The sequence below is a fragment of the Xanthomonas sp. LMC-A-07 genome (assembly GCF_030208825.1).
GTDB lineage: Bacteria > Pseudomonadota > Gammaproteobacteria > Xanthomonadales > Xanthomonadaceae > Xanthomonas > Xanthomonas campestris.
This window is the reverse complement of sequence record NZ_JARVTF010000003.1, coordinates 1-55,713: the sequence shown is the minus strand read 5'-3', so window position 1 is coordinate 55,713 and position 55,713 is coordinate 1. Positions and strand designations below refer to the sequence as shown.

Below are 55,713 nucleotides of genomic sequence, written 5' to 3'. Positions count from 1 at the left end.
GGGATTGCCTTCGCGCACCGCCACTTCCAGGTCTTCCAGATCCTGGTAGATCAGCCAGTCGCAGCCCAGGAATTCCTGGATTTCCTGCTCGCTGCGGCCATGCGCAATCAGTTCTTCGGCGGCCGGCATGTCGATGCCGTAGATGTTCGGGTAACGCACCGGCGGCGCGGCCGAGGCCAGATACACCTTGCGCGCACCGGCGTCGCGCGCCATCTGCACGATCTGCCGGCTGGTGGTGCCGCGCACGATCGAATCGTCGACCAGCAGCACCACGCGGTTGCGGAATTCCAGATGGATCGGGTTGAGCTTGCGGCGTACCGATTTCTGCCGTTCGCCCTGCCCCGGCATGATGAAGGTGCGGCCCACATAACGGTTTTTGACGAAGCCTTCGCGGTACTTCACACCGAGCACGTTGGACATCTCCAGCGCCACGTCGCGCGAGGTATCCGGGATCGGAATGATGGTGTCGATGTCATGGTCCGGGCGCAGGCGCAGGATCTTCTCGCCCAGTTTCAGGCCCATGCGCATGCGCGCCTTGTGCACCGAGATGTTGTCGATCATCGAATCGGGACGCGCGAAATACACGTACTCGAAGATGCACGGCGCATGGTCGGTGGGCGCGGCGCAGATTTCGGAGAACAGCTCGCCACGCGCAGTGATCACCAGCGCCTCGCCCGGGCGCACGTCGCGCACGCGCTGGTAGCCGAGGATGTCCAAGGCCGCCGATTCGGACGACACGATGTACTCGGTGCCTTCGGCGTGTTCGCGCTTGCCCAGGACCAGCGGGCGGATGCCGTGCGGATCGCGGAATGCCACCAGGCCCAGGCCCAGCACCACGCTGACCACCGCGTAGCCACCCTTGCAGCGGCGGTGCACGCCGGCCACCGCGCGGATCGCCGCTTCGGGGGTAAGCATGCGTTGCGCGTCCAGCTCGTAGGCGAACACGTTCAACAGCACTTCGCTGTCCGAATCGGTGTTGATGTTGCGGCGGTCGGCCTCGAACACCTGCTGGCGCAAGGCCTCGGTGTTGATCAGATTGCCGTTGTGCGCCAGCGCGATGCCATACGGCGAATTGACGTAGAACGGTTGCGCTTCGTCCATGCCTTCCGAACCGGCGGTCGGGTAGCGGCAATGCGCGATGCCGACGCGGCCTTCCAGCACCGCCATCTTCTTTTCGTCGAAGACGTCGCGGACCAGGCCGTTGGCTTTTTGCACGCGCAACCGCGTGCCATCGGCCGTGGCGATGCCTGCGGCATCCTGCCCTCGATGCTGCAGGACGGTCAGGCCGTCATAGAGCTGCCCGGCGACGTTCTGGTTGCCGACAATACCGACGATGCCACACATGGTGCGCGTTCTCCGCTTCGGCTTGCGCCGTTACTGTGAAGGTGGCCGTGCCTGGCCTTGGGACTCGACCCGAGCCGGGTCGCTTTCTCCGCCGCGAACCTGCGCCGGATCGATATTGGCCGGCATCGCCTGCGTCGGATCGCGTCCGTCGCTGGCAGCTTTGCCGGGTTTGCCGAGCGCCTTGTTGATCGTGTCGCTCAGGCCAGACCCGGAGAGCGCCTTGCCCAGGTCCGTATTATCGCCTGCCGAAGGCAACTTCCCCAACTCCGCTGATACGTTGCCGAGTTCCATCGATGGAAGGTCCATCGAGGGCATCCGCCAGGCCGGCAGTTGCGCGCGCATCCAGCCAGCGCCCGGCGACAGCACCGGCAGCAGGACCGATTGCCGCCAGGCCGGTTCGCGCGGCAGCGGCGTGAAGCCCATCAGCAGCACCAGCACGCAAGCCAGGAAGGCCCCGCGCACCACGCCCAGACCGAACCCGAGCATGCGGTCGGTCCCACCGAGCTTGACCGCGTCCACGCCGGCGCGGATCACCATGCCGATTACCGCCACGCTGATCAGCACGCCAACGAACACCATGGCGTAGCCACCGAACGACTCGGTGGCCGAGGGATATTTGCCATCGGCCAGCCAACGCGCGGCCGGGCCGCCGAACAGGAACGTGGCCCAGCCGGCCAGCAGCCAGGACAGCGTGCCGACCACGATCGCCACAAATCCACGCAGCAGGCCCAACAGCGCCGACACCAGGATGATGACGCCCAACACCATGTCGATCATGGCCAACCTCGTGACGCGGGGTGCGCGCCGCTTGCCTGGCAGGATGCAGTCATCATCGCCCTCCCCTCCATGGGTGTGAGGCTATCGAGAATCAAGGATGTGGACGCACCATGCCGGAGATGCCGACCTTGGCCGCCACCTGGGCACGCAATTGCTCGGCATCGCCACGGTTGGCCACCGGCCCGACGCGCACGCGGTTGAGCGCGCCCTTGTCGGTGCGCACCTGTTCCACGAACGCGCTGAATCCGGCGGCGCGCACGCGGTCGCGCAGCGCATTGGCGTCTTCGGCACGGCCAAAGGCGCCCAGCTGGACCGCAAACCCAACCCCACTGGCGGCCGGCGCGGCGGGCGCGGTCGGCGCTGCCGCGACCGGCTTGGCCGGCTCGGGCTTGCTGGGTTCGGGCTTGGGCGCTTCCGGCTTGGCCGGCGCAGGCTTGGGTGCCTCGGCCGGCTTGGGCACTGCGGCCACTGGCTTGGCCGGCTCCGGCGGCAGGCTCTCGGTCTTGGTCGGTGCCGTGGTGGCCGCCGCGGTGGTGCTGCCGGCCGGCTTGGGCGCGGCGGTGCTCGGGGTGGGAGCGGTCACCGGTGCAGGCGCATTGGCACCGGCATCCAGCGTCACCACCTGCGCGTTGACGTCGCTGCGCACCTTGACCGCCTGCAGACGGGCCGCTTCGGCCTGCGCCTGCTCGGCATACGGGCCCACCCGCACGCGCCAGGCAGGGCGACCATTGATCTGGGTCTTTTCGCTGAAGCCGGGCAACTGCGCCTGCTTGAGCCGCGCGATCACCGCATCGGCGTCGGCACTGCTGGCGTAGGCGCCGAAGTTGACCGCGTAATTGCCGGCAGCCACCTCGGGTGCGGACGGCGTGCTCGACGGGGCGGCCAGGTCGGCCGCATCGGGGTTGTCCTGCACTGCGACCGGTGCGGTGGCAGCGCCGCGCATGCCGAGCGCGCCGCCGGCCGGCGTGGCACCGGGCGTGACCAGCGGCAATTCGCGGGTTTCAAACTCGCCATTGCCGGGTGCGGCAGGCGCGTCGAGCGGAACATCGGCCACGCCACTGGAGGGCGCAGGGCCCTTGACCAGCATCGGCAGGAAGATCACGGCGAGCGCCACCAGAACGATGGCGCCAATCAGTCGCTGTTTCAGAACAGTATCCACGGAAGAGACAAGAGGCGGCGTGGCGGGGTGCCGCGGCGATTATAAGGCCGGCGCCCGGCAACCGACCTCAATGGCCTGAATGAAGTGCCTGCAACGCATCGGCCACGGTGTGGAAGGAGCCGAACACCAGCACGCGGTCGCCTGGCTGCGCCCCCGCCAGCACCGCATGCAGCGCACCGGCCACATCGCCATGACAGGCCGCCTGTGCGGCGGCGGTGCCCTGCAGGCGGGCGCGCAAGGCCTCGGCCGACTGTCCACGCGCGCCCTCCAGCCCGGCCAGCGCCCATTGGTCTACACATCTGGCCAGCGCCTCGACTACACCATGCACATCCTTGTCCGCCAGCGCCGCATACAGCGCCACGGTGGTGCCGGCTGGCGTGGCGGTGCCCAGCGCCTGGGCCAGGGCACGCGCGGCCTGCGGGTTGTGGCCGACATCCAGCATCAGCTCCACCCCATCGCGCGCGACCCGCTGCAGGCGGCCAGGCAGCTGCGCGGCGGCCACACCCTGCGCCCAGGCGATTGCAGGCACCTCGACCGGCAACGCCTGCAATGCGGCGATCGCCGCCGCTGCATTGGCCAGCTGCACCGGCGCCTGCAAGGCTGGCATCGGCAGCTCCAGGGTCTGCGCAACATCACGCCAACGCCAGTGCTGCGCATCGATAGGCTCATGGAAATAATCGCTGCCGGCGCGGATGGCGTTGGCGCCCAATTGGTAGGCGCGCCGCAACACACTGGATGGCGGGTCGATCTCACCCAGCACCACCGGCTTCCAGCCGCGGATGATGCCGGCCTTCTCCGCACCGATCGCCTCGCGGTCCTCGCCCAGCCAATCGGTATGGTCGATGTCCACGGTGGTGATCACCGCCACATCGGCGTCGATGATGTTGACCGCATCCAGACGCCCGCCCAGGCCGATTTCCAGCACCGCTAACTCCAACTCGGACCGCTGCAACAGCCACAGCGCGGCCAGCGTGCCGAATTCGAAATAGGTCAACGCGGTGTCGCCGCGCGCCGCCTCCACCGCAACGAACGCGGCCACCAATTGCGCATCGCTCGCCTCGACACCGTCGATACGCACGCGCTCGTTGTAGCGCAGCAGATGCGGCGAAGTGTAGGCGCCCACCTTCCAGCCGGCTGCACGCCCGATCGCTTCGATGAAGGCCACCGTGGAACCCTTGCCATTGGTCCCGCCGACCACGATCACGTGCGTAGCCGGCGCTTCGATCTGCAACCGCGCAGCAACTTCGCGCACGCGCTCCAGGCCCATGGCGATGTTCTGCGGATGCTGCTGCTCGATGTAGGCGAGCCAGTCGGAGAGTGTATTGGGGGTGGTCACTGTGCTACCTGAGGTCTTGCGGGCAGCGCGCATTATCGCGGTTGCCCGAGCCCTGGACTACCAGCAGCAGCTTTTCATCTTTGACCCGCGGACGCTTGCTGTCTGCCATACGTGAGCAGGTGGCAACGCGCTGAACCTGGGACGACACCTATCCGGCCAACATGACGTCCACACAGTGGCGCGTCATTGCGGACCGTAGATTTCCACAATGTGTGTCCCTAATCGAGAGCGCTGCCCTTTCAATATCACTGCGACCTGCTGCTGTGGATAGCGGTGATACAAGTCTTCCTGGATGCAGAGGTAATCTGGAAACCCGTGTTCCATTGGCCCACCCCGCAGCCGATATTCACAGGTGCTTCGAGTCGATTGATGGTCCGTCTGCATCACGTACGCTTCTTCGAATGACCCGCCAATGGCCCAGGTCAGCAACCAGGGTGCCGTTTTTGCCAGCAACAACCACGATACAAAGCCCAGCATCACCGGTGTTGCGAAGAACATGAAGACACTGAAAATACGCCCGTGTCCGTCCAGGTCCGTTGGGCGACCAAGACGCCGGTTGTGCCTGCGCAGCCACACCGTCAGCACGATGCCAACCGCTAAACATGGCCATTTCAAAGTGCGTCCTTGCAAAAATTGTGCAGGAACGAAATCGGCAAACAGGCCCAAGACAAGCAGACCCATCACGGCGAAGAACGTTCCGATCTTCATCCATGCAAACAGTTTCGATGTCACTTGATCATCCTGACGAGATACGTTGGCGCGTGCGCCGAGTTACGGCAGGGCCGATGCGATGCGCATGCCCAGCACCGACCGCTGGCCACGCACCCGCATCGCAACCTGCTGGTCCGGATGACGCCGATACAGCTGCTCACTGATGCACAGATGGCTCGGGAAACGCTCTTCGAGGGGGCCGCCGCTCAACCGGTATTTACAAGTCCGCGCAGTGCGCACGTACTCGGTTTGCATGAGGTGCATCTCTTCAAAATCCACGCCCGCGATACGCGTATAGATCCACGGCGCGCCTCTGGCCAGCACAATCCAGCACAGCAACCCCAACAACGGCGGCGCCAGGCAGATGGCAAGCACGGTGTTGATCAGCTGCTTGCCGACGACCACCTTCCATCCCCCGAAGCGATAGCCCTGCACGAGGATAAACGCCGTCATTGCCGCGCCCAGCAGCCACATCGGCGCAATCCAGTTCCGCCCGGACATGAAGGGTGCGGGGATGAAATCGGAGAAGCTCCCCAGCACCAACAGGCCGGCTACTCCCGCGAGCGCCGTCGTACGGAACACTTTTAGCCACCGGGGCGGTGTTACGGTCGAACGCGCCATGGCCTCTTCCAGCGTCCTTGCTGCACGTGGCCTTACAACGCCCGATGCTTGGCTTCACCAAAGAACGGCGTGTGGTGCGCGCAATCGTTGAGGCGGACCACTTCCAGGTGATCGACGTCGTCGCCTTCGAGCAGGTTGAGCGTGGTGGGGGCCTGGCGGAAGGTCCACAGCTTGGACAGCGGCAGGCCGAGGATCTTGCACAGGATCACGCGGTTGACCGCATCGTGCGCGACCACCAGCAAGGTGTCGTCTGCACCCAGGCCGTCGGCGGCGCGCGCCAGACCGCGCCAGCTGCGATCGAGCACCTGACGCAGCGATTCGCCGCCGGGCATCAGCACGGTGTCGGGTTCTTCGCGCCATGCGCGCAGGCGCGCCGGGTCCTTGTCATTGATTTCGCTTGCAAGCAACCCTTCCCATTCGCCATGGGCGATTTCCTGCAGGTCCGCATCGGTCTGCAGCAAGCCTGCGCGTGCAGTGCCAAGTGCCAACGTTGCGGTGGCCTGTGCACGCGAGAGTGGCGATGCCACCGCGCGGGTGATCTGCAAGGCCTGCAGACGCGCGCCCAACGCGGCGGCCTGCCCTTCGCCGACCGGTGACAGCGGGATATCGATCTGGCCCTGGTAACGGCCTTCGGCGTTCCACGGCGTCTCGCCGTGACGGGCAAGCAGGATGCGCATGCGCGAGAGATTCCTTGGGGAGGGGCCGGCTCGCCTTGCGGCCAGACGGGAGCGGCATGATACCGCCCTCGCCGCCTCCCCGGGCCGCGAATCAGCCAGACGGTGAACTGGTCGGCGCACCGTCCTGCGCGTTGCATGTCACCCGCAGGCCAGCCAGCACCCGCGGCTGGCTCAGGCGCGACCGAGCGCCGGGTCGCTGCGACTGGGCTTGCCGGTTTCCAGGTGCCCGGCGAGCCGGCGGCGGAACGCGCTGCCCCGCTGCTCCACCACAATGTCATACCAGTGATCGCTCGCCGCCAATGCCAGGCGCAGGGTGTGGCGCTGCCCTGCGGCCAACTGCAGCGGCTGTGTGGTCGGCTCGGCGTACTCCAGCGCGCGCACCTGCAACGTGCACGGCTGGCGCCCGGCATTGCCGATCTCCAACACCAGCAGCTCGCCATCCTGACGCGCCTGCACCCACGGCGCTGACAACGCCGGCTGCTCGGCACCTAAATTCCCTGCGAACTCACGCAGGAATCCATTCGGGCCGTGCACGTGCAATGCATACGCGCCGTCGTGCACCGCGCCCATCGGCACGTCGTCCAGCTGAGTGCCGGGCAAGACGGTGTAATACCAGGGGCCGCCTGTCGCGGCGGACGTGTACACGTTGAAGGCAGCTGCGGCGGCACCGGTGTTGACGAACTGCAACTGCACGCCGTTGTCATCGTGGACACGCGCATGCACCTGCAACGCATACGGCAGCGCGCGCGCGGGCCGCTGCCCCGGTTCCTGCCGCGGCATCTGCGCAGTGGTTGGCGGCACCGGCAGCGGTTTGTCGCGCACCGCGGCCGTGCGTGCGCGGTAGTCGCCGATCGCTGGCAGCGCGCTCAGCGCGGAATGGTCCGGCTGGCGGAAGTCGAACACGCTGGTGAGATCGCCACTCACCGCGCGTCGCCACGGGCTGATGTTGGGCTCGGCCACACCGAAACGGCGCTCGAGCAAACGCAGCACGGAGGTGTGATCGAACACCTGCGAGTTGACCCAGCCGCCGCGCGTCCAGGGCGAGATCACCAGCATCGGCACGCGAATGCCCAGCCCCACCGGAACGCCCTCGTGCACTTCGCCGCGCGCGTCCACGTTACTGCGGCCCATGCGCGCATCCAGTGCCGGCAGCGGCGCAGGCACGTGGTCGAAGAAGCCGTCGTTCTCGTCGTAATTGATGATCAGCGCGGTCTTGGACCACACCTCGGGATTGGCGGTGAGCGCATCGATCAGCCGCGCCACCAGCGATTCGCCATATGCCGGCGGTGCCTCGGGATGTTCGCAATAGGCGGTTGGCGGGATCACCCACGACACCTGCGGCAGTCGGTTGGCTTGTACATCGGCGGCGATGGCTGCGACCAGATGATCGGCCTGCGTGGTGGCGGCATTGTCGGCAGTGGACCCCGGGACGCACGCACGTGCGCGTCGATAGCGCTCATCGTTGCGATCCAGATCGCGATAGTGCGCAAAGTACGCCAGCGAATTGCAGCCGAAGTTGTCGTACTCCTGATACACCCGCCAATCGACACCGGCCGCCTGCAGACGCTGCGCGTAGGTGGTCCATTGCATCGCGGCGTAACCGGGTTTGTCGCGCGCCATGTCGGCGGTCCAGTTGCCATCGTCGGCATTGGTGACGGTCTGCGCACCGGTGTTGCCCACGCTCAAACCGCTGGTACCGGTGAACAGGTACATGCGATTGGGATTGGTGGGCCCGTGCAGCGAGCAGAAATAACCATCGCAAATGGTGAACGCGTCGGCAAGCGCGTGGTAGTACGGGATATCGCTGCGCTGGAAATAACCCATCGTTAGCTCGCCCTTGTACGGCACCCAGGCGTCGTATTCCTGCCAGCGCAACGGGTCTTGCCCATGGCCGGCTTTCCAGGAGTGATCCAGGCTCTTGATCAGCGGCGCGCAGGTGTTGCGCGCATCGAAGGCGAACGGCAACACACGTCGCCCGTCGCTGGCGGCCTGGCTCCACACCGGGTTGCCGTCGCGCAACTGCAGCGCACGCGGGTCGCCGAAGCCGCGCACCCCGCGCATGGTGCCGAAGTAATGATCGAAGGAGCGGTTTTCCTGCATCAGGATCACCACGTGTTCGATGTCGCGCAAGGTACCGGTGCGTGCGTTTGCCGGCAGTGCGAGCGCGCGTCCGATCGAGGCGGGTAGCGCACCGGCAGCCGTCAGTGCTGCCACACGTTTGAGAAAGTCGCGACGCGAGGGGGAAGCCGTCATGGAAGAAAAACCTTTGGAAAACACTGAAAAAGACGGCGTGCCGCAGCGGCGCGCGACGCCAGTGCACACGTATAGCCCCCGCACGCGACAGTTTTGCGACAGCCACCGTCATCAATGTTTCATGAGCCGTTGACACCCTGCGTCGCGAAACGCCGGTCTTGCACCGTGCGTCCGCCCTCAGCCGTGCTCGAACAGGATTCCCCCATGACTTCCGCCCGTCGTTTCCATGTCACGCCACTGGCGCTCGCCCTCGCCGCGCTGCTTCCCGTCATCGCACACGCCGCCGACCCCATCCCCGCCAGCGCGGCGGACGCGCCGGTAACGCCCGCCGATGCGGCTGGCAACGCGACCCAGCTGGATGCGATCAACGTGGTCTCGCAAGGCAGCACGCGGCAGGTGCAACGCATCAGCCGGCAGGACATCGAGCAGCTGACACCGGGTAGCAGCGCCTTCAAGGCGGTGGAAAAGCTGCCCGGCGTGCAGTTCCAGTCCGCCGATCCCTTCGGCACCTATGAGTGGTCCACGCAGGTCACCTTGCATGGCTTCGACCAGAGCCGCCTGGGCTACACGCTCGACGGCATTCCGCTGGGCAACATGAGCTACGGCGTCACCAACGGCCTGCACATCACCCGTGCCATCATTTCCGAAAACCTCGGTTCGGTAGAGATCGCACAAGGCGCCGGCGCACTCGGCACTGCGTCCAACACCAATCTGGGCGGCACCATGCAGTTCTATTCCGCCGACCCACAGACCACGCCCGGCGCGCGGCTGGTGCAGACGGTGGGCAGCGATGCAACGCGACGCACCTTTGTTCGCGCCGATACCGGCGATCGCAATGGCCTGTCGGCGTATCTGTCCTACGCCAATGCCAGCACCGACAAGTGGAAGGGCTTCGGCGATCAGCAGTCCGAGCAGGCCAACCTCAAGACTGTCTACCAGTGGGGCGATGGCAATCGCCTGAGCCTGTTTCTGGATACCTCGCGGCGCAAGGAATACGACTACATGGACCTGTCGTTGACCAGCCAGCGCGCGCTGGGTTGGGACTACGACTACCTGCAACCGGATTGGGCCACCGCGGTGCAGATGGCGCGCGCCTACCAGACCACCGGTGCCACCAGCGGCGTGGCCAACGGCTATCCGCAATCGCTGGCCGGATTGCCGGACGACTACAGCTGGCTCGATGCCAGCTACTACGCCGGTGGCGGCCTGCGCCGCGACAATCTTGCCGGCCTGTCGGGCACGTTCGTGTTCGGCGTTGCAACCCTGGATGCCGCCGGCTACTACCACGCCAATCGTGGCGAGGGGCAGTGGGTGACGCCGTATGTCGTCACCTCGGCGCAGATCCCGGTCTCGATGCGCACCACCGACTATGGCCTGGACCGTTTCGGCGGCACCAGCGCATTGAAGTGGTCGTGGGGCAATCACGATCTGGAAGCCGGCGTGTGGGCCGAGAATGCACGCACCACGCAAGGGCGCAATTACTTCGCGCTGGGCAACGAGGGCTACACCTCGCTCTACAACGTGTACGAAGCGCAGACTCCATTCCGCCGCGATTTCCAGCAGCGCTACACCACCCAAACCCGCATGCTGTACCTGCAGGACACCGTGCGCCTGCTCGATGACCGCCTGACGGTGAACTACGGCGCAAAGGCGCTCAGCACCACCACGCGCGCGCAATCGCTGGTGCCGACCACCGCGCTGGCGCAAGGCCGCATCCGTGCCGAAGACAACTTCCTGCCGCAAGTCGGCGTGAACTACAAACTCGACGAACGCCAGGACATCTACGCCTCCTACAGCAAGAACATCGCCGCGTTCGGCTTTACGCCGTTCGCCACCTCGCAGGCCGCGTTCGACCGCAGCCGCTCCACGCTGGAGCCGGAAGAGTCGCAGACGGTGCAGGTGGGCTACCGCGTGCAGGACGCGCAATTCCAGCTCTCGGCCGACGCCTACTTCACCAAGTTCTCCAACCGCCTGCTGACCACCTCGCCGTGTACGGCGGTGCAGACCTGCGCATCGATCCTGAGCAACGTCGGCGCGGTGCACAGCGCCGGCGCCGACCTGGCGTTGATGTGGCGCCCGATCGAGGGCCTGAGCTGGTTGAACTCGCTGTCGTGGAATCGCTCGCGCTACCAGGACGATTACCTCAACAACGGCGTGGTCGCCACCGCGGGCAAGGACGTGGTCGGCATTCCGGCGTTGATGTTCTCTTCCAGCGCGAGCTACCAGATTGGCAACCTGCGCCTGGATCTGGACGGCAAGTATGTCGACAAGCGCTACATCACCTTCCTCAACGATTCGCAGGTGCCCTCGTACTGGCTGTTCAATGCCGGCGCGCGCTATGACTTCGGCCGCCTCGGCGGCGTAGCCGATGTCGCGCTGGCCTTGAACATCACCAACCTCACCGACAAGCGCTACTTCGCCAGCACCGGCACCAATGGCTATGTCGCCTCCGATCCGAATGGCTACAACCAGACCATGGTGGTGGGCGCGCCGCGGCAGACCTTCCTGAGCCTGGATGTGAAGTTCTGACGCTGGCGAATGAACAGTGCGGTGTTGGATGCGCGTTGCCTCCGCGAGTGAAATGCGGTGCAACGCCAGCGCATTGAGGAGTCCACCGTAGTGGCGCCTTCTCGGGCGCCAGCAGATTCTCGACCCAAGCCCCTCGCCGTCGGGAGAGGGGCCGGCCAGAGCGGACACCGGCAGCGGCGCTGGATGGCACGACCATCAAGCGCCGCACGTTGCGTCATCCGTTCCTGCCAGACACTTTTCTTCGGGGGCAAGCTCGTGGCGGGCTAATCCACCGCTCCGCCAGTCGATCGCAAGCATCAGTCCGCTACGGCGGATCCGCGAGGCTGACATGCGTCTACCTCGCACGCCCGCCTATCTCTCCATCAGGCACGGGCATGGCCCATTCCGCCACATGATCGACCGCAACGCGCTCAACGCCATTCGCTTGGCGCGCCTCCCGCTCCACCCCGTCACCTGCCAAGCCAAGCCGAGTTCCACCGCAATCGTGCACCGCCGCATGGCGCCGACGCCCAGCCGCATATAATTGCCGGCTTATCTTTCACTGAGCAGGTCCCGCCAGATGGCGCAGACGATGAAGGCGCTGGTCAAGCGCGAAGCGAGCAAGGGCATCTGGCTGGAACAGGTCCCCGTGCCCACCCCGGGCCCGAATGAGGTCCTGATCAAGCTGGAAAAGACCGCCATCTGCGGCACCGATCTGCATATCTACCTATGGGATGAATGGAGCCAACGCACCATTACGCCGGGCCTGACCATCGGCCACGAGTTCGTCGGCCGCGTGGCCGAGCTCGGTTCGGCGGTGACCGGCTACCAGGTCGGCCAGCGCGTGTCGGCCGAAGGCCACATCGTGTGCGGGCATTGCCGCAACTGCCGTGGCGGCCGCCCGCATCTGTGCCCCAACACGGTGGGCATCGGCGTCAACGTCAACGGCGCCTTCGCCGAATACATGGTGATGCCGGCCAGCAACCTGTGGCCGATCCCCGACCAGATCCCCTCCGAGCTGGCCGCCTTCTTCGACCCCTACGGCAACGCCGCGCATTGCGCGCTGGAATTCGATGTCATCGGCGAAGACGTCCTGATCACCGGCGCCGGCCCGATCGGCATCATTGCCGCCGGCATCTGCAAGCACATCGGTGCGCGCAATGTGGTGGTCACCGACGTCAACGACTTCCGCCTCAAGCTGGCCGCCGACATGGGCGCCACGCGCGTGGTCAACGTGTCCAAGACCTCGCTCAAGGACGTCATGGCCGACCTGCACATGGAAGGCTTTGACGTGGGCCTTGAAATGAGCGGCAACCCACGCGCGTTCAACGACATGCTCGATTGCATGTACCACGGCGGCAAGATCGCGATGCTCGGCATCATGCCGCGCGGCGCTGGTTGCGATTGGGACAAGATCATCTTCAAGGGCCTCACCGTGCAGGGCATCTACGGCCGCAAGATGTACGAGACCTGGTACAAGATGACCCAGTTGGTGCTATCGGGTTTTCCGCTGCAGAAAGTGCTGACCCACCAGTTGTCGATCGACGAGTTCCAGAAGGGGTTCGACCTGATGGAAGAAGGCAAGGCCGGCAAGGTCGTGTTGAGCTGGAACTGAGTAACCGCTCCACCGCTGTGCAACGCAAAAGGCGCCGGAAGGCGCCTTTTGCATGTCAGCCCCAGTGATTATCTCGACACGCATCACCGGCGCTGTCGCTTCGCTGCCTGCTGCACCAATAACTGATTGCCCTATCCCGCCCTCATACCCGCAGCGCGCTCCAATGTTCCGGCAAATGCCCTGTGCGCAGCGCCTCGCTTACGGCCAGGTCACCGTCGCCGTGGCGACCAGATGGTTCTGCGAATTCTGCCGGCCAAATCCGAACTCCGCCGCTTCGCTGGTGTCGTAATACCCCACGCTCAAGCCAAGCGGGCCGAACGCCTTGCCCACGTTCACCCCGAAATCATTGTAGTCGTGGTCCACCTGGCTGAGCGAAGAGGTATAGATGCTGTGGCCTGCGTGCGCGCCGAACGTGAAGTCGTACGGCAGCGTCCAGTTGGCGTCCAGCGCGTAGTAGTAGCCATCGGTCTTGGTGCCGTACAGATCGTTGGTATAGGCAACCGTGACGCTATAGGTTTTCAGGAACGTGGTCTTGGTGATCAGTTCGGCGTAATTCGACGCGCCCGCTCCCAGATACTGGTAACGGTTGACCATGACATCGACATTCCAGTTGGCCCCAAGGTCCTTGTTGTAGCCGACAAAACCATCCACTTCCCAATCCGGATCGCCCGCGCCGTAATCGACGTTGGAAGTCCAGGTGCCGATGTACAGGCCGAACGGTGTCTTGTAGGTCAGCCCGGCCTGAAACGCAGCCTCTTCGTTGGTCTGCGAAATGCCGCGGAACAGGTAATCGCTGGTCACCGCGAAGGTGCCGGTGAACGGTGAGGCGGGTGCGTCTTCGTCCTGTGCCTGTGCCAACGGCGCGGCACCCAGGAGCAACAGCGACAGGCAACAAGCAAGCGAGGATGGCTTCATCGGGCATCTCCTGGAGCGGTGGGCGGTCGGATTGCATGAAGCGAGACTGCACAGACTTATTAGTCCAACTGCCATTGCAGCGCAACATAAATGTCGCGCTCGCTTGACCTGGCGCACATCCTTCGGCGGCAGGCCGTGCGACTCAGCCTCCCTTTCATCGACCGCCGACGCACAATCTTGATGCGCGCACTGCAGGATGACGACGCGTCACAACCCACGCGAACAACGTGAACTGACAACCGCGCTCACCGCTAATCACTCACGCATTCGAACTCAACAGCTCAGCGCCAACCGGCGGTGCATTAGGCCGGAAACACCCCGTAATGCCGCGCAGCCAGCCGCAGTTGCTGGCCTGCCGTGATGGTGCCGGCCGACGCCGGCAGTTCCACTTCCACTTCATTGCCCGCCGCGTCCAGGATGGCGCGCACCCGCAGGCGGGCGCCGCTGCGTTGTGCCCAGGCCACGGTGGCCGGCCAGCCATCGGCGTCCGGCACCAGATCCTCGGGGCGCACGTAGACCTCCACCGGGCCCGCAGCCAGTGCGGGGTTGGCCGACGGCAGCGCATGACCGGCCACCTGGATCTGGCCGTGCGCAAGCACGCCCGGAATCCGGTTCACCGCACCGACGAACGAGTACACGAACGGCGACGCCGGCGTGTCGTAGACGCGCGCCGGCGTATCGAGTTGTTCGATCCTGCCACGGTTGAGGATGGCCACGCGGTCGGCCAGCTCCAGCGCTTCTTCCTGATCGTGGGTCACGAACACCGTGGTCAGGCCGGTTTGCTCGTGCAACTCGCGCAGCCAGCGGCGCAGGTCGCGGCGTACCTGCGCATCCAGGGCACCAAAGGGCTCGTCCAGCAGCAGCACGCGCGGCTCGATCGCCAGCGCGCGCGCCAGCGCCACGCGCTGACGCTGCCCACCAGACAGCTGGGTCGGGTAACGCTGCTCCAGGCCCTGCAACTGCACCAGCGCCAGTAGCTCTTCCACGCGTGCGCGGATGCGCGCTTCGGCCCAGCGCTCCTTGCCGCGCCGCACGCGCAGCCCGAACGCGATGTTCTCGAACACATCCATGTGCTTGAACAGGGCGTAATGCTGAAACACGAAACCCACCCGCCGCGACTGCACGCTCATGCGGGTGGCGTCTTCGTCGCCGAACAGCACCTGCCCACCGTCGGCATGCTCCAGCCCGGCCATGATGCGTAACAACGTGGTCTTGCCCGAGCCGGACGGCCCCAGCAGCGCCAGCAACTCGCCTTGGCGCACGTCCAGGGTGATGTCGTCCAGTGCGGTGAAGCTCGCGAACTGCTTGCGCAGATGGCTGATACGGATGCCCATGGTCACCTCAGTGGCGGTGGTTGGCGGCGAGCGCATCGCCATGCCGCCATTCCAGATATGTCTTCACCGCCAGGGTCAGCAGCGCGGTCAATGCCAGCAGCGAGGCGCATGCAAACGCAGCGCTGTAGGCGTATTCGTTGTAGAGAATTTCCACGTGCAGCGGCAGCGTATTGGTGCGCCCACGGATATGCCCGGACACCACCGACACCGCGCCGAATTCGCCCATCGCCCGCGCCGCGCACAGCAGCACGCCGTACAACAGGCCCCAGCGGATATTGGGCACGGTCACGCGCCAGAACATTTGCCAGCCGTTGGCGCCTAGGCTCAGTGCCGCCAGTTCCTCATCGCTGCCCTGCTGCTCCATCAGCGGCATCAGCTCGCGCGCGATGAACGGAAAGGTCACGAAGGTTGTCGCCAGCACGATGCCCGGCAGCGCAAACACAATGCGCGGCAGCTGGATCAGCACCACGCCCAGTGCCGGCAATTCCACCCGCCAGCCTTCATCGATCAATGGCCAGGCCCAACCGTTGCGGCCGAAGATCAACACGAAGATCAAGCCCGCCACCACCGGCGATACCGAGAACGGCAGGTCGATCAGGCTGATCAGCAGGCGTTTGCCCGGGAACTGGTGCTTGCTCACCGCCCATGCGGCGGCCACGCCGAACACCAGGTTCAGCGGCAATACCACCGCGGTGACCAGCAAGGTCAGCTTGATCGCCGACAGCGCATCCGGATCGACCAGCGCGTGCAGAAATGTCGCCCACCCACCACGCAGCGCCTCGGCGAACACCAGCACCAGCGGCAACAACAAAAAGGCCAGCAGGAAGCCCAGGGCACCCAGAATCATCAGCCACTGCACCCAGCGCGGCTCGCTGGTGGCCGACTCGGTGATGCGGCGTGCCTGTCGGGCAGTGGCAGTGCTCTGCAGCATGGTGGGCAGCGGCGAAACGGCGTCGGTCATGCGCTGCTCCGTTGATAGCGCAGCAGGCGTGCCTGCAGTGTATTGACCACCAGCAGGATCACGAACGACAGCAGCAGCATCGCCGCGGCAATCGCAGTGGCGCCGGCGTAGTCGAACTCCTCCAGGCGAATGGTGATCAGCAGCGGCGCGATCTCGGTCGCGTTGGGCAGGTTGCCGGCGATGAAGATCACCGAGCCGTATTCGCCCACACCGCGCGCAAACGCCAGCGCAAAGCCGGTCAGCACCGCCGGCCACAGTGCCGGCAACACCACCCGCCAGACCGACTGCCAGCGCGAGGCGCCCAGCGTGGCCGCGGCTTCCTCGATTTCGCGCTCGCTCTCGGCCAGCACCGGCTGCACTACCCGCACCACGAACGGCAGGCCCACGAACACCAGCGCAATCACGATGCCGAGCTGCGTATAGGCCACCTTGATGCCAATCGCTTCCAGCCAGCGGCCCACCCAGCCATTACCCCCATACAGCGCCGTCAGCGCGATACCGGCCACCGCCGTTGGCAAAGCGAACGGCAGGTCGATCACCGCATCGAACAGGCGCTTGCCGGGAAAGCGGTAGCGCACGAACACCCAGGCCACCCAGGTGCCCATCACCGCGTTGAACGCACCGGCCGCGAACGCCGTGCCGAAGCTCACCCGCAGCGCCGACAGCACGCGCGGCTCGCTCCAGACCCGCCACAGGCCATCCCAGCCCAGCCCGCTGGTCTTGATGAAGACACCCAGCAACGGAATCAACACGATCAGCCCCAGCCAGGTCAGGGTGATGCCCAGGCTCAGTCCAAGACCAGGCATCACGCGTCTGCGCGATGCCCGCGCCGGAGGGGGTGCAACCGACATCTGCATCGCCTACTTGCTGGCCTGGATCTGGTCGAACAACCCACCGTCGGCGAAATGTTCCTGCTGCGCCTTGTCCCAGGAGCCGAATGCCTCCTGGATGGTCACCAGCTTGATGTCCGGGAACCGCGCCAGGTCGTTGCGGTCGGCAAACTCCGGATGGCGCGGGCGGTAGAAGTGCTTGGCGGCCAGCTTCTGGCCTTCCGGTGCATACAGAAACCGCAGATAGGCTTCGGCCACATCGCGGGTGCCATGCTTGTCGACGTTCTTGTCCACCAGCGCCACCGAAGGCTCGGCCAGGATCGACAGCCTCGGCACCACGATCTCGAACTTGTCCTTGCCCAGTTCCTGGCTGGCCAGCAGGGCCTCGTTCTCCCAGGCCAGCAGCACATCGCCAATGCCGCGCTGGGCAAAGGTGGTGGTGGCGCCGCGTGCGCCTGTATCCAATACCGGCACGTTGCGGAACAGCGCGCGCATATAGCGCAGGGTGCGCTCGCGGTCGCCCTTGAAGATGTGGTCCGCGTAGGCCCAGGCCGCCAGATAGTTCCAGCGTGCACCGCCGGAGGTCTTGGGGTTGGGCGTCACCACCGACACGCCGGAGCGCAGCAGGTCCGGCCAGTCCTTGATGTTCTTCGGGTTGCCCTTGCGTACCAGAAACACGATGGTCGAGGTGTACGGCGCACTGTTGTCGGGCAGGCGCTTTTCCCACGCGGTGTCGATCAGCTTGGCCTTCTGCGCGATCGCATCAACGTCGTAGGCCAGCGCCAGCGTGACCACGTCGGCCTCGATGCCGTCGATCACCGCGCGCGCCTGCTTGCCGCTGCCACCGTGCGAGGTCTCCACACTGACGGTGTCTTGCGGATGCTGCTGCTTCCATTGCGCAGCAAAGGCCGTGTTGTACTCGCGATAGAACTCGCGGGTGGGGTCGTAACTGACGTTGAGCAGATTGATCTCACGGGCGGCAGCCGGGCCGGCCAGGGCCAGCAGCGTGCCGAACACCGCAGCAATAAGGCGGAAGCGGGAATGGGTCACAACGATCTCCTGGCCGATGGGGCGCAGCCTGAACAGCAAGCATGCCATGCTGCGCAGCGGCACGCGGCCGGTGAAATGACATCCACGCCGGCGCTTATGCCAATTTTGCATGACGTAGTGGTATGCCACCGTGATCGTTAAAATTGCGCCTCTTCCTGCCACTGCGATCGCCATGACCAACGCTCCCGCCGCGCTGACCGCCCATTACGCCGCCGAACTGGAATCAATCCAGTCCCAGGGGCTGTTCAAGTCCGAGCGCATCATCACCGGCCCGCAGTCGGCACAGATCACGCTGGCCGACGGCCGCCGCGTGCTGAACTTCTGCGCCAACAACTATCTTGGCCTGGCCGACCATCCGGACATCATCCAGGCGGCCAAGGACGCGCTGGACACCCACGGCTTCGGCATGGCCTCGGTGCGCTTCATCTGCGGCACCCAGGATTTGCATAAGCAACTCGAGCGCACCATCGCCGACTTCTTCGGCACCGAAGACACCATTCTCTACGCCGCCTGCTTCGATGCCAACGGCGGCCTGTTCGAACCGTTGCTCGGCGAGCACGACGCCATCATCTCCGACGCGCTCAACCACGCCTCGATCATCGACGGCGTACGCCTGTGCAAGGCCAAGCGCTTCCGCTACGCCAACTGCGACATGGCCGACCTGGAAGCGCAGCTGCAGGCCGCCGATGCCGCCGGTTGCAAGACCAAGCTGATCACCAGCGACGGCGTATTCTCGATGGACGGCTTCATCGCCCCGCTGGACGAGATCACCGCCCTCGCCCGCAGGTACAACGCGCTGGTGCACATCGACGAATGCCACGCCACCGGCTTTCTGGGCGCGACCGGGCGCGGTTCGGCCGAGGTCAAGGGCGTGATGGACCAGATCGATATCTTCACCGGCACGCTGGGCAAGGCAATGGGCGGCGCGTTGGGCGGCTTCACCACCGCCAAGCGCGAAGTCATCGAACTGCTGCGCCAGCGCTCGCGGCCGTACCTGTTCTCCAACTCGCTGCCGCCGCACGTGGTGGCTGCCGGCATCAAGGCCTTCGAGATGCTGGACGCGGCCGGCGAGCTGCGCACGCAGCTGGCGGAAAACACCCGCTACTTCCGCGAGCGCATGACCGCTGCCGGCTTCGACGTGAAGCCCGGCGTGCATCCGATCAGCCCGGTCATGCTGTACGACGCACCGCTGGCGCAGCGCTTTGCCGAGCGCCTGCTCGAAGAAGGCATCTACGCGATCGGCTTCTTCTTTCCGGTGGTGCCCAAGGGGCAGGCGCGCATCCGCACCCAGATCAGCGCCGCGCACACCCGCGAGCAACTGGATCAGACGATCGACGCCTTCACCCGAATCGGTCACGAGCTCAAGGTCATCGGCGGCTGAGCATGCGCACGGTGCTGCGCCAGCGCCTGCTGCTGGCTGCGCAGACCGATGCGCAGGCTCAGTTGCACGCAGGCAGTTGGGAAACCCGCTGCCTGCACTGCCGGCGGCGCCTGTCGGTGCGCGCCGATGGCGAACCGCTCGGGCACACCACGCTGGAACACGTGGTGCCGCAGGCCTGGTTTGGCCGCCGCGCGGCAGCGCCGCTGTGTGCCCAGGTGGGAGACGACCCCAACGACGCACGCAACCTGGCCCTGGCCTGCGCCAGCTGCAATCACGCCAAGGGCCGCCGGCACGATGCCAACGGCGCAGGCGACGCACGGGCCGTTGAGGTGGTGACGGCCTTGCTCAACGCGCGGCTGGTGCGCTGGCGGCCTGTGCCGCTGGCACCAACGCCCTGACTTCGGCGGCACTGAGCAGACGCCAGTTGCCCTTGCCCAGCTCGCCCATCGCCAGCGGGCCGATCGCCACGCGCACCAGGCGCAAGACACCGATATCCAGTGCTGCGAGCAAACGACGGATCTGCCGGTTGCGGCCTTCATCCAGCACGATTTCCAGCCAGGCGTTGCGCTCACCTTCGCGCAGCACACGCACCTGCTTGGCGCGCAGCAGGCTGCCATCGCTCTCGGGGTCGGTATCGGCCACGCCGTCGTGCATGCGCGCCAGCTGCAGCGCATCCGGGCGGCAATCCACCTGGACGTGATAGGTCTTGTCCGGGCCGGTCGCCGGGTCGGTCACGGCGGCGGCCCATTGCGGGTCGTTGCTGAAAAGCAGCAGCCCCTCGCTGGCCTTGTCCAACCGCCCCACCGGTGCCAGCCATGGCAGGCCGGCGCCGTCGAAGCAGCGGTAGACGGTGTCCCTGCCCTGCTCGTCGCGCACCGTGGTGACCACGCCACGCGGCTTGTTGAGCATTAGGTACAGCCGCGCCGGTCCGGCCAGGGGCTGGCCATCGATGGCAATGCCGTCGTGTTGATCGGCGCGCAGCGGGAACTCCGGATCGCGCACCGCTCGGCCCGCCACGCTGACCCGCCCATCGGCGACCCAGCGCGCAGCCTCGGTCCGCGAACACACGCCCAGCTTGGACAGCACCCGCGCCAGACCATGCCGAGGCGTGGGCGTAGCGGTGCCTGCACCAGCGCGCGCGCCAGCTGGCGCCTTGCCAGCACGGCGTTGCCGGGATGCTGCCGACGCAGGTCGCCGGGGCATCGCGTCCGCTCCGGGGCTTACTTGTTCTCGACCGGCTTGGCGTCGGCCGCCGGGGCCGGCGTCGCTGCCGCAGGCGCTGCGCCGGCAACCGGACGCGCCTTGACCACGCGCACGCCGCGCGCCTTCATCCAGGCGTCGAACTCTTCGGCCGTCATGCGCTTGCCGTTCTGGCTCATGTCGAAGCGCCACGGGGTGTTATCGAACGCGGTGGTGGCCTTGTAGGCCGCCGGATCGTTTGGATTGACGGTGCCGCCCGCCGGCATGGCCTTGGCCAGGTCCTGGCAGCCTTCCACGCGCAGACGCAGCAACACGCGGTCCACCGACTGCTCGCTGGTGTAGGGCTGTGCCAGCACGCCGGTGGGCATGCCCAGCTGCACGCTGCGGGTGTAGAACTCGGCGGCCGCCGGAGCGATCACGGTGGCAGGCAGCGGCAGTGGCTGGGACACCGTGCTGCCAGTGCAGTTCGGAGCGGCGTAGGCGGCGGGAATCAAAGCGAGACAGAACAGTCCTGCCGTAGCGGTACGCAGCATCGTGAATTCTTCCAATGGGTGGTATGTCGACGCGGCGAGTGTAGGCAGCGATGAACGCCGTTTCAACCGGAACCGTGCCTGGATCGCAACACAGACAGGATTTGCGCCGCAGGGCGGCGCGATTGCCAGCCCCACAAAGACAAAACCCGGCACAAGGCCGGGTTTTGTATGAAGCAGCTAGCGGTCCAATTAGTTCTGGACGTTCAGCTCGGTACGACGGTTCTTCGCACGGCCTTCCGGATTGTCGGAACCATCCGGGTTGGCGTTCGGAGCAATCGGACGGCTCTCGCCGTAGCCGATCGGGCCAACCAGGCGCGACGCATCAACGCCGTTCTTGGTCAGGTAGTCATACACGGTCGTCGCACGACGCTCGGACAGCTTCTGGTTGTACTCGTCGGTGCCCTTCGAGTCGGTGTGACCGGCAACCTCGACCTTCAGGTCGGGGTAACGCTTCAGGATCTCGGTCGCTTCGCTCAGGATCGACACAGCATCCGGACGCAGGGTCGACTTGTTGAAGTCGAAGTTGACGCCCTTCAGGTCGATCGACACAGGCACCGGGCAGCCGTCCGGACCGATGGTCTGGCCAGGCTGGGAGGTCGGGCACTTGTCGTCGCAGTTGTTGACGCCGTCACCGTCGTCATCCAGATCGGCGCAGCTCGGAGCAACCGGAGCCGGAGCCGGCGGCGGAGCCGTCGACGGAGCAGGTCCCAGCGGGATCACGACGCCGACCGAAGCCAGCACGTCGCCGAACCAGTCTTCCTGCGGAGCAGCAACGCTCTGGTCATTGAAGTCGGCGCGGTAGGCCAGTTCGGCACGCACGGCAACGCGCTTGTCGAAGGTGGTCTGCAGACCCACACCAGCCTTGGCGGCAAAGTTGCCGTCCTTCTGCTGGCCCGGCGAAACCGGGTTCGGGGTGGCGTCGAACTCTTCTTCCGAACGCTGATAGCCCAGACCGAACAGCAGGTAGGGGTTCCAGCCGCGGCCTTCTTGGATGAAGTGGCGACGCAGGTCGAACGAGATGCCGTACTGGCTCCAGTTCTGGTCCTGGTTGGCATCGAAGTTCGGGTTCTGATAGTTCAGCTCGCCGTCGATCGACCAGTTCGGGCTAACAAACTTGCCCAGACCCAGGGTGACGAACGGAGCATCATTGGTCAGACGATCGCTGTCCTGGAAGTTGAAGCCAGCGCTACCGGTCAGGTACCAACGGTCATCGAACTCCTGCGCGGAAGCAGCCTGGGCAACCGCCAGACCGCCGAGCAACGCGGCAGTGAGAATTTTCTTGTTCATGTATACAGCTCCTTCTTTGGGAGATAAACCGATAGAGGCGTTGTTCTTGGTAAAAGATGCTCGTCACATCCAGAGCCATCGGGGCGCAGATTAAGCCGGGCTTAGTGAAGATCGCGTTAACGGTCATATAACATGTGAAAGCAAATGCCGCCCGCCGCAAACGCTGCTAATCCTACGTATACAGCTTTATGAGGAGTGCGACCGGGCACCCAGTTCGGACATGCAGTGCAGATGAACGCCACCCCAATTTATCCAGTTGAATACGTCGGTTGAACGCCTTGAGCAGGTGCGTGAAGACCGTGTCCAAGTACACCTTGGTGAACGGAAAGGCCCGCCCGACCTGAATTGTGGGGTTGGTGGTTGCGGGGAACTTCCCTCACAACGCACCCTGAACTCCCCACCAGGAGCGCTCCGATGAAAGCCGTCGCCCTCACCCATTACCTCCCGATCGACGACCCCGCGTCCCTGCTTGACATGGACCTGCCAGAGCCACCCGCGCCGGCCGGGTATGACTTATTGGTACGTGTCGAAGCGGTGTCGGTGAATCCGGTCGATACCAAGCTGCGCGCGCCCAAGGCGCAAACCCTTGCCGCACCGAAGGTACTTGGCTTCGACGCCGCTGGCGTGGTTAAAGCCGCGGGCCCGGACGTCACCGCGTTTGCTGTCGGCGACGAGGTCTATTACGCAGGAGATAGCGGGCGCCAGGGCAGCAACGCCGAATATCATTTGGTGGATGCGCGCATCGCCGGCTGCAAGCCGACGTCGCTGAGCTTTGCGCAGGCCGCCGCGCTGCCGCTGACCACGCTCACTGCGTGGGAACTGCTGTTCCAGCGCATGCCGTTCGCGTTCGACGGCGCGCGCAACCGTGGCAAACACCTGTTGATCATCGGTGGCGCGGGTGGCGTGGGATCCATCGCCATCCAGTTGGCGCGGCATGCGGGCTTCACCGTCATCGCCACCGCGTCGCGGCCGGAAACCGTTGAATGGGTCCGGCAGATGGGCGCGCAGCATGTGATCGACCACCACCAGCCACTGCACCCGCAGTTGCAGGCGATCGGCCTGGAACAAGTGGATGCGGCGCTCAACCTGGCCGATACGGACCGCTACTGGGCGCAACTCGGCGAGATCCTGGCGCCGCAGGGGCATGTGGGGCTGATCGTGGAGCCACGCGGCCCGTTGCCGATCGGCGACCCGTACAAGTCCAAGTGCATCGGCATCCACTGGGAGCTGATGTTCACCCGTGCGCGCTATGCCACGGATGACATGGTCGAGCAGCATCGCATTCTCAATCGCGCGGCCAGCCTGATCGATGCCGGTGAGCTGCGCACCACCCACACCGAGACACTTTCGCCGATCAATGCGCAGACGCTGCGCGAGGCGCATCGCCGCCTGGAAAGTGGCAGCACCATTGGCAAGCTGGTGGTGGCTGGTTGGTGATGGCAGTTGCGCTTGGTGGGTGGAGCTGCGGCGGCGATGTGAGCCTCAGCTACGCGCTTATGGTTACGGGTTACGGGTTACGGGTTACGGGTTACGGGTTACGGGTTGCGGGTTGCGGGTTGCGGGTTGCGGGTTGCGGGTTGCGGGTTGCGGGTTGCGGCATGAGCGTGCCCTCCCGCCCGCCAAAAGACCGGTATCGCGACATAATTTTTGCCGGTCATGCGCTGGCGTGTCTCGATCTGTCGCAGCCCCGAGTACAGGCGTTCGCGCCCAGGTGCGCTCCTACGTGGTCCAGATAGCCTGACGACAGCGAGCGGTGGCCAGGCCTCGACGGAGGACGCGGCGGATGCTCGATCTGTAGCGATCTACGTGTTGCGTGCCTGCCTGGAACAACCAGACGCGCTCCACGTCGTAGGAGCGCACCCGGGCGCGACCGGCAGGAATGGCCAGGTTTGGCTGGATGGATGCACAGCACCCTTCCGCCACCCAACATCTTCACGAGCAACACCAGCAGCGCCGCTCAGACGCGACTTCCGACAACCTGCGCAAGGCATGCAGCCGCACGCTGCCGCGGAAGATCGGGGCAAGCCCGCCTAAACACTGTCCACGCGCATCTCCGGCACGACCGACAGCCCCACACCCGCACCCAGGGCTTGCCGACGCGGCCGTTTGCCTGCATCGTGCGCACTCCGTACGCCAGCGTATCCATGTTATGTCGCCCGCCACCGGCCTGTCCGACTCCCCGTTCCCGCACCTGTTCGCCCCGCTCGATCTGGGCTTCACGCAACTGCGCAACCGCGTCCTCATGGGCTCGATGCATACCGGCCTGGAAGACCGTGCGCGCGATTTCCCGAAGCTGGCCGCGTATTTCGCCGAACGTGCGGCTGGCGGCGTCGGGCTGATCGTCACCGGTGGGTTCTCGCCAAATGTCGTCGGGTGGCTCAAGCCGTTCGGCGGCAAGCTGTCCTGGCCGTGGGAAGTACGCCCGCATCGGCAGGTGACCGCGGCAGTGCATGCGCACGGTGCCAAGATCTGCCTGCAGCTGCTGCACGCCGGGCGCTACGCATACCACCCCTTGTCGGTGGCACCTTCAAAGCTCAAGGCACCGATCAATCCCTTCACGCCGCGGGCGTTGTCGGCTGGTGCGGTGGATCGCCAGATCGGCGCCTATGCACGCGCCGCGCGGCTGGCCCGCGAGGCCGGCTACGACGGCGTGGAAGTGATGGGATCGGAAGGCTATCTGATCAATGAATTCACCGCCGCGCGCACCAATCAGCGCAGCGACGCCTGGGGTGGCGATGCCGCCAAGCGCATGCGGTTTGCGGTGGAAATCGTGCGCCGTATCCGCGAGGCCTGCGGGCCGGACTTCATCATCATCTACCGGTTGTCGCTGGTGGATCTGGTGGACGGCGGCAACCAGTGGCAGGACATCGTGGCGCAGGCGCAGGCGATCGAGGCCGCCGGTGCAACCATCATCAACTCGGGCATCGGCTGGCACGAAGCACGCGTGCCCACCATTGCCACATCGGTACCGCGCGCGGCCTTTGCCGGCGTCACCGCCAAGCTCAAGCCGCACGTCGGCATCCCGGTGGTGGCGACCAACCGCATCAACATGCCCGAAGTGGCCGAGCGCATCCTGGCCGATGGCGCGGCCGATATGGTGTCACTGGCACGCCCGCTGCTGGCCGACCCGCAATGGGCCAACAAGGCCCGCGCCGGACAGCCGCATACCATCAATACATGCATCGCCTGCAACCAGGCCTGCCTGGATCACGTGTTCGAAAACAAATTGGCCAGCTGCCTGGTCAACCCGCGTGCCGTGCACGAAACCGAACTGTTCTACACACCGACCACCGCACCCAAGCGCGTGGCCGTGGTCGGTGCGGGCCCTGCGGGCCTTGCCTGCGCGACCGTGGCTGCCGAGCGCGGCCACCAGGTGACCCTGTTCGATGCGGCCGATGAAATCGGCGGGCAGTTCAATGTGGCCAAGCGCATCCCGGGCAAGGAGGAGTTCCAGGAAACCCTGCGCTATTTCGACCATCGCCTGCAGGCCACCGGCGTACAGCTGCGACTGCGCACGCAGGTGCAGGCAGGCGACCTGCAGGCATTCGACGAGATCGTGCTGGCGACCGGCATCGAGCCGCGCCGGGTGGATTTCCCTGGTGCGGATCATCCGATGGTGGTCAGTTACCTGGACGTGGTGCTGGGCCGGCATGTGGCGGCCGACAAGGTCGCCATCATCGGCGCAGGCGGCATTGGCTTCGATGTGGGCGAATTTCTGGTGCACAGCGGTGTGTCGCCGTCGCTGGACGTGGCGCGCTGGATGGCCGAATGGGGTGTGGACCCCAGCTTTGAAACGCGTGGCGCACTGGCCAAGCCGCAGCCGGAACCGCCGGCACGCCAGGTCTGGCTGTTGCAACGTAGCCCGGGGCGCCCCGGCGCGCGCCTGGGCAAGACCACCGGCTGGATTCACCGCGCCGCCCTCAAAGGCAAGGGCGTCAAGATGCTCGGCGGGGTCGAGTATCTGGGCGTGGACGACACCGGCTTGCGCATCCGCGTGGATGGCAGCGAGCAAGTGCTCGACGTAGGCACGGTGGTGGTGTGTGCGGGACAGGAGCCGCGTCGCGAGCTGCTCGCAGCCCTGCAAGCGTTCGGCAAGCAACCGCATCTGATCGGCGGTGCCGACGTGGCGGCGGAGCTGGATGCCAAGCGCGCAATCAACCAGGCCAGCCGCCTCGCGGCGCAGCTGTAGCGCTGCACGCCCAACACTTCGCCTCGCCCCGTCGTGCCTCGACGCGGGCGGGCGAGCGGGCATTCATCGGCTGCCGCCAGGACACTGGCGCGGCAAGTCGCGCATTTCTTCTTCCTGACGCGTCGCTGCGCTATAACGCCGGCATGCACGCGCCCCGCCCCCTGCCCCTGCTGCCAGCTCTGCCGGCGGCAACGCTACTGGCCTATGCCGGTGCGCACTTCGGCAAGAGCCTGCTCTGGTACACCGGCGAGCTCCTGCTGATCTTCGCGCTCACTGAGCATGCCGGCCTGGATGCAATCGCGGCCGGCTGTGCGGTGGCAGCGGGCTTGCTCCTGAGTGCGGCAATGGGCCTGCTCGCCGCACGGCGTTGGGGCGCGGGCACCAGCCTGGCCTGGGCGGGCCGATCGCAATGGCGCGGCATCGCGCTGGCGGCACTGAGCTTGTTGTTGCTGTTCCTGGTCCCCCTGCTGCCGGCCAGCACGCGCCTGGGCTGCGTGCTGCTGCTCAGCCTGCCCTTCCGTGCTGCCTACGCGGTGGGCGACGTCGCACAGAATGCCTTGCTGGGGCTTGGGGGTTGGCCCTGGCGCGGCGCGCGCGGCGTCAGCGCGCTGCGGCTGATCGGCAGCGGCCTGGCGGCAGTGTCGATCAGTGCGGCGATCGGATTAGTGCTGCAGAGCCGCCAGTCGTCAGCGCCCTGGACCGCGTTGGTGGTGGTTGCGGTGGTCAGCAGCATCGCGCTGTTGTCGGCTGCATGGCTGCGTCAGGCATTGCGCCCTTACACCCAGGCGCTTGCCCCAGCGCCACGCACAGTGTCGGCGACAGGTCGGCAGGCCGATCAGCTGTCGACGTTTGCAGTGATGGCGCTGCTGTGCTGTGCCCTGCCCACCTTCACCAAGTTGGCGCCCTATCTCGCGCAATCGCGCATTGGCGCGCCAGGCTGGTGCAGCGCCATTCTGATGGGCTACGCACTGGGAACAGTTGCTGTGCAGCCACTGGCCGCACGCTGGCGCACTAACGCACTGCCGCGCCTTGCAGGCAGCGGCGCGGTGCTGGCGGCCTTGGGGATGAGCTTTGCGGCCGGTGCAGGTCATGCGCTGTGGCTGGACACCGCCATGGCCTTCGGCATGGGGATGGCAGGCGGCAGCGCCGGGCAATGGGTCTGGGCGCGCCATGCCGAACTGTCGTGCCAGCAGCCGGCACAGCATGCCGCCGGCGTCGCGCGACTCACCGCCTGCGCGCAGGTGGCCTTGGCACTGGGCAGCATCTTGATCGGGCTGATGCTCAATCTCGGAGACGGCCAAGGGCGTGGTCACGTCGACCTGGCCTGGGCCATGGCAGCGGGCCCGATGCTGTGCGGAACTGGCTGCGTGCTGCTGGCGTATGCCAACGGGCTACGTAACCGACTCAACCGAAGACCGCTTGCAAAATCGGGGCTCGCGCCGCGCGCTTGATCGCATTGCCCTGTGGCATGCAGTGCATGCGAACTTGTAGCGAGCCACTGAGTTGACTGCCATGCACCTGGTTGGTCAGGCAGCTCGCTTGGCCTTAGCAAGCGGCATCCATTGCAGCAGCGATCAACGAAACATGCACGCTGGACCTGCGGAGTGATTGCATGGCACGCAACACATACTCTTTTATCGCTACGCAGTGCAGCGTAGGTGACATGACGAGCTCCCATCGCCAAAGCTGCGCAATGACGAGAAAAACTGTTTACTTCGATTTTTCTCGCTAACCGCAACTAGTGCAGCGACTGCACCTTTCACCCATCGCAGCGCACTTACATCTACTTGAACCTGACTTCCCTTGCGCCGAGCAACACAGTGCTGATGCAAATTACTGACTCTGGGGCTGCTGCATTTTGAGCGGACTACAAAGCAGACAGTTCGCAGGAGCAATGCGAGCAGCCTGCCGAACCAGATCGCGATGGACATGCTGACAGCTTGGACAGACGAATCACCGCAGCGCGATGATCCGCGTGCGACTTCTCACTTTGTCATGGCATCTCATTGATTGGTTGCCAGTGAGAAAAAAACCGTTGTCGACATTCAACGCACTACCGTCGCATGAATTCAGAGCCGGCAACCTGGTTCGATGCGGCGAGAGATCGGCTGGTTGGCTGATCGGCGGCCGATGCTTGTCACCGAGGACGAAAAAACGGTGTCGACTTGCAAGCACCAGCATTTAGAAAAAGACGTCGTTTGCTGCCGCACACTGATCAAGCCTCGATTGAACACGCTGCAAAGAGCTGCACGCACCAGGCACTCCAGAGCATAAATCTTTGCTGAACACAGCCACAGGCCTACCGCGGGAAGCCGCCAGGCAATGCTTCGCCACAACCAAACAACACTGACGAAATCTGCGGTTGCGCGAGGGAAACATTCGGCTGCGCGCGCAGCGCGCATGTACGACGTGCATCACCTTCGAAAGAAAGAGCAAGGCTGAAGCAACCACATGCAGCTTCAACATCGCCACGCCAGACCGTCGATATGGCTCAATCAATTGCTCGCTACCAAACAACCCGCACCGCGCTGCATAACGAGAACACGATCGGAGCACAAGCAACACACATGCTCGACTAGCCAAGAGATGACGTCCTGCTGCAGTCGTCACCGCATAACGTACTGACCACTGAAAAGTTGGCGAATCGCTGCGCGCGTTTGCAGTCATCTCAATGCACAACGTCCTACACAGAACAGGCAGGCTACAGACGACATCAACATGCATCTACTGGCAGCTCGCGCAACAGGGAACACGCAGCGCCATTTGCCGTTACCGCGCACCTCAGCAAATCACGTCATTACATAGCTCGTGCGCTTCACAGCAAACCACATGTGCAGCCAGCGTGAATTCCCGCACGTCATCGGCACGATTTCACGAAAACGTCTACGCAACGCGCGCAACTTATTTGCATCAGTACCGCGTCGCTACAGCAATGCGACGCGCACTGCGTGCTGCAGTGCAGAGACGGTCATCGCCACATCGCTGATCCAACAAGCAATTACCGCCGTCAACCCCGCCCATTCAGCCAAGATTGTGTGATCGGCGCCTACCTTGCGCCAACTTTTTGACCCGCCTGATTCGGCGGGCACCTTCGGCAGATTCTTCCTTTCGCCGAAGACCGGGCGGCCCGTGACAGGTCGCCTCCCCATGACGCCAAGCCTCCCGCACTGGTGTGTTCGCATTGGACACCCTGTGGATGGGCCCATACGGAGCAAGGAGTTCTATGAAACTGGCCTGGATACTTTGGCTGTCGCAATTATTGCCGCAGCCTGCAGCAGATTCGTTGTGTTTGAGTACCACCGTGTACCTGGAAGCGCGTGACCAGACCTTGCGTGGTCAGCAGGCGGTTGCGGAAGTTGCACTGCGTCGCCTGGACAGTGGTCTGTGGGGCGATTCGATGTGTCAGGTGGTGACCGCGCGCAAGCAGTTCGCGCCGACCATCGTGTCACCCGGCACCCAGCTGAAGAACGACGATGCCTGGAACAAGGCATTGGACGTGGCGCTGGCTGCGGAACGCAATTGGGCGCTACCGGTAGGCCAGCGCAAAGAAATCGTGCCAGGCGCAAGTCACTTCGCTGCCAGCGCCATTGCCAGCCCGAGTTGGCGCAATGCGTATCAGGTGGCCACCATCGGTGACCATACGTTCTACCGCGTGCAGAAACTGCGGCCACGCACCGCGTCCTGAGCGCGCCACGCAGCACGCGATGCCGCTAAGCTTGCGTCTTCGCTCCTGCGTGGACTCTCCATGAAGCTGTATACAAAGCCGGGCGCCTGCTCGCTCGCAGATCACATCGTATTGCGCTGGTCCGGCCTGCCGTTCGAGCTCACCGTGGTCGACGCGGCCACGATGAAGTCGCCTGATTATCTACGCCTGAATCCGGCCGGCGCGGTGCCGCTGCTGGTGGTCGACCAATGGGCACTGACCCAGAACGCGGCGATCCTCAACTATATCGCCGACACCGCACCGCTGACCGGCCTGGGTGGCGACGGCACCGCGCGTAGCCGCGCCGAGATCAATCGCTGGATCGCCTTCGTCAACGCCGATCTGCATCCAACCTTCAAGCCGCTCTTCGGCAGCACGGCGTATCTGCAGGAAGACGCGCTGATCCAGCGCAGCCACGAGGATGCGCGCATCAAACTGCGCACGCTCTACACGCGTGTGGATGCGCATCTGCAAGGCCGCAATTGGTTAGCCGGCGACACGCATACCGGCGCCGATGCCTATCTGTTCGTCACCTTGCGCTGGGCGCTCAAGGCCGGCGTAGACCTGTCCGGCCTGAGCGCGCTCGATGCGTTCTTCCAGCGCATGCTGGCAGATGCAGACGTACAAGCCGCACTGCAAGCCGAAGGCTTGAACTGATCGCCCAGTGCGGCGGGCGGGCGGCAAACGCACGTGATCATGCACCCAAGGCAGCACTCAGAACGCCGTGCACTAGATGAGTGACCACAAAAAAACGCCGGGCAATGCCCGGCGTTTTTTCTATCTCATTGCAGTAATCACTCAGCCCAGCAGATGCGACACGCCGCTGCGCTCTTCTTCCAGCTCGGCCAGGGTCTTGTCGATGTACTTCTGGCTGAAGTCGTCGATCGGCAGATCCTTGACCAGGGTGTACTGGCCGTTCTCGGTCGTGACCGGGAAGCCGAAGATCACGCCTTCCGGAATACCGTAGGAGCCGTCGGACGGCACGCCCATGGTGACCCACTTGCCATTGCTGCCCAGCACCCAGTCACGCACGTGATCGATGGCGGCATTGGCAGCCGATGCGGCCGACGACAGCCCGCGCGCTTCGATGATCGCCGCGCCGCGCTTGCCCACGGTCGGGATGAAGGTGCCGGCGTTCCATTCCTGGTCGTTGATCGCATCGCCGATGGACGCGCCATCGGAGGTGGCGAAACGGTAATCCGGGTACATGGTCGGGCTGTGGTTGCCCCACACCACCAGCTTCTCGATGCCGCCAACCGGCTTGCCGAGCTTGAGCGAGAGCTGGCTCAGCGCACGGTTGTGGTCCAGGCGCAGCATGGCGGTGAAGTTCTTCGGGTTCAGATCCGGCGCCGACTTCATCGCGATGTAGGCATTGGTGTTGGCCGGGTTACCGACCACCAGCACCTTGACGTCACGCTTGGCGACCTTGTTCAGGGCAGCGCCCTGCGCGGTGAAGATCTTGGCGTTCTCCAGCAGCAGGTCCTTGCGCTCCATGCCCGGGCCGCGCGGACGCGCACCGACCAGCAGGGCGACGTCGATGTCCTTGAACGCCACTTCGGCGTCGTCGGTGCCGACCATACCGGCCAGCAGCGGGAACGCGCAGTCTTCCAGCTCCATCATCACGCCCTTGAGCGCGGCCTGGGCTTTTTCGTTGGACAGTTCCAGCAACTGCAGGATCACCGGCTGGTCCTTGCCCAGCATTTCGCCGGAGGCAATACGGAACAGCAGGGCATAGCCGATCTGGCCGGCAGCGCCGGTCACAGCAACACGAACGGGTGCTTTCATGGGGTGTTTCCTCTGCTAAAAAGCGTTGGTGGGGGTTGCGCGCTGGCGTGGCACGGGGCCTGGCGGCGCTTTGACAAGCGAACGGCCGCACGTGGCGGCCGTTCGGCGGGGTGAGATCAGGCGGCGAGGATCTTGTTCCACTCCGCAACGCGGTCGGCCTTGGCGGCCAGCACGGCGTCGGTGTCGCCTTCGATGGTGAGCGTGTTGATGGTGTCGCCCTGGGCAACGCTATCCACCACGTCCAGGCCCTGGGTGACCTTACCGAACACGGTGTGCTTGCCGTCCAGCCACGGGGTGGCGGTGTGGGTGATGAAGAACTGGCTGCCATTGGTGTTCGGGCCGGCATTGGCCATGGACAGCACGCCGCGCTCGTGGCCGACGCCATTGTTGGCCTCGTCTTCGAAACGATAGCCCGGGCCGCCGCGGCCGGAACCTTCCGGGCAACCGCCCTGGATCATGAAATCGGCGATGACGCGGTGGAAGCTCAGGCCGTTGTAGAAGCCGCGCTTGGCCAGATTGACGAAGTTGGCCACGGTCAGCGGTGCCTTCTCCGGATACAGCTCAACAACGATCGGGCCGCGGGACGTGTCGAAAGTGGCGATCAGGGACATGGAAATCCTTGCAGGTTCTGGGGTGATCAACAGCCCATTAGGATACACCCGGGCGCGTGGACGACTGCGCGGTTACGACCATGGTCCAAGGCCGTCGCCGGGTCGGGATTCGAGCCGCCATCACGCTGCCTGAATGGGCGATCTGAATCGACTTGCGCCAATCCGCAACGGCACGGCAACGAAACCGCTATAATGTCGGGCTTACCTCATCTCAAGACTGGCGCCAGACAGGGGCCCTTTCCGCATGTCTATCGAAAAACTCCGCAACATCGCCATCGTCGCGCACGTCGACCATGGCAAGACCACTCTCGTCGACTGCCTGCTGAAGCAGTCCGGCACCCTGTCCGAACGCACCGTGTTGGCTGAGCGCGTGATGGACAGCAACGATCAGGAAAAGGAACGTGGTATCACGATCCTGGCCAAGAACACCGCCATCACATGGAACGGCAACCGCATCAACATCGTCGACACCCCCGGACACGCCGACTTCGGTGGCGAAGTCGAGCGCGTGCTGTCGATGGTGGACTCGGTGCTGATCCTGGTCGACGCGATGGACGGCCCGATGCCGCAGACGCGCTTCGTGACTCAGAAGGCGTTCGCGATGGGCTTCAAGCCGATCGTGGTGGTCAACAAGATCGACCGTCCCGGCGCACGCCCGGACTGGGTGATCGACCAGGTGTTCGACCTGTTCGACAAGCTCGGCGCAACCGACGAGCAGCTGGACTTCCCGATCGTCTACACCTCGGCACTGAACGGCTACGCCAGCCTGGATTCCAACGTACGCGACGGCGACATGACCCCGCTGTACGAAGCGATCATGCAGCACGTCTCGGCACCGGACGTCGATCCGGACGGCCCGTTCCAGATGCGCATCAGCCAGCTGGACTACAACAACTTCGTCGGCGTGATCGGCATCGGCCGCATCCAGCGCGGCGTGCTGAAGAAGAACATGCCCGTCAGCGTGATCGACCGTGAAGGCAAGAAGCGTCAGGGCAAGGTGTTGCAGGTGCTGGGCTTCCTGGGCCTTGAGCGCATCGAGCAGGACACCGCCGAGGCCGGCGATATCGTCGCCATCTCCGGTGTGGCCGAGCTGACCATTTCCGACACCGTCTGTGCGCTCGACGCGCCGGAAGGCCTGCCGCCGCTGACCGTGGACGAGCCGACCATCTCGATGACCTTCCAGGTCAACAACTCGCCGTTCGCCGGCAACAAGGACCTGTCCGGTGGCAAGTTCCTGACCAGCCGCCAGCTGCGCGACCGTCTGGACCGCGAGAAGGTGCACAACGTTGCACTGAAGGTCGAAGAAGGCTCCGACGCCGACAAGTTCCTGGTCTCCGGCCGTGGCGAACTGCATCTGTCGGTGCTGATCGAAAACATGCGTCGTGAAGGCTACGAGCTGGCTGTGTCGCGTCCGGAAGTGATCATCAAGGAAATCGACGGCAAGCAGATGGAGCCGATCGAACAGCTGGTGGTGGACATCGAAGAACAGCACCAGGGCGGCGTGATGGAAAAGCTGGGCACCCGCAAGGGCCAGCTGAAGAACATGGAGCCGGATGGCAAGGGTCGCGTGCGTCTGGATTACATGATCCCGGCGCGTGGCCTGATCGGCTTCCAGAACGAGTTCCGCACCCTCACCCAGGGCTCGGGCCTGCTGTTCCACGTGTTCGACCATTACGGCCCGAAGGAACAGGGCGCCATCGCCAAGCGCCAGAACGGCGTGATGATTGCCAACGCACCGGGCGCAACGCCGGCCTATGCGCTGGGGCCGTTGGAAGAGCGTGGCCGCCTGTTCGCCGCTGAAGGCGACAACGTGTACGAAGGCCAGCTGATCGGTATCCACTCCAAGGACAACGATCTGACCGTCAACGCCATCAAGACCAAGCCGCTGACCAACATGCGCGCTTCGGGCAAGGACGACGCGATCAAGCTGACCCCGGCGATCAAGTACACGCTGGAACAGGCCCTGGACTTCATCGAGGACGACGAGCTGGTGGAAGTCACCCCGAAGGAAATCCGCCTGCGCAAGAAGTTCCTGACCGAAAGCGACCGTAAGCGCGCCGGCCGTTCGGGCTGATCGTTTAGGCCCACGGTCGTGAGCGACACGCCCTACAGCCCGGATCCGCGTGCGCATCCGGGGCTGCACCTGATCGCCTTGCTCGAGGCGGTCAAGGGCATGCTTGCGATCCTGGCGGCGACGGGCCTGGAAATTCTGGGCCCGCTCCCGCTGCAACATGCGGTCAGCACGCTGATTCGCCGTTTCAGTCTGGACCCCGACCACGGCGCACTGCCGTCGTTGCTCAAGACCATCAACCCCGACGCGGTGCATCTGGCCGCCGCCGCCATGCTGGCCTACGGCCTGCTGCATGTGGTGGAAGCATGGGGTCTGTGGCGTGCCAAGGCCTGGGCCTCCGTGCTCGGTTGCCTGTCTGCCGCCATCTATTTGCCATTCGATATCTACGCCATCGTCCGCCATCCCGGCTGGACCGCCTGGGGCGTGCTGGCGATCAACCTGATCGTGGTCGGCGTGCTGGCGCGCGACCTGGTGCGGCGCCGACGTCGCTGACGCCACCGCTCACTGCCCTACCCGTTCGACACATTGTCACCCCGCCGCAGCGCCGCTAGCCTGCGAAGCTGATCCCTGGGGAAACCGACGATGCGCACACCCATCCTGTCCCTGCTTTCCCTGGCCGCGTTGAGCGGCTGCGCCGTTGCTGCCGACAAGCCCGTTGTCGCCGACGCGGCCGTTCCGTCTGCGCCTGTCGAGGTGGTCGAAGCCGATATTGCGACCCTGCAGGCGCGCATGCAGGCCGGCCGGTCCAGCAGCGCCCAACTCACGCACGCCTACCTGCAGCGCATCGCCCGCATCGACCGCAGCGGACCAAGCCTAAATGCAGTGATCGAACTGAACCCGCAGGCCGAAGCCGACGCCGCCGCGCTGGATGCCGAACGTCGTGCCGGCCAGGTGCGCGGCCCGCTGCACGGCATCCCGCTCCTGCTCAAGGACAACATCGACGCGCTGCCCATGGTCAACAGCGCCGGCTCATTGGCGTTGGTCAGCTTCCGTCCCACACAGGATGCGTTCCTGGTGCAGCGCCTGCGCGCGGCGGGCGCGGTGATCTTGGGCAAGACCAACCTCAGCGAATGGGCCAATTTTCGCTCTACCCAATCCAGTTCGGGCTGGAGCGGCCGCGGCGGGCTGACTCGTAATCCGTACGCGCTGGACCGCAACCCATGCGGCTCCAGCGCCGGCACCGGCGCGGCGATTGCTGCCAGCCTGGCCGCGGCAGGCATCGGCACCGAGACCGATGGCAGCATCACCTGCCCGGCCGCAGTCAATGGCCTGGTCGGGCTCAAGCCCACGGTGGGCCTGGTCAGCCGTGACGGCATCATCCCCATCTCGGCCAGCCAGGACACCGCCGGGCCGATGACGCGCAGCGTTGCCGATGCGGCCGCGGTACTGCAGGCGATTGCCGCGCCCGATCCGCAGGATCCGGCCACGCGCACTGCGCCGTCGTCCACACCGAATTATCTCGCCCACCTCAAACCCGATGGCCTGCGCGGCGCGCGCCTGGGCCTGTTGCGCAATCCACTGCGCGAGGATCCCGCAATCGCCGCCGCGTTGGATCGCGCCGTACAGACGCTGCGCGCGGCAGGTGCCACGGTGATCGAAACCCGCCTGGCCACCGATGGACAGTGGGATGCCGCTGAGCAGACGGTCCTGTTGGTTGAATTCAAGGCCGGGTTGAATGCCTATCTGCGCAGCCACGCCGCGCCGGTCAAAGACCTGGATGCGCTGGTTGCCTTCAATCGCGCCAATGCGCAGCGCGAAATGCCCTACTTCGGCCAGGAATTGTTCGAGCAGGCCCAGGCTGCGCCTGGCCTGGAGGACCCGGCTTATCTGAGCGCGCGTGCCAGCGCCAGACGGCTCGCCGGCGAACAAGGCATCGACGCCGCACTGAAGGCCGACCGCCTGGACGCACTGATCGTCCCGACCACCGGCCCTGCCTGGGTCACCACGCTCGGCAAGGGCGACACGTTTCCCGGTGCCGGCTACGGCGCCGCGGCAGTGGCCGGATATCCCAGCCTGAGCGTGCCGATGGGGCAAACCCAGGGCTTGCCGCTCGGATTGCTGTTCATGGGCACTGCGTGGAGCGAGCCGCGCCTGATCGAACTAGGCTACGCCTACGAGCAACGCAGCCATGCGCGGTTTGCGCCCGGCTACGCGCCAAGCGCACCGCCGGCGACGACACCGGGCCCATCGCAACCGAAGACGGCCGACTGACCGCACCGCAAGGAAGCGTGGAGGCGATGCAGGCATCGACATCACGAACCAACATCACCAGGATGTCGCGCTACTTGCAGCCCAGGCAGCTGCGCACTGCCACCCATGTCGGTGCGCAGCATCGCGAACCGATTGGCCGCCAGCGCACACCGCCGCGGCCAAGCGGCTCAGCAGGCAGCGCTAGATCGACGCTGCAGGCTCGCCGTCTTCCGCTCCCGGCGAGCGCACGCTTTCCGGCGCGATCGGCTGCGGCGCACGGGACGCGGGCTTTTCTTCGCCGGTAATTTCGGCACGGATCCTGGGCAACGCGTAGGCGTGCTCGCGGGTCAGAAAATCGATCATGCGCTCGCGCACCAGGCAGCGCAGGTCGAACGCGTCGCCGGAATTGCGCGCGCTTACCAGCAGGCGCACCTGGATGGTGTTGTCGCTGGTATCGGTGATCTGGGTAACGCAGACACGCCCGTCCCATAGCGGTTCGCTGTGGCAGATACGCTCCAGCTCTGCGCGTACCGCGGCGATCGGCGTGCGGTAATCCAGCCACAGGAACGCGGTACCCAGCAGGTCGGCGCTGGCACGGGTCCAGTTCTGGAACGGGTTCTCGATGAACCAGGTCAGCGGCACCACCATGCGCCGCTCATCCCAGATGCGCACCACCACATAAGAGCTGCCGATCTCCTCGATCCGCCCCCATTCGCCTTCCACAATCACCACATCGTCCAGGCGGATCGGCTGCGTCAGCGCGATCTGCAAACCGGCGATCAGGTTGCCGAATACCGGCTTGGCGGCAATACCGGCCACCAGGCCGATGATGCCCGCCGAGGCCAATAACGTCTTGCCGATCTGGCGCACCTGCTCAAAGCCAAGCAGCACCACCGAGATACCGAGCAGGATCACTGCACCCATCACCACCCGGCTCAGCACGCGTGTCTGCGTCTGGATGCGTCGGGCGGTGAGGTTGTCGGCCACCTCGATCGGGTTGCTGCGCAGGATCGCCGCCTCGCCGGCAGCCACTGCGCGCACCAGCAGCCAGGTCACACAGCCGACGATGCCCACGTGCAACAGGTGCTGCACGGCGGCCAGCGCCTTTTCCGACAACGGCGTGGCTTCGGTGGCAACGCTGAGAAACAGCAGCGGCAGGATGAAGGCCGCCGGCAAGGTAATCACGCGGATGATGCGTGCGCGGCGATAGTCGCGGCCCTGCATGCGGCGGAACAGCCACAGCAGCAATGACCAGGCCACCAGCCCCGCCAGCAGTGCAGCACCTAGCGGGATGGCGTATTCGCGAATGACGTTCCAATCGGCAGTCAAACCGTTCCTCCTGTGGGGGGGGAAAGAGGGATGGCTGCAGGAGCATGCCGCAAGCGGCATGAGCATCACGTCATGCGCACGCGCGTCTAACCGCCCAGCGGCTGCGCTGCCACCTGTTGTTGCTTACGTACGATCGCCATGGCGATCTCCAGCGACTGCTCGTAATTCAGGCGCGGATCCACGCTGGACCGGTACGCACGTTCGAGGTCGCGTTCGGTCAGCTCACGCGCGCCACCGGTGCACTCGGTGACATCTTCGCCGGTCAATTCCAGATGCACCCCGCCCAAGCGCGTGCCTGCGGCGGCATGCAGGTCGAACGACAGTTCCACCTCGCTACGGATGTTGTCGAACCGCCGCGTCTTGTAGCCGTTGCCGGTGCTCTCGGTATTGCCATGCATCGCATCGCACACCCACAGCACGCGCCGGCCGTCGCGCTTGACCGCATCCAGCAGCGGCGGCAATTTCTCGGCAATCTGTGCGGCGCCCATGCGATGAATGAAGCTCAGGCGGCCTGGCTCATCTTCGGGATTGAGCACATCCATCAAACGCAGCAACTGATCCGGCTGCACCGACGGCCCCACCTTGATCGAGATCGGATTGCGCACGCCGCGCAGATATTCCACATGCGCGCCGTCCAGCGCCGCGGTGCGCATGCCGATCCACGGGTAATGCGTACTGAGGTTGAACCAACCCCATTGGCGCGGCACCTGCCGGGTCAGACCCTCTTCGTAGGGCAGCAGCAAAGCCTCGTGCGAGGTGTAGAAGTCGATGCGATTGAGGTTGTAGACCTCCGCTCCCGACAACGTCTCCATGAAGCGCACCGCATCGCCGATCGAGGACACCATCTTCTGGTAGTCGGCCGCCAGCGGCGAATAACCCACCCACTGCAGATTCCAGTATTCGGGATGATGCAGGTCAGCGAAGCCGCCATCGATCAGCGCCCGCACGAAATTCATCGTCATCGCCGAGCGCGAATGCGCGGTGATCATGCGGCGCGGATCGGGCACGCGCGCGGCCTCCGTGAAGGCTGGCGCATTGATTACATCGCCGCGGTAGCTCGGCAGCGTTACGCCATCGCGCGTCTCGGTATCGGCCGAACGCGGCTTGGCGTACTGGCCTGCAAACCGGCCCACCCGCACCACCGGCAGGCGCAAGCCATGCACCAGCACCAGGCTCATTTGCAGCAGCACCTTCAGGCGATTGGAGATGGTGCCCGATTCGCAATCGCTGAAGTTCTCCGCGCAGTCGCCGCCCTGCAGCAGGAAGCGCTTGCCCTCCTGCGCTTCGGCCAGCTGGCGCTTGAGCGCGAAGATTTCCCACGACGTCACCAACGGCGGCAATTGGCGCAGCTCATCGAGCGTGTGCTCAAGCGCCGCCGCGTCCGGATAAGTCGGCATCTGCAGCGCCGTGCGCTGGCGCCAGCTTTGCGGCGACCAGGCGTCCGGCTGGTGGTCGGTCGAGGGGGAAGAAGCGGACATCGTGTACTCCAGAAGATCGCAGACGCCGGCCGCAGCCGGACCCATCAGAACAACTTGCGCGGGCCGCGGTGCTTGAAGCCCGCATACAAGGCCCACAGGGCCAGGCCGACAAACCAGACCATGCTCCACATCGGCATGCTCAGCCCCAGAAAGCGCCAGTCGATATTGCCGCAGTCGCCGGTGCCGGTCAGCACCGTGCGGAACACTTCGAACGGGCCCATCGTTTCGCTCAGAAAACTCAGCGGCGGCCCACACGAGGACATCATGTCCTTGGGACGGATCTGCACCCACACATGCCGCGCCGCAATGCCCATGCCCACGCCGGCAGCAATGAAGGCCAGCACGCCATACGCCTTGCGCCCACCGGCCCCACGTGGGCCATGTAAGGCGCCCAGCAGGAACAGCAGGGCCAGTGCGGCGAACGCGATGCGCTGGAAAATGCACAGCGGGCAAGGCTCCAAGCCCAGATGCAGCTGCACGTAGATCGCATAGGCCAGCAAGCCGGCACAGGCCAGAAAGCCCAGCAGGAATTGCGCCCGAAAACCCCAACGGAATGGATTCATCGTTACCGCTTGCCAAGGACCAAGATGCGGATTATCTGCCATCCCCGGCCCGCTGACCACGCATGCTCGGGGCCGCTGCGTCAATCCGCACCGATGCTGCGCGTAACTGACACCTGCTTCGCTTGATTGCCTGCAACCGCGCGCCGCTTCGACCAGAGCAGCCTGGCGCAGGAACCGCTGGTGGCGACGCGCCGCAGCATCGCTACTGACGGGGGCGTCAGCCCGTTGATACAGGCGCTGGGGCATTACCAGAACACAGCTCTACAGCTGAAGTGAATGAGGTTATCGGCCCTCGCCGCTTAAGTCCTTTCGCATCCGCACCCGAGGCAAGCATGGCGTGCGCCGGTGGTGTGGGCAGCAGCGCCGGGTGCGCTTGAACAGGCCAGGACCGCATCGCTACTTCGATGGCAACAGCGCGCTCTTCAATGGCCGCAGTCCACGGTGGACGTTACCGACGTCCAGCTGCCGCCCCTTCCGCATACAAGCCAACACTGTCATCCCAGCGCCTGCAAGCCAGTACACACCTCACCGCTGGTCCACAACGAAAAAGCCCGGCATGGGCCGGGCTCCTTCAAGAATCTTTGCGACGAGACGATCCGATTACTCGGACACTTCCTCGGCGACGACCGGACGGTCGACCAGTTCCACATACGCCATCGGCGCATTGTCACCGGCACGGAAGCCAGCCTTCAGGATGCGCAGGTAGCCGCCGGGACGGGTCGCGTAACGCGGGCCCAGTTCGACAAACAGCTTGCCCACTGCTTCCTTGTCGCGCAGGCGGGCGAACGCCAGACGACGGTTTGCAACGCCATCGACCTTGCCGATGGTGATCAGCGGCTCGGCAACGCGACGCAGTTCCTTGGCCTTCGGCAAGGTGGTCTTGATCAGCTCGTGCTTGAACAGCGAGGCTGCCATGTTGCGGAACATGGCTTCGCGGTGCGCGCTGGTGCGGTTGAACTTACGACCGGATTTCTGGTGACGCATGAGTGTGATTTCCTATGGAATGTTGAGACTACTGAGAGACGTTGTCGCCATCCTGGCGCTGTTGAATGGACTGCGGTTGGTCCGAGCCGGCTGTCCTTGACCGGGTGTCACCGCGGGCTTTGGCCCGTCGATGTAAAAAAGCATGGGCGCCCGAAGACGCCCATGCGGTGTTGCATTAACCAAGCATGCCGTGCTGAGCGACACCGGCCGGCGGCCAGTTCTCCAGCTTCATACCCAGTGCAAGGCCGCGCTGTGCCAGCACTTCCTTGATTTCGGTCAGCGACTTCTTGCCCAGATTCGGGGTCTTGAGCAGCTCGACTTCGGTCTTCTGGATCAGATCGCCGATGTAGTAGATGCTCTCAGCCTTCAGGCAGTTGGCCGAACGCACGGTCAGCTCGAGGTCGTCGATCGGGCGCAGCAGCACCGGATCCACGCCGCTGGCAGCCGGCTTGGCCGCACCGCGATCGCGGTGGGTGAAATCGCCGAACACCGACAGCTGATCGCTGAGGATGTCGGCGGCGGTGCGCACGGCTTCCTCGGCATCGATCGTGCCGTTGGTTTCGATATCGATGACCAGCTTGTCGAGGTCGGTGCGCTGTTCAACGCGTGCAGCTTCCACGGCATAGGCAACGCGACGCACGGGCGAGAACGACGCATCCAGCATCAGACGACCGATGGTGCGGGTCTCTTCGTCCGGACGACGACGCGCGGCAGCCGGCTGATAGCCGAAACCACGCTCGATCTTCAGGCGCATGTTCAGCGCCGTGTCCTTGGTCAGGTGGCAGATCACGTGGTCGCCGTTGATGATCTCAACGTTGTGATCGGTCCTGATGTCGGCCGCAGTGACCGTACCCGGACCCTGCTTGGACAACGACAGCGTGGCGCTGTCACCACTGTGCATCCGGATTGCCACATCCTTCAGGTTAAGCAGGACGTCAAGCACGTCTTCCTGCAGCCCTTCGACCGTGGTGTACTCATGCAGCACGCCGTCGATCTCGACCTCGGTGATCGCAAAACCGGGGATCGACGACAACAGCACACGACGCAGGGCATTGCCCAGCGTGTGCCCGTAACCGCGCTCCAACGGCTCGATTACGACCTTTGCGCGGTTGTCGGTAAGACGTTCGATCTGCGGACCGCGGGGGCGCAGAACCTGGTTGGCGGTAACCGTCATGTTGCGGGGTCTCCTGCGAACCTCCGGCAGTGCCGGAGGCTCTCCAATGTGAATTACTTCGAATACAACTCGACGATCAGCGCTTCGTTGATATCCGAAGGCAGGTCGGCGCGATCCGGAACGGCCTTGAACACGCCGCTGAACTTCTTCGAATCGACTTCGACCCACGACGGTGTCATGTCGTGCTGCTCAGCCACGGTCAGGGCTTCCTGCACGCGGAGCTGCTTCTGTGCCTTTTCCGACAGCGTGATCGCATCGCCAGCCTTGATCTGGTACGAAGCCAGATTCACCGACTTGCCATTGACCAGCACGCCACGGTGCGACACCAGCTGGCGCGCGGCCGGACGGGTGACGGCAAAGCCCATGCGGTAGCAGACGTTGTCCAGACGGGTTTCCAGCAACTGCAGCAGGTTCTCGCCGGTGTTGCCCTTCTTGGTCGAGGCCTTCTTGTAGTAGTTGCGGAACTGACGCTCCAGCAACCCGTAAATGCGCTTGACCTTCTGCTTTTCACGCAGCTGGGTAGCGTAGTCGGAGAGCTTGCCCTTGCGAGCCGCGCCGTGCTGGCCGGGCTTCTGCTCAAGCTTGCACTTGGAGTCCAGCGCACGCGCCGGGCTCTTGAGGGAAAGGTCGGCGCCTTCACGGCGCGCGAGCTTACAGGTAGGACCGATATAACGAGCCATTTCTTATCGCTCCCTTTAGACGCGACGCTTCTTCGGCGGACGGCACCCGTTGTGCGGGATTGGCGTCACGTCGATGATGTTGGTGATCTTGTAGCCCACGTTGTTCAACGAACGCACGGCCGACTCACGGCCCGGACCCGGACCCTTGATACGCACTTCCAGCGACTTCACGCCGTAGTCGAGCGCAGCGCGGCCAGCCTTTTCGGCGGCAACCTGAGCAGCGAACGGGGTCGATTTGCGCGAACCACGGAAACCGGCGCCGCCGGACGTAGCCCACGACAGCGCATTACCCTGGCGATCGGTGATGGTGACGATGGTGTTGTTGAACGAAGCGTGGACGTGAGCGACGCCGTCAGTGATGACGCGCTTGATCTTCTTCTTCGTTTTCTTTTCTGCTGGCTTTGCCATGATCTATCCCTTACTTCCTGATCGCCTTGCGCGGACCCTTACGGGTGCGGGCGTTGGTACGGGTACGCTGACCACGCAGCGGGAGACCACGGCGATGACGCAGACCGCGATAGCAGCCCAGATCCATCAGTCGCTTGATCGCGATACCGATTTCGCGGCGCAGGTCGCCTTCGACGACATACTTGCCGACTTCGGCGCGCAGGCGCTCGATTTCGGGTTCGGACAGGTCACGAATCTTCGTGGTCGAGGTGACGCCTGCGGATTCGCAGAGCTTCTTAGAACGGGTACGGCCGATGCCGTAGATGCTTTGCAACCCGACCCAGACGTGCTTCTGGGCTGGCAGGTTGACGCCTGCAATACGCGCCATGACGCGATTCTCCAACTGAGTGATGGCCCGACAGCGCCCAGGCGCCATCCGGCAGGATGGATCAAAAGTGAACTCGGAATTGTAGCAAGGCCTCGGATTGCTTTGAAGCCCGTGGAACCAAAAGTTCCATGGACCCGGCGTGGGGAGTGTGCCCTCGCTCCGGCGCCGGACGGTGTTGATCCAGAAAACTGCTCCGAATCGCCTGTGCTACTCCCGCACAGGACCACCCCGTCACACCCGCGCGCGAGACGTCGCGCGAGCCGCCCTTCTGATCGGAAGATCGTGGCCCGGGAACCAGGCCGTCTTCACGTAATGAAGAACTAGTGTACCACTTAACCGCGCGCCAGACCGCCGCGCGAGCCGCCCTTGAGGTTGGCCTTCTTCAGCAGGCTCTCATACTGGTGCGACATCAGATGCGCCTGGATCTGCGCAATGAAGTCCATCACCACCACCACCGCAATCAACAGCGAGGTGCCACCGAAGTGGAACGAGGTGCCGAGCTGCGTGCGCATGATTTCCGGCAGCAGGCAGACGATCACCAGGTACAGCGAACCGGCGGCAGTCAGGCGGGTCAGCACGCCGTCGACATAGTCGGCGGTGGCCTTGCCTGGCCGGATACCCGGAATCAACGCACCCGACTTCTTGAGGTTGTCGGCGGTTTCCTGCGAATTGAAGACCAGCGCGGTATAGAAGAATGCGAAACCAATAATCAGCGCCGCAAACACCAGCATATGCACCGGTTCGCCAGGGCCCAGGGCGTTGGCGATGCGCTGCAGCCACGAACCCACGCCACTGCCGGAGGCAGCCTGGCCCGACCACATCGACAGCGTGGCGGGGAACGCCAGGATGCTGGATGCGAAGATCGGCGGAATCACGCCGGCCATGTTGAGCTTGAGCGGCAGGAACGAGGTCTGATTCATGTACGCGTTACGACCACCCTGGCGACGCGCATAGTTCACCGTAATGCGCCGCTGCCCACGCTCGACGAACACCACGAACAGCGTAAATGCCAGGATCGTAATGACGATCAGCAGCAGCGAAATGAAGCTCAGGTTGCCTTCGCGGAACGCTTCGACGGTCTGGATCGCCGCCGACGGCAGACCGGCTACGATGCCGGCGAAGATGATCAGCGACACACCGTTACCGATGCCGCGCTCGGTGACCTGCTCGCCAACCCACATCAGGAAGATAGTGCCAGCGGTCAGCGCAATCACTGCGGTGAGCACAAAGCCCATGCCCGGGGCGTACACCACCGGAGCGCCACCCGGAGCGGTCTGGTTCTGCAGCGCGAGCGCGATACTGCCGCCCTGCACCACTGCCAGAAGCACCGCGCCGATGCGCGAATATTGGGTGATCTTGCGTCGGCCCGACTCGCCTTCCTTCTGCATCGCCTTCAGGGCGGGAAAGATGTGGGTGGCCAACTGGATCACGATCGATGCCGAAATGTATGGCATCACGTTCAGCGCAAAAATGCTGAAACGGTGCAGGGCGCCGCCCGAGAACATGTTGAACATGTCCACGATGCCGCCACCCTGCGCCTGCATCAACGAAAGCATGGCATCGGGATTGACGCCAGGCACCGGCACATAGCAGCCGATGCGATAGACGATCAATGCCCCGAGGACGAACAACAGCCGCTGGCGAAGTTCCGTGAACTTGCCAAGCCCGCCACCGAGGTTACCAATGCCAGCCTGCGCCATCTGCCGATTACTCCTCTACGCTGCCGCCGGCAGCTTCGATTGCTGCCTTGGCGCCTGCGGTTGCCGCAACGCCCTTCAGCACGAACTTCTTGCTCAGCTCGCCCTTCAGCACGATCTTCGCCTTCTTGGCACGGCTCGGGACCAGATTGGCCGCGCGCAGTGCTGCGAAGTCGACATCACCGGCATCCAGCTTGTCCAACTGGTACGACAACACTTCAGCAGTGTCGCGCGCCATCTTGGAGCGGAAGCCGATCTTCGGCAGACGACGCTGCATCGGGGTCTGGCCGCCTTCGAAACCGGCCTTGATCTTGCCGCCGCCCTTACGAGCGAACGAACCCTTGTGACCGCGACCAGCGGTCTTGCCCAGGCCGGAACCGATGCCGCGACCGACGCGGGTGCGTTCGGTACGGGCGCCGTCGGCGGGCTTGAGGTCATTGAGACGCAAAGTCATGGGATTACTCCTCAACCTGGACGAGGTAGTGAACCGTGTTGATCAGGCCGCGAACCTGCGGGCTGTCCTTCAGTTCACGCACATCGTTGAGCTTATTCAGGCCCAGGGCACGCACCGACAGGCGGTGACGCGACTGGGTTCCACGCAGGCCACGCACCAGGCGCACCTTCACGGTCTTATTGGTGTCCTTAGCCATGGTTGAGCTCCTCCACCTTCTTGCCGCGCTTGGCCGCAACACGCGCCGGCGACTGCACTTCCGACAGACCCTTCAGGGTTGCACGGACCAGGTTGATCGGATTACGCGAACCAACCGCCTTGGCCAGCACGTTCTTGACGCCGACCGCTTCCAACACAGCGCGCATGGCGCCGCCTGCGATGACGCCCGTACCTTCCGACGCCGGCTGCATGTAGACGCGAGCTGCGCCGTGACCGGACTTGACGGCATGCCACAAGGTGCCGTTATTCAGATCAACCGTGGCCAGGTTCTTGCGCGCCTGCTCCATCGACTTCTGGATAGCGACCGGCACTTCGCGCGCCTTGCCATAACCAAAACCGACCTTGCCCAGACCATCGCCGACCACGGTGAGCGCAGTGAAGGTGAACTGGCGACCGCCCTTGACGGTCTTGCTGACGCGGTTGACCGCGACCAGCTTCTCGATCATGCCGTCGTCGACTTTCTCTTCGCGGTTACGGTCGCGATCACGACCCCGCGGTGCACGTTCTTCTGCCATCTTGATTCCTTGAGTGATTAAGTATGTACGGCTCGAGGCCGCTTATGGTTGTGGAATACAGCGGTGTTCCCGGCGCCATTGCAGAAGAATGGGACGGCCCAGCAGACCCTGCCGGCGGTGGACGTGGAGACGACGCAAGGCCGCCTCCACAGCAGTGCTTTAGAACTGCAGGCCGCCTTCGCGGGCTGCATCGGCAAGCGCCTTGATGCGGCCGTGGTAACGGTAGCCCGAGCGGTCGAATGCGACCTTCTCGATGCCGGCAGCCTTGGCGCGCTCGGCGATCAGCTTGCCAACCTTGACGGCGGCTTCGCTGTTCTTGCCATTCTTCAAGCCGTCCTTGACGTCGGCCTGCAGGGTGTTCGCGGCTGCGATCACCTTGGAACCGTCGGCAGTGAAGACCTGCGCATACAGGTGCTGACCGGTGCGCAGCACCGACAGACGGGCGACGCCCAGTTCGCGGATGTGCGCGCGGGTGGACTTGGCGCGACGCAGACGGGCAATGTTCTTGTTGATGCTCATGGTTTAATCCTATGAAAGCTGAAGGAAACAGGCTTCGGCACGAACCCGACCACGCATGGCCGGACCCGAAGAACGACCTGCATTAAGCCTTCTTGGCTTCCTTGCGAATGATGACTTCACCGGCGTACTTCACACCCTTGCCCTTATAGGGCTCCGGCGGACGGAAACCGCGGATCTTGGCGGCGACTTCGCCGACGCGCTGCTTGTCGGCGCCCTGGACCAGGATTTCGGTCTGGGTCGGGGTCGACAGCGTGATGCCTTCCGGCGCCACGAACACCAACGGGTGCGAGAAGCCGAGCGCCAGGCTCAGATCCTTGCCCTGCATGGCGGCACGATAACCGACGCCCACCAGCTCGAGCTTGCGCTCGAAACCTTCGGAAACGCCCTTGATCATGTTGGCGAGGATCGCGCGCACGGTGCCGGTGATGGCGATCTGCGACGGATCATTGGCCGACAGGGTTGCAACGTCGCCGTCGATGGCGATTTCAACGCCGACCGGCTTCTGCAGGGTCAGAGTGCCCTTCGGGCCCTTGACACTGATCAGCTCGGGCTGGACGTTGAGCTCAACACCCTTCGGAAGGGACACAGGCTTCTTGGCTACACGGGACATGTTCGATTCCTTCCCTTAGGCCACGAAGCACAGGACTTCACCACCAACGCCGGCTTCGCGAGCCTGCGCATCGGTCATGATGCCCTTCGACGTGGAGATGATGGCGATACCCAGGCCACCCAGGACCTTGGGCAGTTCGGTCTTGCCACGGTACTGGCGCAGACCCGAGCGCGAAAAACGCTTCAGGGTCTCGATGACCGGACGGCCTTCGAAATACTTCAGCACGATTTCCAGCTCCGACTTGTTGTTCTCGGTCGCTGTCACGCGCAGGTCGGTGATGTAACCCTCGTCCTTCAGGACTTGGGCGATCGCAACCTTGATCTTGGATGACGGCAATTTCACCGTCTGCTTACCAACCGCGGCCGCATTCTTGATGCGAACCAGCAGGTCGGCGATGGGATCAGTCATGCTCATATGAGTACCTTTGAGTGCACCGATATCCGCTTTCGCGAAAATCTTGTGTTTTCCTGGGGATGGGCCAGGACCCTTGAACGCTTCACCCACCCTCACGGGCAAGACAGAAGCGGAAGTATACGACAAAAGAGCCCGACTTGCGTCGGACTCCCTTGTTGAACAAAACAAACCTGTTCCAACCGGCCGCGAGCGGCCGAACTGTGATTACCAGCTGGCCTTGCGCAGACCCGGAACGTCACCGTTCATGGTTGCCTTGCGCAGCATGTTGCGACCCAGACCGAACTTGCGGTAGACACCGCGCGGACGACCGGACAGCTCGCAACGGTTGCGGTGGCGGCTCGGCGACGAATCGCGCGGCAGCTTCTGCAACTTGGTCGACGCATCGATCTTCTCTTCGTAGGACGCATCCTGACTGGAGAGGATCTTCTTCAGCGCATCACGCTTGCCGGCGAACTTCTTTGCCAGCTTTGCCCGCTTGATGTCGCGGTGGATCATGGAGGTCTTTGCCATTTCGGATGTCCTCGACGGTCAGTTACGGAACGGGAACTTGAACGCTGCCAGCAGCGCCTTCGCTTCCGCATCCGTCTTGGCGGTGGTGGTGATGGCGATATCCATACCGCGAATCGCGTCGACGGCGTCGAAGTCGATTTCCGGGAAGATGATCTGTTCCTTCACACCCATGTTGAAATTGCCACGACCGTCAAAGGAGCGGCCCGACACACCACGGAAGTCGCGCACGCGCGGCAACGAGATGTTGATCAGACGGTCCAGAAACTCGTACATCTTGGCGCGACGCAACGTGGTCTTGCAGCCGATCGGCCAACCGTCGCGGATCTTGAACGATGCGACCGAAACGCGCGACTTGGTGACCACCGGCTTTTGACCGGAAATCTTGGACATGTCGGCGACCGCATTTTCCAGGATCTTCTTGTTGGTTGCTGCTTCGCCCACGCCCATGTTGAGCGTGACCTTGACCAGCTTCGGCACTTCCATCGGATTGGTGTAGCCGAATTCCTTCATCAGGGCCGGCACCACGTTTTCCTTGTAAAACTTTTCGAGACGAGTGTTCATGATCTCATTCCTCAGGCGTCGAGCGCCTCACCGCTGGAGCGGAACACACGCAATTTGCGTCCATCCTCCAGCACCTTGAAGCCAACGCGCTCGCCCTTGCCCGTTGCCGGGTTGACGATATTGACGTTGGAGATATGGATCGACGCTTCACGCTCGACCACGCCGCCGGCGACACCCGCCTGCGGGTTCGGCTTGGTATGGCGCTTGATGACGTTGGCGTTGGAGACGATCACGCGATCGCCCTCCACACGCACCACTTCACCCTGCTTACCCTTGTCCTTGCCAGTGTTGATGACGACCTGGTCGCCCTTCTTGATACGGTTAGCCATGTGTATGTCCTCCGCTCACAGCACTTCGGGAGCGAGCGAGACGATCTTCATGAACTTCTCGGAACGCAGCTCGCGCGTCACCGGCCCGAAGATGCGGGTCCCGATCGGCTCCTGCTTGTTGTTCAACAGCACAGCGGCATTGCCGTCGAAGCGGATCAGCGAGCCGTCGGGACGGCGCACACCCTTGCGGGTACGCACCACGACGGCGTCGTAGACTTCGCCTTTCTTGACCTTGCCACGCGGGATGGCGTCCTTGACGGTCACCTTGATGATGTCACCGATGTGTGCGTAGCGGCGCTTAGAGCCGCCCAGCACCTTGATGCACATCACTTCCTTGGCACCCGAATTGTCGGCCACATCGAGGTAGCTCTGCATCTGGATCATGATTCAGATCTCCCTTAGACGGCCGCACGGGTGACGATTTCGACCACCCGCCAGTTCTTGGTCTTGGACATTGGCGCAATTTCAGTCACGCGCACGACATCGCCTTCGTTGCAGGCATTGTCGGCGTCGTGTGCGTGCAGCTTGGACGAGCGCTTGATGTACTTACCGTACAACGGGTGCTTGACCTGGCGCTCCACCAACACGGTGACCGTCTTGTCCATCTTGTTGCTGACGACACGGCCTTCGACCGTGCGCAGCGTTTGCTTTTCGTTGTTGTCGCTCATCGCGGCCATCCTTACTGGGTGCTGCCGAGCAGGTGCTTGACGCGAGCAATTTCGCGGCGCACCCGGCGGGTTTCGTGGGTCTTCGGCAGCTGGCCGGTAACCTGCTGCATGCGGAGCGAGAATTGCTCCTTACGCAGATCGGTCAGGTGGGCCTTCAGTTCGTCAGCCGACTTCTCGCGGAGTTGTTTGATATCCATCAGCGCACCGTCCGGGTCACGAAAGTGGTGGTCACCGAAAGCTTCGCGGCGGCAAGGCGGAACGCCTCACGTGCGATGTCTTCAGGAATACCCTCGATTTCATAGATCATGCGGCCCGGCTGAATCTGCGCGACCCAGTACTCCACGTTGCCCTTACCGGAGCCCATGCGGACTTCGATCGGCTTCTTGGTGATCGGCTTGTCGGGGAACACACGGATCCACATCTTGCCGCCCTTTTTGACGTGGCGGCTGATCGTACGGCGGGCGGCTTCGATCTGACGCGCGGTCAGCTGACCGTGCGCAGTGGCCTTGAGGCCGTATTCGCCGAAGCTGACGGCGTTTCCGCTCCATGCCAGGCCGTCATTGCGGCCCTTGTGCATCTTGCGATATTTGGTTCGCTTGGGTTGCAACATTGCCGTTACCTCGCTTCACGAGCCGGGCGCGAAGGACGGTCACCACGGTCGCCGCGATCGTTACGATCGTTGCGCGGGCTGTCGTCCTGCTTCTCCTGGCCAACCTGGGAGAAGTCAAAGACCTCGCCCTTATAGATCCAGACCTTGATGCCGATGATGCCGTACGTCGTGGACGCCTCGGCAAAACCGTAATCGATGTCGGCACGTAGCGTGTGCAGCGGCACGCGGCCTTCGCGGTACCACTCCGAACGGGCAATTTCTGCACCGTTGAGGCGGCCAGCCACATTGACCTTGATGCCCAGGGCACCCAGGCGCATCGCATTACCGACCGAGCGCTTCATTGCACGGCGGAACATGATGCGACGCTCCAGCTGCTGCGCGATCGACTCAGCGACCAGCTGCGCGTCCAGCTCCGGCTTGCGCACTTCGGTGACGTTGATGTGGGCGGGAACGCCCATCATCTCGCTCACTTCCTTACGCAGCTTTTCGATGTCCTCACCACGCTTGCCGATCACCACGCCCGGACGGGCAGTGTGGATGGTCACGCGGGCGGTTTTGGCAGGGCGCTCGATCAAGATCTTGCTGATGCCTGCCTGCGCGAGCTTCTTGCGCAGCATTTCACGCACTTTCAGGTCGGCAGCCAGATAAGCGGCGAAGTCGGCCTTGCTTGCGTACCACTTGGAATTCCAGTCCTTGGCGATGCCGAGGCGGATTCCAGTCGGATGAACTTTATGACCCATGGTCTTTTCCTTTCCGCTTACTTGGCGGCGCCCACAACCACAGTGATGTGGCTGGTGCGCTTGAGGATGCGGGTACCGCGGCCTTTCGCCCGCGCCATGAAACGCTTCAGGGAGGGACCTTCATCAACCATGATGGTCTTGACCTTCAGCTCGTCGACATCCGCGCCCTGATTGTTTTCGGCATTGGCAATTGCCGACTCCACGACCTTTTTGATCAGGTGTGCAGCCTTTTTGTCCGAAAACTTCAGCAGATTGACCGCACGTTCGGCGGACAGTCCACGCACCTGGTCAGCGACCAGGCGGGCCTTCTGCGGGGAGATGCGCGCGGTGCGCAGGATTGCTTTCGCTTCCATCGTCATCTCTCCTTACCTGCTCGACTTCTTGTCGCCACCGTGACCCTTGAAGGTCCGGGTGACGGCAAATTCGCCGAGCTTGTGGCCGACCATATTCTCGTTGACGAGCACCGGAATATGGTTCTTACCGTTATGCACGGCGATGGTGATGCCTACCATTTCCGGCAGGATCATCGAACGGCGCGACCAGGTCTTGATCGGCTTCTTGCTACCCGCAGCGGACTCCACCTTCTTTGCAAGGTGGTGATCGACGAACGGGCCCTTCTTAAGTGAACGTGCCATGGTCGATTAGCCCCTACGATCGCGGACGATGAATTGCTGGGTGCGCTTGTTCTTGCGCGTCTTGTAACCCTTGGTCGGAACACCCCACGGGGTGACCGGATGCGGATTACCCTGGCCAGCCTTGGCCTCACCACCACCGTGCGGGTGATCGACCGGGTTCATGGCGGCACCGCGAACGGTCGGGCGAACACCGCGCCAACGCTTGGCGCCGGCCTTGCCCAGCTTCTCGAGGTTGTGCTCGTCGTTGCCGACTTCGCCGATGGTGGCGCGGCACTCGACCGGCACCTTGCGCATTTCGCCCGAGCGCAGGCGCAGCGTGGCATAGATGCCTTCGCGAGCGACCAGCTGGACGGCTGCACCGGCTGCGCGTGCGATCTGAGCGCCCTTACCCGGCTTCAGCTCGATACCGTGTACCGTCGTACCGACCGGGATGTTGCGCAGCGGCAGCGTGTTACCGGTCTTGATCGGTGCGTTGGCACCGGCGATGACCTGGTCACCCGCCTTCAGGCCCTTGGGGGCGATGATGTAGCGGCGCTCGCCGTCGACATAGCACAGCAGGGCGATATGAGCGGTACGGTTCGGATCGTATTCAATCCGTTCCACACGCGCCGGAATGCCTTCCTTGTTGCGCTTGAAGTCGATGATGCGGTAATGCTGCTTGTGACCACCACCGACGTGACGCACGGTGATACGGCCATGGTGGTTACGACCACCGGACTTGCTCTGCGAGTCGAGCAGTGCCGCATGCGGCGCGCCCTTGTGCAGATCGGGAGTAACCACGCGCACGGCGGAACGACGGCCGGGAGAGGTGGGTTTGAACTTCATCAATGGCATGGGTTGGACCTCAGGCCTTGGCCGTTACGTCGATGGACTGACCATCAACCAGGCGGACGTATGCCTTGCGCCAATTGCCACGGCTGCCAGCACGGTTACGGAAGGACTTGCTCTTACCCTTCACATTGACCACGTTGACCGCTTTGACCTTGACGTCGAACAGCTGCTCAACCGCGGCCTTTACATCGGCTTTGGTGGCTTCGTTCGAAACTTCGAAGACATACTGGTTGGAGATTTCCTGCAGGCGCGCGGTCTTTTCGGAGACTCGCGGAGCACGCAGCACGCTGAAGATTTTTTCGTTGCTGCTCATGCCAGCCACTCCTCGACCTTCTTGACCGCGTCAGCGGTGATCACGACCGTGTCGGCCCCGACCAGAGCGACCGGATCCAGACCCTGCACATCACGCACCTGCACATACGGCAGATTGCGGGCGGACAGATACAGGTGCTCGGAGGCTTCTTCGGTGACGATCAGCGGGCGCTTGCCCACATCCATCCCCTTCAGCTTCTCGATCAGACCCTTGGTCTTGGTTGCTTCGATGTCGAACGAGTCGACGATCATCAGACGACCCTGACGGTTCAGCTCGGAGAAGATCGCGCAGATGGCCGCACGGTACATCTTGCGGTTGACCTTCTGCTCGAAGCTGCGCGGCTTGGCCGCAAAGGTCACGCCGCCGCCGACGAAGATCGGAGCCGTCAGCGCGCCATGACGCGCACCGCCGCCCTTCTGCTTCTTCGACTTCTTGGTCGTGCCCGCAACTTCCGAACGCGTCTTCTGTGCCTTGGTGCCGGCGCGGCCGGCATTGCGATAAGCGACGACAACCTGGTGAACCAGATCTTCGCTGAATTCGCGACCGAACACGGCATCGGAGACCGAGACCTTGTTGTTGCTACCCGTGATAACGAGTTCCATCGTCATCTCTCCTTATGCCTTGCTCGCCGGACGGACGATCACGTCACCACCAGCTGCGCCAGGCACGGCGCCGCGGATGGCAATCAGACCACGTTCGACGTCGACCTTGACCACTTCCAGGTTCTGCGTGCTTTGCTGCACGGCGCCCATGTGGCCCGACATCTTCTTACCCGGGAAAACGCGACCCGGGGTCTGGCGCTGACCCAACGAACCCGGCGCGCGATGCGACAGCGAGTTACCGTGAGTTGCATCGCCCATACGGAAGTTGTAGCGCTTGATGGTGCCCTGGAAACCCTTACCCTTGGTGACGCCCTGGACGTCGACCTTCTGGCCGACCTCAAAGATGTCCGCCTTGATTTCGCCGCCGACGGCGAAATCGCCGAGCTGCGCATCCTCAACGCGGAATTCCCACAGGCCGCGACCCGCTTCCACCTTCGCCTTGGCGAAGTGACCAGCAGCCGGCTTGTTAACCAGCGCGGCGCGACGGGCACCAACGGTAATCTGCACGGCGCTGTAGCCGTCAACTTCGACGGTCTTGATCTGCGCGATGCGGTTCGGAGTTGCTTCGATCAGCGTGACCGGTACCGAGCGGCCGTCTTCAGTGAAGACGCGGCTCATACCAGCCTTGCGGCCCACGAAGCCCAACGAATATTTCTTCGTCATGGTCGTAGTCCTCAGGTCAGCTTGATCTGGACGTCGACGCCAGCCGCAAGTTCGAGCTTCATCAGCGCGTCCACGGTCTTGTCGTTCGGGTCGACGATATCGAGCACACGCTTGTGCGTGCGGGTTTCGTATTGGTCACGCGCATCCTTGTCGGCATGCGGGGATACGAGGATGGTGTAACGTTCGATCTTGGTCGGCAACGGGATCGGGCCACGCACTTGCGCGCCGGTCCGCTTGGCCGTTTCGACGATCTCGCTGGCCGAACGGTCGATCAAACGATGATCGAACGCCTTCAGCCGAATCCGGATCTTTTGGTCCGCCATGACGGTGGGTTCCTTCGTTAAAAGAGCGACGGGCAAGGCCTCTGGGATACCTGCCCCGATATTCCTGCGTAGATGAAATCGCCGTGCATCCTGCCGACGAGGGCACTTCCTCCGCCCAAAAACTGGGGCAGGCCGGTAAACCGGTCTGCCCAGACGGAAAAGTATAATGCGCAACAAGAGCACGGTCAACAACGTGAGTTGCTGAGTGCTCCATGCGACGCGACCTTCCCGGTCTGGCGAACACGAGCGGCATCCTGCCGTTCTTTTCGCTGTAACTCAGCGCCCTACCCAGGAACGCCGAGCCGCGCATTATAGCCACGTGATTTGGCCCGCGCAAGCCTTGCAGGCTCAATTCCCGCAACGCGCCCCGCTCCACCGGACAATAAAAAAGGGCCGGCTTGCACCGACCCTTCTCTCTACTTTTCGGCGACCGAAGTCACCGGATTGCAGGCACTTACTTGACGATCTTGGCAACCACG

Annotated in this window: 60 protein-coding genes (1 of these 60 only partly in view); 12 read left to right on the top strand and 48 right to left on the bottom strand. The window is 63.9% G+C overall.

Annotated elements, in window-relative coordinates; genetic code table 11:
• The 8 genes from purF to QRM89_RS01995 all read right to left on the bottom strand — a co-directional run.
• On the bottom strand, positions 1–1,344 hold the 5' portion of the coding sequence (gene purF, locus QRM89_RS02030) for an amidophosphoribosyltransferase (protein WP_011036167.1). 123 nt of this gene lie to the left of the window's left edge; 1,344 of the gene's 1,467 nt are visible here — the first part of the coding sequence; the start codon lies at positions 1,342–1,344; its stop codon lies off the left edge, out of view.
• 30 nt (positions 1,345–1,374) lie between these two features.
• Entirely contained in the window at positions 1,375–2,121 is a 747-nt protein-coding gene (locus QRM89_RS02025; protein ID WP_285447167.1) for a CvpA family protein, read from the bottom strand.
• Between the two features lie 91 nt (positions 2,122–2,212).
• Positions 2,213–3,280: an SPOR domain-containing protein gene (locus tag QRM89_RS02020; protein WP_285447166.1), complete on the bottom strand. Its 1,068-nt coding sequence runs from the start codon at positions 3,278–3,280 to the stop codon at positions 2,213–2,215.
• A 67-nt stretch (positions 3,281–3,347) separates the two neighbouring features.
• On the bottom strand, positions 3,348–4,616 hold the full coding sequence (folC, locus tag QRM89_RS02015; RefSeq protein WP_285447165.1) for a bifunctional tetrahydrofolate synthase/dihydrofolate synthase: 1,269 nt from the start codon (positions 4,614–4,616) through the stop codon (positions 3,348–3,350).
• Between the two features lie 183 nt (positions 4,617–4,799).
• On the bottom strand, positions 4,800–5,348 hold the full coding sequence (locus QRM89_RS02010) for a hypothetical protein (protein ID WP_274348391.1): 549 nt from the start codon (positions 5,346–5,348) through the stop codon (positions 4,800–4,802).
• A 39-nt stretch (positions 5,349–5,387) separates the two neighbouring features.
• A complete protein-coding gene (locus tag QRM89_RS02005) occupies positions 5,388–5,948 on the bottom strand; it encodes a hypothetical protein (protein WP_285447164.1) in 561 nt (186 codons plus the stop codon).
• A gap of 32 nt (positions 5,949–5,980) precedes the next feature.
• Entirely contained in the window at positions 5,981–6,625 is a 645-nt protein-coding gene (locus tag QRM89_RS02000; protein WP_042596243.1) for a histidine phosphatase family protein, read from the bottom strand.
• 171 nt (positions 6,626–6,796) lie between these two features.
• Complete coding sequence (locus tag QRM89_RS01995) at positions 6,797–8,878, bottom strand: phospholipase C, phosphocholine-specific (protein WP_285447163.1); 2,082 nt, start codon at positions 8,876–8,878, stop codon at positions 6,797–6,799.
• 114 nt (positions 8,879–8,992) lie between these two features.
• On the opposite strand from QRM89_RS01995, the gene QRM89_RS01990 reads away from it, so the two are divergent.
• Both QRM89_RS01990 and tdh read left to right on the top strand, forming a co-directional pair.
• On the top strand, positions 8,993–11,407 hold the full coding sequence (locus QRM89_RS01990) for a TonB-dependent receptor (protein ID WP_285447162.1): 2,415 nt from the start codon (positions 8,993–8,995) through the stop codon (positions 11,405–11,407).
• Between the two features lie 559 nt (positions 11,408–11,966).
• The gene (gene tdh / locus QRM89_RS01985; RefSeq protein ID WP_172666275.1) at positions 11,967–13,001 is read left to right on the top strand and encodes an L-threonine 3-dehydrogenase; all 1,035 of its coding nucleotides are present in this window, start codon (positions 11,967–11,969) and stop codon (positions 12,999–13,001) included.
• Positions 13,002–13,199: 198 nt separating this feature from the next.
• On the opposite strand, the gene QRM89_RS01980 is transcribed toward tdh, so the two are convergent.
• The 5 genes from QRM89_RS01980 to QRM89_RS01960 all read right to left on the bottom strand — a co-directional run bounded on the left by QRM89_RS01980 (position 13,200) and on the right by QRM89_RS01960 (position 18,091).
• On the bottom strand, positions 13,200–13,916 hold the full coding sequence (locus QRM89_RS01980) for a TorF family putative porin (RefSeq protein WP_011036158.1): 717 nt from the start codon (positions 13,914–13,916) through the stop codon (positions 13,200–13,202).
• 302 nt (positions 13,917–14,218) lie between these two features.
• The gene (locus QRM89_RS01975) at positions 14,219–15,250 is read right to left on the bottom strand and encodes a sulfate/molybdate ABC transporter ATP-binding protein (RefSeq protein ID WP_011036157.1); all 1,032 of its coding nucleotides are present in this window, start codon (positions 15,248–15,250) and stop codon (positions 14,219–14,221) included.
• Positions 15,251–15,257: 7 nt separating this feature from the next.
• The gene (gene cysW / locus QRM89_RS01970) at positions 15,258–16,211 is read right to left on the bottom strand and encodes a sulfate ABC transporter permease subunit CysW (protein ID WP_012439097.1); all 954 of its coding nucleotides are present in this window, start codon (positions 16,209–16,211) and stop codon (positions 15,258–15,260) included.
• The gene (gene cysT, locus QRM89_RS01965; protein ID WP_042596249.1) at positions 16,208–17,068 is read right to left on the bottom strand and encodes a sulfate ABC transporter permease subunit CysT; all 861 of its coding nucleotides are present in this window, start codon (positions 17,066–17,068) and stop codon (positions 16,208–16,210) included. Before cysT ends, cysW begins: the two co-directional genes overlap by 4 nt.
• A gap of 3 nt (positions 17,069–17,071) precedes the next feature.
• Positions 17,072–18,091: a sulfate ABC transporter substrate-binding protein gene (locus tag QRM89_RS01960; RefSeq protein WP_285447161.1), complete on the bottom strand. Its 1,020-nt coding sequence runs from the start codon at positions 18,089–18,091 to the stop codon at positions 17,072–17,074.
• A 172-nt stretch (positions 18,092–18,263) separates the two neighbouring features.
• On the opposite strand from QRM89_RS01960, the gene kbl reads away from it, so the two are divergent.
• A complete protein-coding gene (kbl, locus tag QRM89_RS01955; RefSeq protein WP_285447160.1) occupies positions 18,264–19,472 on the top strand; it encodes a glycine C-acetyltransferase in 1,209 nt (402 codons plus the stop codon).
• 2 nt (positions 19,473–19,474) lie between these two features.
• Complete coding sequence (locus QRM89_RS01950; protein ID WP_285447159.1) at positions 19,475–19,870, top strand: HNH endonuclease; 396 nt, start codon at positions 19,475–19,477, stop codon at positions 19,868–19,870.
• On the opposite strand, the gene QRM89_RS01945 is transcribed toward QRM89_RS01950, so the two are convergent.
• The 3 genes from QRM89_RS01945 to QRM89_RS01935 all read right to left on the bottom strand — a co-directional run bounded on the left by QRM89_RS01945 (position 19,818) and on the right by QRM89_RS01935 (position 22,492).
• Entirely contained in the window at positions 19,818–20,675 is an 858-nt protein-coding gene (locus QRM89_RS01945) for a pseudouridine synthase (RefSeq protein WP_285447158.1), read from the bottom strand. The genes QRM89_RS01950 and QRM89_RS01945 overlap by 53 nt on opposite strands.
• Positions 20,676–20,692: 17 nt before the next feature.
• Positions 20,693–21,205 (bottom strand): hypothetical protein, encoded by a 513-nt coding sequence (locus tag QRM89_RS01940; RefSeq protein WP_011036150.1) that lies wholly within the window; start codon positions 21,203–21,205, stop codon positions 20,693–20,695.
• A gap of 189 nt (positions 21,206–21,394) precedes the next feature.
• Entirely contained in the window at positions 21,395–22,492 is a 1,098-nt protein-coding gene (locus QRM89_RS01935; protein ID WP_103699515.1) for an OmpA family protein, read from the bottom strand.
• Positions 22,493–22,906: 414 nt separating this feature from the next.
• Here QRM89_RS01935 and QRM89_RS01930 point away from each other — a divergent pair, with 414 nt between their 5' ends.
• The 5 genes from QRM89_RS01930 to QRM89_RS01910 all read left to right on the top strand — a co-directional run bounded on the left by QRM89_RS01930 (position 22,907) and on the right by QRM89_RS01910 (position 31,041).
• Positions 22,907–23,929, top strand: a complete 1,023-nt coding sequence (locus QRM89_RS01930) for a zinc-binding alcohol dehydrogenase family protein (RefSeq protein WP_285447157.1) — start codon at positions 22,907–22,909, stop codon at positions 23,927–23,929.
• 712 nt (positions 23,930–24,641) lie between these two features.
• On the top strand, positions 24,642–26,681 hold the full coding sequence (locus QRM89_RS01925) for an NADPH-dependent 2,4-dienoyl-CoA reductase (RefSeq protein ID WP_285447156.1): 2,040 nt from the start codon (positions 24,642–24,644) through the stop codon (positions 26,679–26,681).
• 143 nt (positions 26,682–26,824) lie between these two features.
• The gene (locus QRM89_RS01920) at positions 26,825–28,132 is read left to right on the top strand and encodes an MFS transporter (protein WP_285447155.1); all 1,308 of its coding nucleotides are present in this window, start codon (positions 26,825–26,827) and stop codon (positions 28,130–28,132) included.
• Positions 28,133–29,904: 1,772 nt separating this feature from the next.
• Complete coding sequence (locus QRM89_RS01915; RefSeq protein ID WP_014506828.1) at positions 29,905–30,366, top strand: cell wall hydrolase; 462 nt, start codon at positions 29,905–29,907, stop codon at positions 30,364–30,366.
• 60 nt (positions 30,367–30,426) lie between these two features.
• Positions 30,427–31,041, top strand: coding sequence for a glutathione binding-like protein (locus tag QRM89_RS01910; protein ID WP_285447154.1), 615 nt, complete (start codon positions 30,427–30,429; stop codon positions 31,039–31,041).
• 141 nt (positions 31,042–31,182) lie between these two features.
• Here the strand turns inward: QRM89_RS01910 and QRM89_RS01905 are convergent, their stop codons facing one another.
• Both QRM89_RS01905 and QRM89_RS01900 read right to left on the bottom strand, forming a co-directional pair.
• Entirely contained in the window at positions 31,183–32,169 is a 987-nt protein-coding gene (locus QRM89_RS01905; protein ID WP_011036142.1) for a malate dehydrogenase, read from the bottom strand.
• A 116-nt stretch (positions 32,170–32,285) separates the two neighbouring features.
• Complete coding sequence (locus QRM89_RS01900; RefSeq protein ID WP_010368631.1) at positions 32,286–32,780, bottom strand: peptidylprolyl isomerase; 495 nt, start codon at positions 32,778–32,780, stop codon at positions 32,286–32,288.
• 244 nt (positions 32,781–33,024) lie between these two features.
• Here QRM89_RS01900 and typA point away from each other — a divergent pair, with 244 nt between their 5' ends.
• From typA to QRM89_RS01885, 3 genes are all read left to right on the top strand, one after another.
• Positions 33,025–34,854, top strand: a complete 1,830-nt coding sequence (typA, locus tag QRM89_RS01895; protein WP_011036140.1) for a translational GTPase TypA — start codon at positions 33,025–33,027, stop codon at positions 34,852–34,854.
• 69 nt (positions 34,855–34,923) lie between these two features.
• Complete coding sequence (locus tag QRM89_RS01890; RefSeq protein ID WP_029629030.1) at positions 34,924–35,343, top strand: DUF2127 domain-containing protein; 420 nt, start codon at positions 34,924–34,926, stop codon at positions 35,341–35,343.
• A 90-nt stretch (positions 35,344–35,433) separates the two neighbouring features.
• The gene (locus QRM89_RS01885; protein ID WP_285447153.1) at positions 35,434–37,062 is read left to right on the top strand and encodes an amidase; all 1,629 of its coding nucleotides are present in this window, start codon (positions 35,434–35,436) and stop codon (positions 37,060–37,062) included.
• A gap of 180 nt (positions 37,063–37,242) precedes the next feature.
• On the opposite strand, the gene QRM89_RS01880 is transcribed toward QRM89_RS01885, so the two are convergent.
• From QRM89_RS01880 to rpsJ, 30 genes are all read right to left on the bottom strand, one after another.
• A complete protein-coding gene (locus QRM89_RS01880) occupies positions 37,243–38,370 on the bottom strand; it encodes a mechanosensitive ion channel domain-containing protein (protein ID WP_042596265.1) in 1,128 nt (375 codons plus the stop codon).
• Between the two features lie 86 nt (positions 38,371–38,456).
• Positions 38,457–39,848, bottom strand: coding sequence for a 3-deoxy-7-phosphoheptulonate synthase class II (locus QRM89_RS01875; RefSeq protein WP_285447152.1), 1,392 nt, complete (start codon positions 39,846–39,848; stop codon positions 38,457–38,459).
• A gap of 44 nt (positions 39,849–39,892) precedes the next feature.
• Positions 39,893–40,411 carry a disulfide bond formation protein B gene (locus tag QRM89_RS01870; protein ID WP_014506823.1) on the bottom strand — a complete coding sequence of 173 codons (519 nt, stop codon included), beginning with the start codon at positions 40,409–40,411 and terminating at the stop codon, positions 39,893–39,895.
• Positions 40,412–41,011: 600 nt separating this feature from the next.
• Positions 41,012–41,395, bottom strand: coding sequence for a 50S ribosomal protein L17 (gene rplQ / locus QRM89_RS01865; protein ID WP_011036134.1), 384 nt, complete (start codon positions 41,393–41,395; stop codon positions 41,012–41,014).
• A 175-nt stretch (positions 41,396–41,570) separates the two neighbouring features.
• Entirely contained in the window at positions 41,571–42,569 is a 999-nt protein-coding gene (gene rpoA / locus QRM89_RS01860) for a DNA-directed RNA polymerase subunit alpha (protein ID WP_002811635.1), read from the bottom strand.
• A gap of 53 nt (positions 42,570–42,622) precedes the next feature.
• Complete coding sequence (gene rpsD, locus QRM89_RS01855; protein WP_002811641.1) at positions 42,623–43,249, bottom strand: 30S ribosomal protein S4; 627 nt, start codon at positions 43,247–43,249, stop codon at positions 42,623–42,625.
• A 15-nt stretch (positions 43,250–43,264) separates the two neighbouring features.
• Positions 43,265–43,657 (bottom strand): 30S ribosomal protein S11, encoded by a 393-nt coding sequence (gene rpsK / locus QRM89_RS01850; protein WP_003486671.1) that lies wholly within the window; start codon positions 43,655–43,657, stop codon positions 43,265–43,267.
• 10 nt (positions 43,658–43,667) lie between these two features.
• Positions 43,668–44,024, bottom strand: coding sequence for a 30S ribosomal protein S13 (rpsM, locus tag QRM89_RS01845; protein ID WP_003486672.1), 357 nt, complete (start codon positions 44,022–44,024; stop codon positions 43,668–43,670).
• 332 nt (positions 44,025–44,356) lie between these two features.
• Positions 44,357–45,724, bottom strand: coding sequence for a preprotein translocase subunit SecY (gene secY / locus QRM89_RS01840; RefSeq protein WP_014506822.1), 1,368 nt, complete (start codon positions 45,722–45,724; stop codon positions 44,357–44,359).
• Between the two features lie 7 nt (positions 45,725–45,731).
• The gene (gene rplO, locus QRM89_RS01835) at positions 45,732–46,175 is read right to left on the bottom strand and encodes a 50S ribosomal protein L15 (protein ID WP_003486676.1); all 444 of its coding nucleotides are present in this window, start codon (positions 46,173–46,175) and stop codon (positions 45,732–45,734) included.
• Between the two features lie 4 nt (positions 46,176–46,179).
• Positions 46,180–46,371: a 50S ribosomal protein L30 gene (gene rpmD, locus QRM89_RS01830; protein WP_031339952.1), complete on the bottom strand. Its 192-nt coding sequence runs from the start codon at positions 46,369–46,371 to the stop codon at positions 46,180–46,182.
• Positions 46,364–46,906 (bottom strand): 30S ribosomal protein S5, encoded by a 543-nt coding sequence (rpsE, locus tag QRM89_RS01825; protein ID WP_003486682.1) that lies wholly within the window; start codon positions 46,904–46,906, stop codon positions 46,364–46,366. The genes rpmD and rpsE overlap by 8 nt, the downstream gene beginning before the upstream one ends.
• A gap of 159 nt (positions 46,907–47,065) precedes the next feature.
• Positions 47,066–47,425: a 50S ribosomal protein L18 gene (gene rplR / locus QRM89_RS01820; RefSeq protein ID WP_076056378.1), complete on the bottom strand. Its 360-nt coding sequence runs from the start codon at positions 47,423–47,425 to the stop codon at positions 47,066–47,068.
• A gap of 82 nt (positions 47,426–47,507) precedes the next feature.
• Positions 47,508–48,035, bottom strand: coding sequence for a 50S ribosomal protein L6 (rplF, locus tag QRM89_RS01815; RefSeq protein ID WP_011036130.1), 528 nt, complete (start codon positions 48,033–48,035; stop codon positions 47,508–47,510).
• A gap of 15 nt (positions 48,036–48,050) precedes the next feature.
• A complete protein-coding gene (gene rpsH / locus QRM89_RS01810) occupies positions 48,051–48,449 on the bottom strand; it encodes a 30S ribosomal protein S8 (protein ID WP_010371096.1) in 399 nt (132 codons plus the stop codon).
• 204 nt (positions 48,450–48,653) lie between these two features.
• Positions 48,654–48,959, bottom strand: coding sequence for a 30S ribosomal protein S14 (gene rpsN, locus QRM89_RS01805; RefSeq protein ID WP_005917137.1), 306 nt, complete (start codon positions 48,957–48,959; stop codon positions 48,654–48,656).
• 18 nt (positions 48,960–48,977) lie between these two features.
• The gene (rplE, locus tag QRM89_RS01800; protein ID WP_010371090.1) at positions 48,978–49,520 is read right to left on the bottom strand and encodes a 50S ribosomal protein L5; all 543 of its coding nucleotides are present in this window, start codon (positions 49,518–49,520) and stop codon (positions 48,978–48,980) included.
• Between the two features lie 11 nt (positions 49,521–49,531).
• Positions 49,532–49,849, bottom strand: a complete 318-nt coding sequence (gene rplX, locus QRM89_RS01795; protein ID WP_008571669.1) for a 50S ribosomal protein L24 — start codon at positions 49,847–49,849, stop codon at positions 49,532–49,534.
• Between the two features lie 15 nt (positions 49,850–49,864).
• Positions 49,865–50,233 carry a 50S ribosomal protein L14 gene (gene rplN / locus QRM89_RS01790; RefSeq protein ID WP_003486699.1) on the bottom strand — a complete coding sequence of 123 codons (369 nt, stop codon included), beginning with the start codon at positions 50,231–50,233 and terminating at the stop codon, positions 49,865–49,867.
• A gap of 14 nt (positions 50,234–50,247) precedes the next feature.
• Positions 50,248–50,517, bottom strand: a complete 270-nt coding sequence (gene rpsQ / locus QRM89_RS01785; protein ID WP_011036129.1) for a 30S ribosomal protein S17 — start codon at positions 50,515–50,517, stop codon at positions 50,248–50,250.
• An 11-nt stretch (positions 50,518–50,528) separates the two neighbouring features.
• The gene (gene rpmC, locus QRM89_RS01780; RefSeq protein WP_011036128.1) at positions 50,529–50,714 is read right to left on the bottom strand and encodes a 50S ribosomal protein L29; all 186 of its coding nucleotides are present in this window, start codon (positions 50,712–50,714) and stop codon (positions 50,529–50,531) included.
• Positions 50,714–51,127, bottom strand: coding sequence for a 50S ribosomal protein L16 (rplP, locus tag QRM89_RS01775; RefSeq protein WP_011036127.1), 414 nt, complete (start codon positions 51,125–51,127; stop codon positions 50,714–50,716). The genes rpmC and rplP overlap by 1 nt, the downstream gene beginning before the upstream one ends.
• 5 nt (positions 51,128–51,132) lie before the next feature.
• The gene (gene rpsC / locus QRM89_RS01770; RefSeq protein WP_011036126.1) at positions 51,133–51,867 is read right to left on the bottom strand and encodes a 30S ribosomal protein S3; all 735 of its coding nucleotides are present in this window, start codon (positions 51,865–51,867) and stop codon (positions 51,133–51,135) included.
• A 17-nt stretch (positions 51,868–51,884) separates the two neighbouring features.
• Positions 51,885–52,220 carry a 50S ribosomal protein L22 gene (gene rplV, locus QRM89_RS01765; protein ID WP_003486710.1) on the bottom strand — a complete coding sequence of 112 codons (336 nt, stop codon included), beginning with the start codon at positions 52,218–52,220 and terminating at the stop codon, positions 51,885–51,887.
• 12 nt (positions 52,221–52,232) lie between these two features.
• Positions 52,233–52,502, bottom strand: a complete 270-nt coding sequence (gene rpsS, locus QRM89_RS01760) for a 30S ribosomal protein S19 (protein WP_005993369.1) — start codon at positions 52,500–52,502, stop codon at positions 52,233–52,235.
• A 6-nt stretch (positions 52,503–52,508) separates the two neighbouring features.
• A complete protein-coding gene (gene rplB, locus QRM89_RS01755; protein ID WP_003486715.1) occupies positions 52,509–53,336 on the bottom strand; it encodes a 50S ribosomal protein L2 in 828 nt (275 codons plus the stop codon).
• A gap of 10 nt (positions 53,337–53,346) precedes the next feature.
• Entirely contained in the window at positions 53,347–53,646 is a 300-nt protein-coding gene (gene rplW, locus QRM89_RS01750; RefSeq protein WP_002811694.1) for a 50S ribosomal protein L23, read from the bottom strand.
• A complete protein-coding gene (gene rplD, locus QRM89_RS01745; protein ID WP_011036124.1) occupies positions 53,643–54,248 on the bottom strand; it encodes a 50S ribosomal protein L4 in 606 nt (201 codons plus the stop codon). Before rplD ends, rplW begins: the two co-directional genes overlap by 4 nt.
• Positions 54,249–54,260: 12 nt before the next feature.
• Complete coding sequence (rplC, locus tag QRM89_RS01740) at positions 54,261–54,911, bottom strand: 50S ribosomal protein L3 (protein ID WP_011036123.1); 651 nt, start codon at positions 54,909–54,911, stop codon at positions 54,261–54,263.
• Between the two features lie 11 nt (positions 54,912–54,922).
• Positions 54,923–55,234: a 30S ribosomal protein S10 gene (gene rpsJ / locus QRM89_RS01735; RefSeq protein ID WP_011036122.1), complete on the bottom strand. Its 312-nt coding sequence runs from the start codon at positions 55,232–55,234 to the stop codon at positions 54,923–54,925.
• Positions 55,235–55,713 lie beyond the last annotated feature (479 nt).

What these genes read in the sequence shown, in the direction of transcription:
- QRM89_RS02025 (WP_285447167.1), bottom strand. Translation starts at nt 2,121, where the DNA reads ATGATCGACATGGTGTTGGGCGTCATCATCCTGGTGTCGGCGCTGTTG.
- QRM89_RS02005 (WP_285447164.1), bottom strand. Translation starts at nt 5,948, where the DNA reads ATGGCGCGTTCGACCGTAACACCGCCCCGGTGGCTAAAAGTGTTCCGT.
- QRM89_RS02000 (WP_042596243.1), bottom strand. Translation starts at nt 6,625, where the DNA reads ATGCGCATCCTGCTTGCCCGTCACGGCGAGACGCCGTGGAACGCCGAA.
- QRM89_RS01995 (WP_285447163.1), bottom strand. Translation starts at nt 8,878, where the DNA reads ATGACGGCTTCCCCCTCGCGTCGCGACTTTCTCAAACGTGTGGCAGCA.
- QRM89_RS01990 (WP_285447162.1), top strand. Translation starts at nt 8,993, where the DNA reads ATGTTTCATGAGCCGTTGACACCCTGCGTCGCGAAACGCCGGTCTTGC.
- tdh (WP_172666275.1), top strand. Translation starts at nt 11,967, where the DNA reads ATGGCGCAGACGATGAAGGCGCTGGTCAAGCGCGAAGCGAGCAAGGGC.
- QRM89_RS01980 (WP_011036158.1), bottom strand. Translation starts at nt 13,916, where the DNA reads ATGAAGCCATCCTCGCTTGCTTGTTGCCTGTCGCTGTTGCTCCTGGGT.
- QRM89_RS01975 (WP_011036157.1), bottom strand. Translation starts at nt 15,250, where the DNA reads ATGGGCATCCGTATCAGCCATCTGCGCAAGCAGTTCGCGAGCTTCACC.
- cysW (WP_012439097.1), bottom strand. Translation starts at nt 16,211, where the DNA reads ATGACCGACGCCGTTTCGCCGCTGCCCACCATGCTGCAGAGCACTGCC.
- cysT (WP_042596249.1), bottom strand. Translation starts at nt 17,068, where the DNA reads ATGCAGATGTCGGTTGCACCCCCTCCGGCGCGGGCATCGCGCAGACGC.
- kbl (WP_285447160.1), top strand. Translation starts at nt 18,264, where the DNA reads ATGACCAACGCTCCCGCCGCGCTGACCGCCCATTACGCCGCCGAACTG.
- QRM89_RS01950 (WP_285447159.1), top strand. Translation starts at nt 19,475, where the DNA reads ATGCGCACGGTGCTGCGCCAGCGCCTGCTGCTGGCTGCGCAGACCGAT.
- QRM89_RS01945 (WP_285447158.1), bottom strand. Translation starts at nt 20,675, where the DNA reads ATGCCCCGGCGACCTGCGTCGGCAGCATCCCGGCAACGCCGTGCTGGC.
- QRM89_RS01940 (WP_011036150.1), bottom strand. Translation starts at nt 21,205, where the DNA reads ATGCTGCGTACCGCTACGGCAGGACTGTTCTGTCTCGCTTTGATTCCC.
- QRM89_RS01935 (WP_103699515.1), bottom strand. Translation starts at nt 22,492, where the DNA reads ATGAACAAGAAAATTCTCACTGCCGCGTTGCTCGGCGGTCTGGCGGTT.
- QRM89_RS01930 (WP_285447157.1), top strand. Translation starts at nt 22,907, where the DNA reads ATGAAAGCCGTCGCCCTCACCCATTACCTCCCGATCGACGACCCCGCG.
- QRM89_RS01925 (WP_285447156.1), top strand. Translation starts at nt 24,642, where the DNA reads ATGTCGCCCGCCACCGGCCTGTCCGACTCCCCGTTCCCGCACCTGTTC.
- QRM89_RS01920 (WP_285447155.1), top strand. Translation starts at nt 26,825, where the DNA reads ATGCACGCGCCCCGCCCCCTGCCCCTGCTGCCAGCTCTGCCGGCGGCA.
- QRM89_RS01915 (WP_014506828.1), top strand. Translation starts at nt 29,905, where the DNA reads ATGAAACTGGCCTGGATACTTTGGCTGTCGCAATTATTGCCGCAGCCT.
- QRM89_RS01910 (WP_285447154.1), top strand. Translation starts at nt 30,427, where the DNA reads ATGAAGCTGTATACAAAGCCGGGCGCCTGCTCGCTCGCAGATCACATC.
- QRM89_RS01905 (WP_011036142.1), bottom strand. Translation starts at nt 32,169, where the DNA reads ATGAAAGCACCCGTTCGTGTTGCTGTGACCGGCGCTGCCGGCCAGATC.
- QRM89_RS01900 (WP_010368631.1), bottom strand. Translation starts at nt 32,780, where the DNA reads ATGTCCCTGATCGCCACTTTCGACACGTCCCGCGGCCCGATCGTTGTT.
- typA (WP_011036140.1), top strand. Translation starts at nt 33,025, where the DNA reads ATGTCTATCGAAAAACTCCGCAACATCGCCATCGTCGCGCACGTCGAC.
- QRM89_RS01885 (WP_285447153.1), top strand. Translation starts at nt 35,434, where the DNA reads ATGCGCACACCCATCCTGTCCCTGCTTTCCCTGGCCGCGTTGAGCGGC.
- QRM89_RS01875 (WP_285447152.1), bottom strand. Translation starts at nt 39,848, where the DNA reads ATGTCCGCTTCTTCCCCCTCGACCGACCACCAGCCGGACGCCTGGTCG.
- QRM89_RS01870 (WP_014506823.1), bottom strand. Translation starts at nt 40,411, where the DNA reads ATGAATCCATTCCGTTGGGGTTTTCGGGCGCAATTCCTGCTGGGCTTT.
- rplQ (WP_011036134.1), bottom strand. Translation starts at nt 41,395, where the DNA reads ATGCGTCACCAGAAATCCGGTCGTAAGTTCAACCGCACCAGCGCGCAC.
- rpoA (WP_002811635.1), bottom strand. Translation starts at nt 42,569, where the DNA reads ATGACGGTTACCGCCAACCAGGTTCTGCGCCCCCGCGGTCCGCAGATC.
- rpsD (WP_002811641.1), bottom strand. Translation starts at nt 43,249, where the DNA reads ATGGCTCGTTATATCGGTCCTACCTGTAAGCTCGCGCGCCGTGAAGGC.
- rpsK (WP_003486671.1), bottom strand. Translation starts at nt 43,657, where the DNA reads ATGGCAAAGCCAGCAGAAAAGAAAACGAAGAAGAAGATCAAGCGCGTC.
- rpsM (WP_003486672.1), bottom strand. Translation starts at nt 44,024, where the DNA reads ATGGCGCGTATTGCAGGCGTCAACCTGCCAGCCCAGAAGCACGTCTGG.
- secY (WP_014506822.1), bottom strand. Translation starts at nt 45,724, where the DNA reads ATGGCGCAGGCTGGCATTGGTAACCTCGGTGGCGGGCTTGGCAAGTTC.
- rplO (WP_003486676.1), bottom strand. Translation starts at nt 46,175, where the DNA reads ATGACTTTGCGTCTCAATGACCTCAAGCCCGCCGACGGCGCCCGTACC.
- rpmD (WP_031339952.1), bottom strand. Translation starts at nt 46,371, where the DNA reads ATGGCTAAGGACACCAATAAGACCGTGAAGGTGCGCCTGGTGCGTGGC.
- rpsE (WP_003486682.1), bottom strand. Translation starts at nt 46,906, where the DNA reads ATGGCAGAAGAACGTGCACCGCGGGGTCGTGATCGCGACCGTAACCGC.
- rplR (WP_076056378.1), bottom strand. Translation starts at nt 47,425, where the DNA reads ATGAGCATCAACAAGAACATTGCCCGTCTGCGTCGCGCCAAGTCCACC.
- rplF (WP_011036130.1), bottom strand. Translation starts at nt 48,035, where the DNA reads ATGTCCCGTGTAGCCAAGAAGCCTGTGTCCCTTCCGAAGGGTGTTGAG.
- rpsH (WP_010371096.1), bottom strand. Translation starts at nt 48,449, where the DNA reads ATGAGCATGACTGATCCCATCGCCGACCTGCTGGTTCGCATCAAGAAT.
- rpsN (WP_005917137.1), bottom strand. Translation starts at nt 48,959, where the DNA reads ATGGCAAAGACCTCCATGATCCACCGCGACATCAAGCGGGCAAAGCTG.
- rplE (WP_010371090.1), bottom strand. Translation starts at nt 49,520, where the DNA reads ATGAACACTCGTCTCGAAAAGTTTTACAAGGAAAACGTGGTGCCGGCC.
- rplX (WP_008571669.1), bottom strand. Translation starts at nt 49,849, where the DNA reads ATGGCTAACCGTATCAAGAAGGGCGACCAGGTCGTCATCAACACTGGC.
- rplN (WP_003486699.1), bottom strand. Translation starts at nt 50,233, where the DNA reads ATGATCCAGATGCAGAGCTACCTCGATGTGGCCGACAATTCGGGTGCC.
- rpsQ (WP_011036129.1), bottom strand. Translation starts at nt 50,517, where the DNA reads ATGAGCGACAACAACGAAAAGCAAACGCTGCGCACGGTCGAAGGCCGT.
- rpmC (WP_011036128.1), bottom strand. Translation starts at nt 50,714, where the DNA reads ATGGATATCAAACAACTCCGCGAGAAGTCGGCTGACGAACTGAAGGCC.
- rplP (WP_011036127.1), bottom strand. Translation starts at nt 51,127, where the DNA reads ATGTTGCAACCCAAGCGAACCAAATATCGCAAGATGCACAAGGGCCGC.
- rpsC (WP_011036126.1), bottom strand. Translation starts at nt 51,867, where the DNA reads ATGGGTCATAAAGTTCATCCGACTGGAATCCGCCTCGGCATCGCCAAG.
- rplV (WP_003486710.1), bottom strand. Translation starts at nt 52,220, where the DNA reads ATGGAAGCGAAAGCAATCCTGCGCACCGCGCGCATCTCCCCGCAGAAG.
- rpsS (WP_005993369.1), bottom strand. Translation starts at nt 52,502, where the DNA reads ATGGCACGTTCACTTAAGAAGGGCCCGTTCGTCGATCACCACCTTGCA.
- rplB (WP_003486715.1), bottom strand. Translation starts at nt 53,336, where the DNA reads ATGCCATTGATGAAGTTCAAACCCACCTCTCCCGGCCGTCGTTCCGCC.
- rplW (WP_002811694.1), bottom strand. Translation starts at nt 53,646, where the DNA reads ATGAGCAGCAACGAAAAAATCTTCAGCGTGCTGCGTGCTCCGCGAGTC.
- rplD (WP_011036124.1), bottom strand. Translation starts at nt 54,248, where the DNA reads ATGGAACTCGTTATCACGGGTAGCAACAACAAGGTCTCGGTCTCCGAT.
- rplC (WP_011036123.1), bottom strand. Translation starts at nt 54,911, where the DNA reads ATGACGAAGAAATATTCGTTGGGCTTCGTGGGCCGCAAGGCTGGTATG.
- rpsJ (WP_011036122.1), bottom strand. Translation starts at nt 55,234, where the DNA reads ATGGCGGACCAAAAGATCCGGATTCGGCTGAAGGCGTTCGATCATCGT.